The organism is Pseudovibrio sp. Alg231-02, from assembly GCF_900143565.1.
Classification (GTDB): domain Bacteria; phylum Pseudomonadota; class Alphaproteobacteria; order Rhizobiales; family Stappiaceae; genus Pseudovibrio.
On sequence record NZ_FREX01000006.1, the window covers coordinates 229929 to 285702 of the forward strand.

Genomic DNA, 55774 nt, shown 5'->3' on the forward strand with positions numbered 1-55774 from the left:
AATTGAGCCGGTTGGATCAAGAAGATGCACGTGACGAGATCCGGGATGTCGTCAACGACATCATTGCCCTCAAAAACCTCGTCATGTCGATTTCTGAGCAAGAAGATTTGCTTGAAGATATTTGTAACGATGTGTTGGGCTACGGACCACTTGAGCCGCTATTAGCCCGTGATGACATTGCCGATATCATGGTGAATGGGGCGAACACCATCTACATCGAAACTGCTGGCATGGTGGAGCAAACAAACATCCAGTTTCGCGATAATCGTCAGCTGATGAACATTTGCCAGCGGATTGTGTCTCAGGTTGGTCGTCGTGTAGATGAAGCCAGCCCGATATGTGATGCACGCCTTCCTGATGGCTCTCGCGTAAACGTGATTGCCCCACCGCTGTCATTGGACGGACCAGCGCTGACAATTCGTAAGTTTAAGAAAGACAAGCTTACACTCGACCAGCTGGTGAATTTTGGTTCGATTTCGCCTGAAGGCGCTGAGATCTTGGAAATCATTGGCCGGGTCCAATGTAACACGGTTATTTCGGGTGGTACGGGCTCAGGCAAAACCACGCTTTTGAACTGCTTAACGCGCTATATCGATAGCACGGAGCGCATTATCACTTGTGAAGACAGTGCCGAACTCCAACTTCAGCAGCCACATGTCGTCAGATTGGAAACCAGACCTCCAAATCTGGAAGGTGAGGGTGAGATCACAATGCGTGATCTTGTAAAAAACTGTCTGCGTATGCGCCCTGAGCGGATCATTGTCGGTGAGGTGCGTGGCCCAGAGGTCTTTGACTTGCTTCAGGCAATGAACACCGGTCACGATGGCTCAATGGGTACGATTCACTCCAACTCCCCACGTGAGTGCTTGAAGCGTATTGAATCCATGATTGCTCTTGGGGGGTTCTCTCTTCCATCTAAAACAGTACGCGAGATCATTGTTGGCTCTATTGATGTAATTGTTCAGGCTGCACGTTTGAGAGATGGCTCCCGTCGTATCACCCATATCACTGAGGTTGTAGGAATGGAGGGTGATGTCATCACGACACAAGATCTCTTCACCTATGACATCACAGGAGAAGACGCGAATGGCAAAATCATAGGCCAGCATCGCTCTACCGGCATAGGACGTCCGCTCTTCTGGGAAAGAGCAAGATACTTCAACGAGGAAGAGCGGCTAGCCCGCGCGCTGGATGCTTCAGATGTTTCTGGAGGATTACATGGCTGACTTGGATAACTTCTTAGCCTCTCCGCTCGCTGATTATCTGATTACAGCCTTGATTATGGTGAGTGTCATTGGTGTCACTTTCACACTATTGATGCCGTTGTTTTCTAAAGATAAATTAGGAAAGCGAAAAGAAGGCCTTGTTAATAGTAGTAATTCTGTGGCTGGGAGAAGTGCCAAAAGAGTAGATACAACTGCGAGGCGGAAATCAGTACAAGATCAACTTAAGACGATGGAGGCGGCTCAGGCAGCAAAGAAAAAAAGTGCTGATAAACCAATTTTTGCAGATTGGATTGGGCAAGCTGGTCTAACTTGGTCAAAACCTAAGTTTTACGTAATTTCAGTTGGTTGTGGTCTTTCTATCTTTCTTATCAGCGTATTGCTTGGTCAACCGATCTGGATTTCGTTTGCGCTACTTTTTGTTGGCATCTTCGGTTTACCGCGACTTTATGTTTCTAGAAAGCGAAAGAAACGTTTCAGTAAATTTCTTGATGAGTTTCCAAACGCAGTAGATATCATTGTGCGCGGTATTAAATCAGGAATGCCGCTTGGAGACTGCATGCAAATTGCTGCAACAGAATCCAAAGATCCAGTCGGAGCTGAGTTTGCTCACGTGCTCGACAAAATGCATATGGGCATGCCGTTGGCGGAAGCAATACACTATATTCCCAAAAGAGTACCACTTCAGGAAACAAACTTTCTTGCAATCGTCATTACAATTCAAGCTCAAGCTGGCGGTAGTCTTTCTGAAGCACTCGGTAACTTATCAAAAACACTTCGTCAACGCAAAGAAATGAAGGGTAAGATTAAAGCCGTTAGTCAGGAAGCGAAAACTTCTGCTGCAATTATCGGCTCACTTCCATTTCTTGTGACACTAATGCTTTCAGCGGTAGCGCCAGACTATATTGGTTTGCTCATTGAAACCGAAATTGGCCTAATTCTAGTTGGTATTGGTTTGTTTTGGATGTCGTTAGGTATACTGGTGATGCGCAAGATGATTGACTTCAAAATATAGGTCCTTGGTATGTTTTTAGCTGATCTTGGAAACAGTAATGTTTTTGTCGTTATCCTTACTCTTTTAGCAGTATCGGGTACTATCTACGCATTACTTATGCCGCTGTTCGATCGTGACGAGTTGAAAAGTAGAATGAAGTCAGTCGCTCTTGAGCGTGAGCAAATCCGTGCACGCGAAAGAAGTAGACTCGCAAATCAGAAAGAGAATGAGCGTGTTTCTCTCCGGAGTAGTCCGAAAGAGAGTGTGCGTGAGTTTGTTGATAAATATAACTTAAAAAATCTTTTGGCTAGTGAAAGCTTGATTAGAAAACTGAAAATGGCGGGATATAGGGGGGCCTCACCTTTATATACTTATTTGTTTCTGCAAATTATTTTACCGATTGGATTTTTTGCGTTTACATTTTTCTATCTGGAAGTCGTTCTCAAGATTGAGACTTCAATCGCTGGGGTCCTTTTGATATCATTATTGGTCGCAGCTATTGGTTTTGTTGGTCCAGGCGTTTTTGTGCAGAACCAAATAGCAAAAAGGCAAGAATCTATAAGATTGGCTTGGCCAGACGCAATGGACCTAATGCTGATCTGCATTGAATCTGGAATGTCAATCGAGGCAGCATTTAAAAAAGTTGCTGAAGAAGTTGGTACTCAGTCAGCAGCTCTTGCAGAAGAACTGGTATTGGCGACTGCTGAATTATCATTTTTAGATGAACGCAGGAGTGCCTATCTGAACCTTGCAGAGCGAACCGGCCTTGATGGTGTTAAGGACGTTGTTGTTGCTCTGATGCAGGCAGAAAAGTATGGAACTCCTATCGGATTTGCATTGAGAGTGCTTTCAGATGAAAACCGACAGGCGAGAATGCAAGAAGCTGAACGAAAGGCTGCTGCGCTTCCACCGCGTTTAACGGTACCAATGATGATGTTTTTCATGCCAGTGTTGTTTATTGTAATTATCGCACCGGCTGCAATTCAGGTCATGCAAACTTTCTAACCCATCACGCCTTGCCCAGCATGGTCTTCAAGTATGCCACATTCTCGGCGGCTTGGCGTGGGTCTATATCGGATTGGGCGACGCGAACGGCTTCGTCAAACCGGCCTTGCAGTCCAAGGGTCAGAGCAAGGTTTTGGCGAACCTGACTGCCAGCTTTGCCGGTATCCAGTGCTGTTCGTAAAGTCGTCTCTGCGTTGCGCAGATCGCCTCCCAGCAGGTAGGACATTCCCAGGTTATTCAAAACAGTTGGCTCATTTGGTGAAAGCTTCAGCGCTTGCTGGTAGGTTGAGCGTGCTTGTTTTGTCTCACCGAGTTGATCCAGAATAGCCGCCTTTGCAGAAAGCATCTTCCAGTTTGGCTGTGCTGGGTCGAACGCATTGTCAATGACATTGAGCGCTTCCTGCAACTTGCCGTTTTCAGCTAGCACTTTGCCATAGCTTGCCGCAATCGTGTTGTTATCAGCATTAGCGATGACACCACGTCGTAAAATTGCTTCTGCTTGTTGGCCCTGGCCATCAATTCTCAAAGCTGCTGCAAAGTTCAGGATCGTCCGTGGATTTTTCTGATCTTTGGCATAAGCACCGCCCCAATAGGCGAGGGCTTTTTGCATCTCTTGTGAGCCAGGTTTAAGCTGCTGGTTCTGTGAGATAGATGCCTGAGCGCGTGGTTTGTTGGTTGCGCAGCCGGAAAGTGCAAGCCCACAAACCAGCAACAGCGAGACAGCTGTTGCACTTCTTAAAATGCCAGAAGACATCTTAGTTGTGTGTGTGCGGTCAAATACGGCCATAGAACCCTCAACAACGAAGCAATTCAAATATTGTTTGAAAATCTAATATTATCCCTAATTTCTGGTTAATTTAGTGCAGGTGCACCCACTGTTGGGCGGGGGAGCAGCAAGCTGAATGTCTTGCGCAGAACCAGTAACGCCGTTAGGTTGCCACAACGCTGCCCGTATAGGACAGAACACAAATTTCAAACATCTCATCAATGGAGCTCCCGGTGCACGGACCGTTAATTTCTGCCGATAAAACAGTAAATCCAATCCCGGTCGTAGCGCTCTCTGCCAGTGAGTTAGAAGCGTATCTTGATGCCGCGGGTTCCATGGTGAAATCTTGGGCGAAAGCGCAGGAGTTTACAGCTGCTTTTGGGGAGACTCTGGCAGTTCCAAATGAAGCAGGCAATATTGCAACCGTGCTGTTTGGATATGGTGAAAGCCAGAGAGATGCTTTGGAAACAGGCGCTGCTCTTAATAAAAAGCTCCCAGCTGGTGCGTTTGAACTTGCAAAAGGCTTTGAAGATCCAGCTGGTATCGCTCTCGGGTTCTCACTCGCAGCCTACCGTTTTGATGCTTATAAGAAAGTCCCTGCATCAAAGTCTCAGCTCGTCATCAGCGAGCCGGGCATTTTGGAAGAGCTAGCACCAATTATCGCTGGTGCGCACCTGGCAAAAGATCTCATCAATACGCCCGCGAATGATATGGGTCCGGAAGAACTTGCCGCAGCAGCTTGCCAGCTATTTGAAGATCATGGCGGATCTTCAAAGGTCATCATGGGCGATGTTCTGGAGAACGAGTTCCCGCTTGTGCATGCCGTCGGCAACGGCAGTGACAGGGCACCGCGCCTGATTGATGCGACTTGGGGCAAAGAGACTGATCCGAAAATCACCTTGGTCGGCAAAGGGGTGATCTTCGACAGTGGCGGTTTGGACGTAAAGCCAGCAGCAGGCATGATCCTTATGAAGAAGGATATGGGCGGCGCGGCAAATGTTCTTGGCTTGGCAGCAATGATCATGAAAGCCGAGCTGCCAATGCGCTTGCGCGTGATTATTCCTGCCGTTGAAAATGCGATCTCGGGCCGCTCCTTCCGCCCTTCTGACATTTTCACAAGCCGTAAAGGTCTTTCTGTAGAGATCGGAAATACAGATGCTGAAGGACGCTTGGTTCTGGCAGATGCACTTGCACTGGCTGATGAAGAGAGCCCGGAGCTGATTGTTGATATGGCAACACTGACAGGTGCAGCCCGTGTCGCGCTGGGGCCTGATTTGCCGCCGTACTATACTGACGATGAAGACTTGGCCGAAACCATCGCTGTTCACAGTGAAGCCGTGAATGATCCTTTGTGGCGCCTGCCACTCTGGAAGCCATATAAGAAATACATCACCTCCAAAACAGCTGATCTGGCAAACATCAACACAAGCGGAGCAGGCTTTGCAGGCTCAATCACTGCAGCTTTGTTCCTTCAAAGATTCGTTGAAAACGCGGGAAGCTGGGTACATCTTGATATCTACGGTTGGACCCCAATTGAGAAAGATTTCAGAACCCATGGCGGAGAAGCCCAGGCAATTCGGGCACTTTTTGACATGTTGAAGACCCGATTTGCCTAAGCAAAGTGCAGATTGCGCTGTCAAAATTACTTAATACCTCAATCTGGTAAGGGTCCCGAAATGATTTGCAGGCTAGGTTTTAGCCTGCAATAGGGATTAGGACGATAAAATATGCCCGTAGAGATCCGCCCGTCGCAGGCGCTTAAGCTATGGCATGATGTAGTGTTGGAATTGGTGCGCGCAGCAGATCAGGATTTGACTGCTCGCCAAATGTCTATTCTTTTAACTGTATATCTTGAGCCTCCACCACATACCGTGCGCGGACTTGCGCAAAAACTAGGGGTAACCAAGCCTGCAATTACGCGCGCATTGGATACACTTGGAACAAACAAGCTGCTTTCCAGAAAGCGTGATGAAAATGACCGCCGCAATGTCGTTGTCACACGCACAGTTGCTGGGGCGCTGTATCTGGAACAGCTTGGTGATCTGGTCTCAGAAAAAGCTCAGGACCTTTCGCGTTGATCGAAAGGCGGAACCAAGACATTATCACTCCGCTATGCCATTTTGATTGGAGGGGCCTCATATGACTGCTCAACTTGACCGCCGTTTACATCCGGTAAGGCCAGACCTGGCTTCCACTGACTATCGCGGTCAGGTGCAATCTGAGCGTTTTGTGGAAGGGACTGACTACTCTGTCAAAGCAGATAAGATTGAGCTACGTGCTCGGCCAGATGTTGCATGCGGAATCGATACTGAACTGAATTTTGGCGAAACCTTTCGTGTATTCGAGACAACACAAGAAGGCTGGTCTTGGGGACAGTTGCAAACAGACGGATATGTCGGCTGGTTGCCGACAAACGTGCTGGGGCCTGTTGAGCAAACAACTCACAGAGTGATTGCCCTGCGCACCTATCGCTACCCGGAAGCCGAAATGAAACGCCCAGCTCTGGGGCAGGTCTCCATGGGAGCACTGGTAAGCGTTGTGGGATATGAGACCACGCGCGGGCTGGAGTTTGCACAGCTTGCCGATGGCTCGTTTATGGTCAAAAAACACTTGGTAGAGCAGACTGATAAAGCGGCCGACTGGGTGAAAGCAGCAGAAGCGATGGTCGGAACGCCATATCTTTGGGGGGGACGCTCTACTCTGGGGCTGGATTGCTCCGGCTTGATCCAACTTGCGCTCCAGACGGGCGGTGTAAATGCCCCACGTGACGCGGATATGCAGGAAGCCATGCTGGGTGAGCAACTCGACCTCTCCAGCGGCCTGCCAACTTTGCAGCGCGGCGACTTGATGTTCTGGAAGGGGCATGTGGGCGTTATGTCTGATTCTGAGACCTTGCTGCATGCCAACGGTCACACAATGACGGTCGCTTATGAAGGGCTTCAGGCAGCTCTTAAACGCATTGGCGAGAACGAATTTGGCCAGCTCACCTCTGTGAAGAGACTAAGTTGAACCGGTGTTTACCCGCGCTTAACCATAAAGCACATTATCGGCATATCTGACCCGTCAATTCGCGCAAATTAGGTTTTCGTTCACTAAAATAATCGCACAAATAACTAGTAAAATTTAACAGTTATTCGGTGGGGTTTGCCGTGTTTTGGAAGCTGCAAAAACAGGTCTCTGACCGTTCGTCAAAAATTGCCTCTGTCGCAATCTCTACTGCGATGATCGCAGGCATCTCTGCTACGTCAATCACACCCGCCTCTGCGGATGTTGAGGTGGTCGCCGATCAGGCAAAAGTCTTCCGTCTCGAGGAGCCAGCCGAAACCATCATTCTTGGAAATCCAAGCATTGCAGATGTGACAGTGCACGACCGCGTGACAATCGTAATCACGGGCAAATCCTATGGCACAACCAATCTGGTTGTCCTGAACGATGCCTCTGAGCCCGTTGTCGAAGAGCTGATCACCGTGACAGCAGAAATGGCCGGCTACGTCGCCATCCAACGCAATAGCAACCGCTTCACCTACTCCTGCAACCCCGACTGCCACGAAGTCCTGCGTCTGGGTGACAATAAGAAAAAGATTGAGGATGTCGCCGCCACCATCAGTGTTCGCAATGAATTGGCGCAAGACGGAACCGTGGCAGGTAACGGTCAATAGCAGGTAGGCTCTCATGCAATTCTTGTCACACAAAGAGACAGCTAAAGAATATCGGCGCACTACCCAAAAGTCACTGCTGAGTTTCTTTTCAGATTTTCGTGGTGTGACGGCGATTGAATTTGCGCTTATCGCTCCGGTTCTATTTGGGATCCTATTAGCAATTATGGAACTCGGCCTCTCGATGCTGGTTGAGGTCTTATTAGATAATGCTGTTGCTGAAGCTGCGAGGCAGATCAGAACAGGTCAAGTTCACTTTGCTCAAGAGAATGGCGACTACAATAAAACTAAGTTTAAGAATGTTATTTTGGAAAATGGGACTGGCTTGCTGAAAGCGGTTGAAGACAAAATCTTCATTGATGTGGAAGCGTTTGACGACTTTGGTGACATACGTGATTACAAACCATTGGTAAAGGATGGCGCAGTTGTCATGGAACAGAAGTGGGATCCAGGGCAAGCCAGCGACGTTGTTATCGTTCAAGTTGTCTGCTCGTGGCCAATGATAAGCTCAAGAATGGTTGGAATTTTTGGTCAGGCAGAAGATGGAAGCCGAATTCTTGTTGCAACAGAAATTTTTAGAAACGAACCTTTCTAATAAATAGGGTCGGCCAAGTTCATGAATTATCGCAAAAACATCAAATGGCTCTATTCCAATAAAGATGGTGTGGCGTCAATTGAGTTTGCAATTTTATTACCGATGTTAGCATTTCTCTTTCTCGGTATGGTCGAGCTAACAACGGCTGTTTCTTATGATCGACGTGTTAGTAAAGCTGGGGCTGCAATTGCGGATCTTATCGCGCGCTCAGATGATGTCACAGATGGGATGGCTGACATCAACAGGGCTATCGATCATCAGATGGCCCCGTTTGAGGATGTCGATATCGAAATCAAAATTGGAATGATCCTAATTAGGAATAATCGACCTCAAGTTGTTTGGAGTTGGGAGAATAGCAAAAGCGAACCGCCTTGGCCTCAAGGTAGCGAGCCTGATGGTATTTCATTTTCAAACAAGATGCTGATTAATGGGCGATATTACGTCGTCTCAACATCGCAGTTTGAATACAAGTTCCTATTAGGGGCAGCATTGAACAATTTGTATAAACTGGTGTCTAAACCAAGTGCAGATGACAGCGAGAAGTTTGTGTCAATTTCTTTAAGCGATAGCTTCATACTTCTCCCTAGAAGGGTCTCCTGTGTAGAGTATGATGACCATTGCGCAAACTGGCCGCCGTCATAATAACAACTACGTAAGATTTAGTGCTGTAATCTAAATATTGATGTGTCATAACTTCGCAGATCGCCAAAAACTGCTGTTTTGTGATCTTTACCGATAGATTTGTTAGCTCAAATGTTGAATAAGCGCCCCAAGCTTGGCGAAGAATTTAACGCACATATCGCTGAACAGTCACAGAGCTGCGATAGTATGGCTGAGACCTCCCCTCAAGAGCCCTATCGCAACACTCTTGAGCTCGGGCTGGTGCGGTATGTGGAAAATGAAAAGAGGCTATCAATGGCTACCAATCGGACCTATGACCAAATCCAGGTCGGAGATTCCGTCACTCGCTCCCGCATCTGTACAGCAAACGATCTTTACGTTTTTGCGCACGCGTCTGGCAACATCAATCCACTGCATCTGCCAAACGCGCAGTGGGAAGGCATTGAGAAGAAAGATGGCCCGTCCGCACCGTTCATGTGGGGCGCTACTCTGATCTCAGCCGTCGTCGGCAACTACCTCCCAGGTCCTGGCTGTGTGTACCGCGATCAGACACTTTCTTTCCATAACAAGGTGAAAGTGGATCAGGTTCTCGACGTCACTGTAACCGTTCTGGAAAAACTGCCAGATAACATCATCCGCCTTGCAACAAGTGTGAAGGTTGACGATGGCACTCTGGTTGCTGAAGGTGAAGCTCGGGTAGAAGCACCAACAAAATCAATTTCTTACGATGCAGAAGAGCTGCCAGGCCTGCTGATGAAGCGCCACCAGCACTTTGATCGTCTCGTTGCAACTGCTGCTCAGCTGCCAGCGATCCCGACTTCTGTTGTGTGTCCAGACGATGCAAACTCCCTCGGTGGTGCAGTCATGGCCGCTCAGGCTGGTCTGATCATCCCGATCCTGTGTGGTCCTGAAAAACGCATTCAGGCTGCTGCTGAAAAAATCGGTGCAGACATCTCCGGTTACGAGTTGATCGACACACCTGATGAAGGTTCTGCGGCTGCTAAAGCTGTTGCGCTGGTTCATGAAGGCCGCGTGCGGTCCGTTATGAAGGGTCACCTTCACACAGATGACCTGCTGCGCCACGTTGTGAAGCGCGAAGGTGGTCTGCGCACCAAGCGTCGCCTGTCACATGCGTTCGTAATGGATGTTCCGGGTCGCGAAACCCCGCTCATCGTCTCTGATGCTGCAATCAACATTGCACCAGACCTGATGTCAAAAGTTGATATCACTCAGAACGCAATCGACGTTGCTCGTGCTATCGGTATTGAGCCTCCAAAAGTCGGCATCCTGTCCGCTCTTGAAACCGTAAACCCGGCGATCCCATCCACCATCGATGCAGCTGTGCTGTCCAAGATGGCTGAGCGTGGTCAGATCAAAGGCGGTATCGTTGACGGTCCTCTGGCGATGGATAACGCGATTGATCTTGAAGCTGCTCGTACCAAAGGCATCGAATCCGTTGTTGCAGGTCGTGCAGAAGTGCTGATCGTGCCAAATCTCGAAGCTGGCAACATGGTCGTGAAAGAGCTGACCTTCCTTGCTCATGCAGAAACAGCTGGCCTCGTAACCGGTGCACGCGTGCCAATCATCCTCACCAGCCGCGCTGACAACGATCGTGCGCGTCTCGTTTCTTGTGCTTTGGCATCCATGTACGACTACTACCTGCGCAACGGCGCTGCGTATGTTGGTGAACAGGATCTGGCAGAAGCCGCAGAGTAATTTCGGGATAGCTGAGAAAACAATAATGACAATCGAAACAATCCTTGTACTGAATGCTGGGTCTTCCTCCATCAAATTCCAGTTGTTCAAAGGCGAAGAAAGTGTGCTTTCCGGCCAGATCGACGGTTTGGGAGCATCCGCTTGGGTTAAAGGCAAATCCGCTGAAGGCGCAACGATCATGGATCGTGCGCTCTCAGAAGAAGAAGCACAGAACCACAACACGGCTCTGCAGGTTATTCTTGCTCTGCTGAAAGAGTTCGATCCGAACCTTGAAGTTGACGCTATTGGTCACCGTGTGGTTCACGGCTCTTCCAAATACTCTGCACCTGTGCTGGTTACTGAAGAAGTTGCGGCGGAACTTGAAACATTCAACCCGCTTGCGCCTCTGCATAACCCACACAACCTTGCAGGTATTGCTGGCTCCAAAGCGGCATTCCCGGGCAAGCCGAACGTTGCGTGTTTTGACACCGCGTTCCATCGCACGCAGGAATTCAAGAACGAAGCCTACGCGATCCCGACCAAATACTACGACGAAGGCATTCGTCGCTATGGTATGCACGGCCAGTCCTTCCACTTTATCGCGGAAGAGCTGCACAACGTGGCGCCAGAAGTGGCAGATGGCAAAGTTGTCGTCGCTCACCTCGGCAACGGCGCATCCATGTGCGCGATCGAAAATGGCAAATCTGTAACCACCACCATGGGCTTTACTCCGGTTGATGGTTTGGCAATGGGCACACGTTCCGGTCTGATTGATCCGGGTGTCATCTTCTATTTGATGGAAGAAAAAGGCATGTCCGTGAAAGAAGTCGCGAACCTGCTGAACAAGGAATCCGGCATGAAGGGTCTTTCCGGCATCTCGCAGGATATGCGTGATCTGGAAAATTCAGATAGCCCTGATGCAAAACGCGCACTCGACTATTACGACAACCGCATCAAGCGCGAGCTGGGTGCTCTGGTTGCTGTCATGGGTGGTCTGGACGCAATCGTCTTCACTGGTGGCATCGGCGAGAATTCCTCTCAAACCCGCGCTGGTGTTTGTAAGGGCCTTGAGTTCCTCGGTGTAGAAATCGACGAAGAAGCCAACAAGGCGCGCGCGAAGGAAGCAATCACAATTTCCAAAGCATCTTCCAAGGTTAAGGTCATGGCGATCCCAACCAACGAAGAAGCCATGATTGCTCGTCAGACCCGAGCGATTTGCGAGTCGTAATCGACCTAAAAGTGGTGTTGATCACAGCGTTTAAGTCGCACTTTTCTTAAAGGAGAAGTGCGGCTTCTTTTTTGTTTGCCTATACGTACAAGAGCAGACGGGATAGTTGCACAAACATATTTGCATAGGTTGAATTATCAAAATAAGTTATATATTGAGGCGTGCATCTCTATTATATATAGCTTCAATAAACACTGGCATTCCTATGATCATCGCTGCAACTACATTAGCGCTACCAGCCTCTTTGCAGGCTGCTGAGCTGCGTCTGGTGGAATACCATCAAAGAAATTTAGCCTACATCATTGTACCTCGGACAGATAAGAAATTGCCTGCACTTGTGCTGTTTCATGACTGGGCAGGATTAACCGAAGAAGCGATCCTGCAAGCTGCGAAAATCGCAGAACAAGGCTATGCAGTGTTCCTTCCTGATCTGTTTGGCGGCAAGGCCCCACAGTCAAAAGAAGAAGCCCAGCCACTGGTTGAAGCGATCCTGGAAACGGACCATCAGCAAGAGCTTATGGCAAATGTCCATTCAGGTTTGCAGGTGCTGGAAAATGTTGAAGAAGTAGAGCCAGTGGACGTCTCCATTTCTGGTCTTGGTATTGGTGAGCAAGTTGCCAGTTACATCTCAAAAAGTGATATGACGCCCGCGCTGCCAATGCTCACCTATGCATAAGTCAGTGCACCCTCCTGGTGTCATTTTGTAATCCCACGCATTGCATCCCGTATGCTGAGGCAATACTACTGGGCCAACTCAATCTTTACATCTGAAGGAGGGGCTTATGTCCTCACCGGTCACTGCTGTCGTGTTTGATATTGGCAATGTCTTGATCTCTTGGGATCCGGAGAACCTGTATAAGGACCTGATCCCGGACGCATCAGAGCGCCAGTTCTTCCTTGATGAAGTATGCCCCTACGACTGGAATCTGGAGCAAGACAGAGGGCGCCCTTGGGGAGATGCCATCGCCGAACGGCTTGCCAAATTTCCTCAGTACGAAGAGTGGATCAAAGCCTATTACGAACGCTGGGAAGAAATGCTGGCCGGTGCGATCGAGGCCAATGTTGCGCTCCTTAAAGAACTCAAGGATAAGGGCATCTCTCTGTACGCCATCACCAACTTCTCTACTGAGAAGTTCGAGGATGCCAAACGCCTGTTCCCATTCCTTGCGGACAGCTTCATCGATACCGTGATCTCTGGCGATGAGAAGCTCCTGAAGCCGGATGCTGCCATCTACAACGTGCTGCTGGAAAGAAACCAGCTTGAGGCATCTAACCTCGTCTTCATTGATGACACACTGAAGAATGTTGAAGCCGCCCAGGGCATCGGCATGAAGGCACTGCATTTTTCTGAGGCAGACAAACTCCGCTCAGACTTGAAGCAACTCGGCCTGCCACTTTAAGATCAATGGTGTCTTCCCGGGCGAAGCGTAGCGGAGACCCGGGATCCAGAGCACCTTGCTTAGACATTAGCGAATGTTGCGCCAGATCCCGCATCATATGCGGGATGACGGCGGCGGACTGAGATAAAGAGCATCTGACTTTCGCCTACAAAACTTATCCCCCTTGCTCAAAACGCAGACATACTGAATCCCGTGCCCACGCAATCGGGCAGGAGTGGACCGTCCATTCCGCGGCGTGGGTGGGGTTGGGCTGCCGGCATGAGGTAACGTATCGTGTCGGGAGGTCCGGTGAAGCGCCATACCCTTTTGAGGCCACAGTGGTATAGGGAGTTTGGGGTCGTTCCGGAGGGCGTCCGGTGGTGACAAGAAATTGTCGATGACAGGGAAACCTGTCAGTGACATGGGAACGTGTCATTGACACGGGGACGTGTCATTCACGTCTGTCCGAGAGGGAGCCCGCGTGTTCATGATAAAAGGCCCGGGCGAGGCGAACAGCTGATGCCGAAGAAACATATCTAACAAGTAGCGCAGGCAAAGCCTGTTCGCCTTGCTCCACCCGTTTAACGGGATCCTCAAACACAAACACCGCCGGGATGATCCAGCGGTGATATTCGTGCTTGTCAGTCTGAGCGGGTTGAAACGCTAGACCTTATGCCCGCAGTGACCTTCTTCAAAAGCCCAGATGCCAAGGCCTTCGCCTTCTTCAAGAATGGAGTAGGCGACGTGGATGTCGACATTTGCGGGAATATCTACGCTGAACAGCGGTGGATCAGCGTCAATGTCCTCGCATGTACAGCCAAGCTTTTCCAGCTTGGACCATTGCTTGGAGAATTCTTCTGGCTGTGTCGTCTCTTCCACCATGATCCGGTAGGTGGAATGGCCCGATGCCTTATCGACCCTGTCAAAAACAAGCTGCCCTTTTTGCCGGTTGGCAAGCAACTCGTCACCATTGGCAACGCCGCAAGCAAAGAAGGGTGTGTTTTCAAGCTTATAGCGATTGCCACCGAGCGAGCGTACCCACACAGTTTCACTCTCAATGCCGTGCCAGTCATGTGGATCCAGCTGGAAGACAAGTTTGTGCAGATTGCTGTTCTTATTCATGGGGCCTCACAAATTCTAAGCGCAATATACTCATGCGTTCCAGCGAAGCAACAAGCATCTTGAGGTAATGTGTTCATAGCCTAACAGAGCCGGTTTTTAGGTTAAGAGGCACGTTTAAACACGTGGAACCCGCTCCGGTTAGTCAAGAAAAAAGCCGAAGCAATCGCCCCGGCTTTAATTGATCAGATCTGATCTAAAACTTAGTCGCGCAGAAGATCGTTCACAGAGGTCTTTGCACGGGTCTGTGCATCAACGCGCTTCACGATAACCGCACAGCCCAGGTTCGGACCTGGAGTGCCGTCTGGAAGCGGTTTGCCTGGCATGGAGCCCGGAACAACAACGGAGTACGCAGGAACTTCACCGTAGAAGATTTCACCGGTCGTGCGGTCGACGATTTTGGTCGTTGCGGAGATGAACACGCCCATGGAAAGCACGGCACCTTCACGAACAACAACGCCTTCAACAACTTCAGAACGAGCACCGATGAAGCAGTTGTCTTCAATGATAACCGGACCAGCCTGAAGTGGTTCAAGAACACCACCAATGCCAACGCCGCCGGAAAGGTGAACGTTTTTACCAATCTGAGCACATGAACCAACAGTCACCCAGGTGTCAACCATTGTGCCTTCGTCAACGAATGCACCAAGGTTTACGAAGGAAGGCATCAAAACAGCGGACTTGCCGATGAATGCACTGCGACGAACAATGGAACCTGGAACAGCGCGGAAGCCAGCTTCTTCAAAGTCGATCGCGCCCCAGCCATCAAACTTGGAAGGAACTTTATCCCACCAAGGAGCCTCGTCTGGACCGCCTTTGATGATCTGCATTGGGTTCAGGCGGAAAGAAAGCAGAACAGCTTTCTTGGCCCACTGATTAACAACCCAGTCGCCAGAGGATTTTTCCGCAACGCGCAGCTTGCCGTGATCCATAAGGTTCAGTGCGGTGTTTACTGCATCACGCACGTCACCTGTGGTGTCAGTGCTGATGTTGTCACGGTCATCAAATGCAGCGTTGATGGTGGCCTCAAGGGCCGCAAGATCAATCTGGCTCATTGGCGGCAGACTCTCATAATTAATGGGTTTCGAATTAGAGCTACCGAGGGGTACGCAAGCCCCAACCAGAAGTCAATACTCTCAGACTTCCGGTTGTCTCATGTATCAATTTAGGTTGCTTCATGTGCCTTGAATGGCTGCTGGGATTGTTCCATCAGCCATTTGTGGAAGGAAGATACCGGACGGGTCAAAGGACGGTTCGCATTACGTACAAACCAATAGCCACTTTCCAGTGAAAGGCGCGGCCAGTCCGGAACCACCAGATGACCTGCAGCCACTTCCTGTTCCACAAAGCGGGTATCAATCGCAATCGCACCCATGCCTGCAACAGCAGCCTGAATAGCCATGTTCCGGCTTTCAAACATCGCACCAGAGGTCTGATCCGGATGAGGCAGGCCAGTGCCATTCAACCAACGCGGCCAGTCTTCACGTCTGGAGGAGGTATGCAGCAATTTCAGCTTATCAAGCAGCTTGATGTCAGGGTTCGGATCGCCGTTACTCAACTGAGGAGCAAACGCAACGACCAGATCTTCCTGCCAAAGTTGATGCCGTTCAACATGCGGCCAGGCCCCATCCCCCAATCGGATTGCGCAATCATAGGACTCTCGGTCAAGGTCCACGACGCGCATACTCGTCGAGATCAGCAGCTCAATATCCGGATGCTTATCCTGAAAGTCCGGCAACCGCGGAATAAGCCAGCGTGTTGCAACTGTAGAAAGGGTAGAAATGCGCAACTCAGTCCGGCTTCTGCGCCGGAAGGCTTCAACAGCGTGCTCGATTTGGTCAAACGAGTTGCCAAGATTGGAGGACAGGCGCTGCCCTTCTTCAGTCAGGGCAAGTCCGCGGCCATCACGAATAACCAGCGCGGCGCCAAGCTCATTTTCCAATGATCGGAGCAGGTGCGTCAGGGCTGATGGTGTAACGCCAAGATCCTCTGCGGCACGAGCTGCTCGGCCGTGTTTGGCCAACAGTGAAAATGCGTGTAGCGCGCGCAGTGAAACCATGACGAATGCCCTTCCTTATGAGTTCTTGAATTAATCTCAATAAAGGGAAAAAAGGCATTCGTCTAGACGATCGTGATATTTTTTCTCTTTGCGCCTTATTATGCGCAAAAATTGCAATTTTTAGCCGAAACTGCCCCTACAGGAGTTTGAGATGCGAAACCGGGGCACCTTCGTGTTTTGATGGAATAGCTCTAATTCTTGAGTTCCCCTAGGATATTATAGAGGAAACCGTCCAGATGATCGGTCACGAAATCCACGTGAGGCTCGCTGCCGCTCGAAAGCTCCCAATCTTCGCGGAAAACCTCACGTGTTCCGTCCGGAATGACAAGAACAGTGCGCATGCCAAGAGAGTTTGGAACAACCAGATTGCGTGAAAGGTCCTCAAACATGGCTGCTTTCTGCGGAAGAATGCCGTTTTTCTCCAAAAAACGCTGATAGGTTGCTTCAGCAGGTTTTGGAACTAAATCGGCCTCCATAATCCCGAAGATGTCTTCGAAGTGCTGTGTGATACCCAGACGATTGGCAACAGATTCCGCGTGTTTCCGCGTTCCATTCGTCAGGATATAGCACTTGCCCGGCAGTTGGTTGATCGCATCTGCAAGCTGAGGATTTGGGTCCAGCACAGAGTGGTCAATGTCATGCACGTACTCAAGGAACTCATCGGGCTCAATGTGATGTTCAAGCATCAAACCACGAAGCGTGGTTCCATACTCTTTGTAATAGGAGATCTGTAACTCTCTCGCCTGCTCAGCCGGTTTTCCGGTGAGCTTTTGTACAAACTCAGACATCCGCTGATCGATTTGATCGAACAGATTTGAATGGTGAGGGTAGAGAGTATTGTCCAGATCGAAAACCCAGCTTTCAACGCTGGCAAATGGGGAATTGGTCATGCTTATCCGTTCAGTTATCAGCTATGCCGATAAGTGTTGTTTGATACCAAGCAAAACAGGAAAGAATAAGGATAGCAAGAGAGGCGAGCGTCTTTCGCCTCCCTGCATCAATTATCAAGGTACGATCAGAGTACCAGCACCATGGTCGGTGAAGAGTTCCAGAAGAACGGCGTGGGCGACTTTTCCGTCAACAATAACAACGCCTTCAACACCCTGTTCAAGGGCTTCGAGACAGGTCTCAACCTTCGGAATCATGCCGCCGGAGATTGTGCCATCCTCAATAAGAGCCCGGGCTCCGGCACGGGTCAGCTGCTTGATAAGCTTGCCGTCTTTGTCCAGAACACCCGGAACATCGGTAAGGAACAGCAAGCGTTTGGCGTTCAAAGAGCCCGCAATCGCACCAGCAAAGGTATCTGCATTGATGTTGTAAGTCGCACCATCACGACCCGGCGCAACAGGAGCAACAACAGGAATGAGGTCACGTTCAAGGATCAGCTCAAGCACCTTGGCGTTGACTGCTTCGGGCTCGCCAACAAACCCAAGGTCCAGAACCTCTTCGATCTTGGAATCCGGATCACGGTGCTTGCGGTGCAATTTACGTGCAGTGACCATGTCACCGTCTTTGCCACAAAGACCAACAGCACGTCCACCTTCGCGGTTGATGTCTGCCACAATGCCTTTGTTGATGGAGCCGGCCAGCACCATTTCGACAACCTCAACGGTCGCCTGATCCGTCACACGAAGGCCGCCTTTAAACTCGCTCTTGATGTTGAGACGATCAAGCATCGAACCAATCTGAGGACCACCACCGTGAACAACAACCGGATGAACACCAGACTGGCGCAACAGAGTGATATCTCGGGCAAAGGCGCGGGAAAGGGAGGCATCTCCCATGGCATTGCCGCCGTATTTTACAACAACACGTCGGTCATCATAGCGCTGCATATAAGGGAGAGCTTGGGCAATGACGTGCGCACGATTACTGGATTCCGAGAAACTCATAGCGATTTGTACACCTGGAGAAGACAAAGGACTGATACGCAAATCACACGGACTGCGTGTGAAGTATATAGCCGCATTATGAACACGTCACAAATGTTCAGTCATCCCCACCTGCGTGGATTTACTCAAGTAATCGAGGAAATTGTCTAATGCCTCTCGCGCAAATAATCTGCAAAACCGTCTTCACCCGCTGGAGGGGAGAACAAAAAGCCCTGAGCATTGGTGCAGCCGCTGCTTTCCAGCAAGTGCATCTGCTCTTCCGTCTCAACACCTTCAGCCGTCACTTCCATGTCTAGCAAATGAGCCAGTTCAATCAGATGAGCGCAAGCGGTGCTGTGAACAGTAGAGGTTGGCACTCCAGATAGGAAACTGCGGTCGATCTTGATCCGGTCAACAGGGCAATCCAACAAGTGCTTCATAGAGGCAAAGCCAGTGCCGAAGTCATCAAAGGCCACGGAGATACCTATCTCCTGCAGCTTCCGCATGTTCTCCATAGCATGTGGTGCTCTGTCCAGATCAATCCGTTCTGTAACTTCAAGCTCTAAGAAATGCCCGGGGGTGCCAGTGTCCTGTAAAATCTTTTGAATGCGGGAGACGATGTATTGATCAACAAACATCCTGCCGCAAATGTTCACGGAGATCTTGAAACTAGGATCAACAAGATTACTCCATCCACTGCGTGCTTTGCAGGCCTCGCGTATAACCCAGTAACCAACGTCTTTACCAAGGCAACTGCGGCACAGGGTTGTGATGAATCGGGAAGGGGGCAACAAACCACTCTCCGGGTGCTCCCATCTGATCAGAGCCTCAGCCCCAACGAGCTTGCGATCTGTCACACGGACGATTGGCTGATAATGCAGCACGAATTCATCACGGAGGTAGGCAGAAATCAGTGAACGCTCCAGTGCGGTAGGCCCAAGCTGGCGTGCTTTGTACCACTTCTTCAAATTCAGCCCTGCCAACAGCAGCGTTGGTAGTGCATGAATGAAACGCCAAACATAGGTCAACGCATTGGTAATGGTATGCTCAGGTACAAGAGCCCAATGATGACGGAGGGACGGAGTTGCACACATACATCACCCCCTTTGACTGATTTTAGCACTGTGATTGTAATCTTGTTTGTCTTTTCCAGACATTCGACGACCTCCCCTTCGACGACGGTCTGTCTATATTCGGGGGGTAAATTGACCCAAGGTCAAGAAGAGGTTAAGGCGGGCTGGGGAAAAGGCAGCAAAACGTGAGAACAAGGGGAATTTTGGAAATTGCAGGATGGACAAGGGATGTTGGATATGTCTGCGGGGCCGCGATCCAAAAGAGGAAGGCGCAGGAAAATATGAGCCCTGCACCTGCAATTGATTAGCCGTAACTGACCAGCTGCGCGATCTCTGCGCGCAATTCATCCAGACCGTTGCCTTTTTCTGAAGAGGTGGCAATGACTTCCGGGTGTGCAGCAGGACGTTTCGCGAGTACTTTCAGCGTCTCATCTTTCATACGCTGCAGTTGCCCTGGCTTCAGTTTATCTGCCTTGGTGAGCACAACCTGATAAGGCACAGCGGACTTGTCCAGAATCGCCATGGCATCAAGATCGTTCTTTTTGATGCCGTGGCGTGAGTCGATCAAAGAGAACACACGGCGCAAGGTGCTTCGACCGCGTAGGTAGTCAAAAATAAGTGATGTCCACGCATCGACCATGCCTTTTGGTGCTTCGGCGTACCCGTAGCCCGGCATATCGACAATCTTGAGGATGGAGTGCTCTGCTCCAAAGAAGTTCAGCATCTGGGTCCGGCCAGGTGTGTTGGATGTACGAGCCAACGTTTTCTTACCGGTGAGCTTGTTGATCAGGCTGGACTTACCAACGTTGGAACGACCGGCAAACGCGATCTCGATACCATCCAGCTCAGGAAGCTGATGCATCTCTTTCACACTGGTAATAAAATCCCAAGGACGCGCAAACAGAAGGCGTCCCGCCTCCAGTTGTTCTGCTGAATATTCTTTTTCTGAGCTCATGCCCTGCCTTTTAACCTGCAATCTCGCTTTGGTCGAGTGCTGTTTTCCAAAGCGCAGCCTTAATGTTTGCTACGGTGAAGCTTCACCACAAAAGGTGCTAACCCCAAACAAAAAACGCGACCCTAAGGCCGCGTTTTCAAAGTCTTCTTCAAAGAGGAAAGCTTACTTGCTTTCTTCCTTAGGCTTACGCTTGAATGTGCTCTTCAGGTTGTCAAACAGCTCAAGCTTCACGCCCTGACGACGCATGATGATTCCCTGCTGTGCAACGGAAAGAGTGTTGTTCCATGCCCAGTAGATCACGAGACCAGCTGGGAAAGTTGCCAGCATGAAGGTGAACAGAACAGGCATCCAGTTGAAGATCATCTGCTGTGCAGGCTCAGCTGGCGCTGGGTTCATCTTCATCTGCAGGAACATGGTTACACCCATGATCAGAGGCCAAACACCAATCATCAGGAAGCTTGGCGGATCCCAAGGGATCAGACCGAACAGGTTGAAGATTGTGGTTGGGTCTGGAGCAGAAAGATCCTGAATCCATCCGAAGAATGGCGCATGACGCATCTCGATGGTAACGAACAGAACCTTATAGAGGGAGAAGAAGACAGGGATCTGAATAACCATCGGCAAACACCCTGCCAACGGATTGATCTTTTCCTTCTTATACAGCTCCATCATGGCTTGCTGCTGTTTCTGCTTGTCGTCCTTGAACTTCTCGCGGATCTCAGTCATCTGCGGCTGCACGAGCTTCATTTTACTCATGGAGACGTAGGACTTGTTTGCCAGCGGGAAGAACAGGGCCTTCACAATAACGGTCACAAGCAGGATAGCGACACCGAAGTTGCCAACCAGAGAATAGAGCCAGTCAATTGCCCAGAACATCGGCTTGGTCAGGAAGTAGAACCAACCCCAGTCGATCATGAGATCGAAGCTTTCGATGTTGTAGGATGCCTGATAGCCTTCGATCAGCTTGGTAACTTTTGCACCTGCATAAAGCAGAGATGAGCTGGTGATTTTAGTACCATCAGCGATCTGAACTGCATCGCCAAGGTAGTCACTCTGGAAGTTCTGAGTGCGGGCGTTGTAGGAGAAGTTTGGCTGGAACTCAGTGCCCGGAGTTGGGATCAGTGTTGCAGCCCAGTACTTATCAGTAAAGCCGAGCCAACCCGTGTTAGCGCGACCTGGGCGAACGCTTCCGTCCTCAATCAGGTCAGAATAGTTGATTTCCTGGAGGCCTTCTTCGCCGATAACGCCGATAAGACCTTCATGCAGTACAAAGAAGCCAGCGGTTTCTGGTTCGCCGTTACGCGCAATCAACCCATAAGGATAAAGCTGAACGTTCTGGCCAGTGCTGTTCTGCACTTCCTGGTCAACTGTGAACATGTAGTTCTCGTCGACGGAGAAAGTGCGCTTGAATACCAGTCCTTCGCCATTGTCCCAGCTCAAAACGATAGGGGAAGACGGCGTCAGGTTACCAGAAGTCTCTGCAGTCCAGACAGTTTCAGCATTCGGAAGCTTAACCTGTGCACCTGGATCTGCAACCCAGCCATGCTCAGCGTAGTATGGCTCTGGGCTGCCTTTTGGCGAGAACAGAACAACAGTTTCACTGTCCTTAGCCTGTGTCTGACGGTAGTCATTCAGGCGAAGGTCATCCAGCTTCGCGCCTTTCAGATTGACAGAGCCGGAGAGGCTAGGGGTGTCAATGGTCAGGCGAGGAGATGCAGCCAGTGCTTGTGCGCGACTGACGAATGATTGCGCAGCGGTCCCGCTATCGGTGCCTGGCGCAGCCACTTGACCGGATGCACCTTCAGGCAGTGCAACGGGTGAGCTGGAACCGGCTTGTTGTGCATCGTCTGCCAGCTGCGCCTGTTGCGCTTCCTGCTGAGCTTCTAACTGTGGTCCGGCAATAAAATATTGCCAGCCCAATAGCACAACCAGCGACAGCACGATCGCTACGATCATATTGCGATTATCGTTCATCGACTGGATCACTCATTTTCAAAAGGGTGGAATAATTGGTCATCACTGGTCAATTGGCCTCAACTTTATCATGTGGAGGTTTAGAATTTGCCAGCGAATTCGGTTTTGATCGGATAGGGCGAGGTTTACGAGGCTTGAACGCATTTCTTACACTACCTTTGAGGTCTTTCAAAAGCTCCTCGAAAGGTTGTGAGAGCGCTGCTCTCCTGCCAACTAAAACATAGTCGGCGCCTATCTGGGCAATATCCAAATCAAGGGAGGCAACAGCGGCCCGAAGTCGGCGCTTTATTCGACTGCGCTCAACAGAGTTTCCGGTTTTCTTGGTGACCGTGTAACCCATTCGAGGGTCGCCATCACTGCGGGTTTTAGCCGCTTGAAGCACAAAAGCACGCCGAGCTATCCTTCCGCCTTTTGCGACGGTAAGAAACTCGGAGCGCTTTTTGAGTGTTTTCATGTTTTTGCGGCGGAACTTTTGTTCAATGGATATGAAGTGAATGCCGCCGCGCAACGTCGCGATTAAGCGCTAAGACGCTTACGGCCTTTAGCACGACGACGTGCCAGAACCTGGCGGCCATTTTTAGTTGCCATACGTGCCCGGAAGCCGTGGCGACGCTTGCGAACAAGGTTGCTCGGTTGGAAAGTACGCTTCATTTTATTACCCTAGCAGAGCCGTTGGCTCCAACTTAAACGTTAATTTGGATTGTGCGTCTTCTCCCCGAAGTCACCGCGACTTTATTCAAGTTACAGGACTTTGCGCAGGGGATCCGCACTCCTATTCGTCGGCGCTTATATTAGTGTGCGTGCTTCAAGTCAATAATTGCTGTGCCGGAATCTACGATATCCTGACTCTTTATTGCCTCACAGCCTCGTGTAGAGCTGTTACCCCTCATTCAAAACAGAGTGAAACTACGGGTAACGCACGAACCTGTGATAACACCGGAGGTCTTTCTGATTGTATGAAAATTGTAAGACATCAATTTGTTAGGCGGTTGAGCCTGCAAAAAACATAGTAACCTATTCAGTCTAGACTGGGCAAGAACACTGAGGTTTCGGTTCTTTTCAGGTCTGAACGTTGAAACCATCTAAGGAAAAGCACATGGGAATCACGGAACACAATGATAACAAGTCGCCAGCCGAGGGAGCTTTGGGCTTCGTCAAACGCTGGGGACTACTCTTTGTTATCCTTGCCGTGTCCGCCTATGGCATCTCTCAAGGCTGGCATCAGCAAATCACAATCAGCAACCTGATCAAAAATCAGCAACTGCTTTCAGGTTATCTGGCCGAATACCCAATCCTGACCCCGCTGATCTATTTCGTCGTGTACACAATTGCTGTTGCGCTGTCTTTCCCGGGTGCATCCCTGCTTACAATCGCAGGCGGCTTTTTGTTCGGATGGTTCTTCGGTGGTTTGCTCACCGTTCTCGCAGCAACAATTGGTGCCTCACTGTTGTTCATCGCTGCAAAAACGTCTGTTGGTGCAACGCTCAAAGCAAGAGCAGGACCGTTCCTTGATAAAATGTCAGAGGGTTTCCGTAAGAACGCGTTCAGCTACCTTCTCTTTCTGCGTCTTACCCCAGTGTTTCCGTTCTGGCTCGTCAACATAGCACCTGCGTTGTTCCATGTTCCGTTAAGCACATATCTGATCGCAACATTCGTCGGTATCATTCCAGGCACTTTCGCCTATGCCTTCGTTGGGGCTGGTCTGGATAGCGTGATCCTGGCGCAAGAGCAGGCAAATCCGGGTTGTTCGGCTGCTGGTACATGTGAAGTGGAGATTTCCGCACTCATTACGCCTGAGCTGATTTGGGCATTTGCGGCGCTAGGTTTGGTGGCGCTCATTCCGCCGATTGTTCAGCGTTTTCGCGGTAAATAAATCTCAGACCAGATCAATTTCGAAATGACGGATTTTTTCGATGACAAATAACAATAATGCAAAAACATTGACCCCGGATATCTGTGTTATTGGCGCTGGCTCGGGCGGCCTCTCAGTCGCAGCAGCAGCAGCAGCCTTTGGCGTGGATGTTGTCCTGATTGAAAAGGGTAAGATGGGCGGTGACTGTCTGAATTATGGCTGCGTCCCATCCAAAGCAATTATTGCAGCTGGTAAAGCCGCCGCTACCTTTCGGACCTCAGAAAAGTTTGGCGTTGGCGCTCAAGAGCCTGAGATTGATTTCTCTAAGGTGAATGATCACGTTCATGATGTGATCGCCACCATAGCTCCACATGACTCTGTTGAGCGCTTCGAAGGTTTGGGTGTGCACGTCATCCAAGGTGCAGGTGAGTTTACTTCCGTAGATACCGTCAAAGTCGGTGAGCAGATAATTAAAGCACGCCGCTTTGTCATTGCTACGGGCTCCAGCGCTGCGGTCCCTCCGATCCCTGGTATTGAAAACACACCGTACCTGACAAATGAAAACCTGTTTGAACTGAAAGAGCGCCCAGAGCACTTGATCATTATTGGTGCAGGGCCAATTGGCATGGAAATGGCACAGGCTCACCGTCGTCTGGGAAGCCGTGTCACAGTCATCGAAGCATTGCGTCCATTGGCAGTAACCGATCCTGCCCATGCTGCTCAAGTCATCGAAAAGATGGAATCCGAAGGTGTTGAGATTCTTGCAAACACCAAGGTCAACAGCGTTGAACGCACTGACATTGGTGTAAAAGTCTCTATCAAAGTTGATGATGAAGCCGAAGGAACCGTTGAAGGCACGCATCTCCTGATCGCGGCAGGTCGTGCCCCGAACGTCTCTTCTCTTGGTTTGGAAGCCGCTGGCATTGAGTATAGCCGCAAAGGCATCAAAGCAGATGACGGGCTGCGCACCACAAACCGTAAAGTTTATGCGATCGGTGATGTCGCCGGTGGAGCGCAGTTTACACATGCCGCAGGAGCGCACGCATCACTCGTCATTCGTTCAATCCTGTTCCGCATGCCAGTCAACCACAACAACATAACAATGCCAGCGGTGACCTACACTGAGCCTGAGATTGGGCAGGTTGGTCTTTCAGAGCAGCAAGCACGCGAACAGCTGGGCGATAAGCTCAAAGTTCTGACAGCAGAGTTCTCCGGAAATGATAGGGCGCTGGCTGAAGGCAAAGGCAAAGGTCAGGTTAAGCTCCTGACCAACGGAAAAGGGCAGCTCGTTGGTGCGTCCATTGTAGGCCCAGGTGCTGGTGAGCAGATTGGTCTGCTAGCTCTGATGATCTCTCAAAAATTGAAGGTCGGTGCTCTCTTGGGCGTGGTCTTCCCGTACCCGACACTAAATGAAGCAATTCGCAGAGCTGCACTTACGTATTATGCGGATGCCCCTAAAAATCCATGGCTCCGCAGAATTCTGGCGCTTCTGAGAAAGTTCGGATGACGCAGTTGTGATCAGCTGTGAGAGAAGTGTGTTGCTTGGCACACGTCATCTGCTAAAAATGAGTAAGGCATAGCGCGTAACAACAAATTGCGCTGCACGATCATTGTGTACCAACTCATCAGGTAGGTGGATGGCTCAAAATAATGGGAGAGTGGCCTCTGAAACAGAGGTCACACCGAAAAAGCTGAACTCGGATGAAACTCCGAAAGACAGACACCGCAAGATATTTGGCGGTGGAATGGGCCTCTCTGGCAAACTTTTGCTGCTGACAATCTTGTTTGTCATGCTCAGTGAAGTTCTTATTTTTGTCCCTTCAATTGCAAATTATCGAAACACTTGGCTGCGTGACCGCTTGGCAGTTGGTGGTGTTGCCGCAACTTTGTTGTCAGAAAGTGAGACACTGTCTCCGCAAGTCCAGCAAAAACTGCTTGAGGCAACGGGCGCTCAGGCGATTTCACTTGCCGTTGGAGAGCGCCGTAATTTGATCGCTATGGAGAGTTCAGAAATGAACATCACCAAGACGATTGATATGACACAGGATTCCCCATGGGATGCGATTGGGTGTAGCCTTCAGTTTCTGACTGGAACGCGAACCGGCCAGATCCGCGTCATCGGCGATATTGATATGCGCTCAGGCGGCAGAGTGGATATGGTCTTCCCAGCATCTTTGCTGCGAGACGATTTGCAGAAATATGCTCTGAACATTCTGCAGTTATCTCTCCTCATCTCATGCCTGACAGCCGCGCTTGTTTATCTGTCCATTCGGTCATTGCTGCTGCGTCCTTTGCAACGGCTCACTGGCTCTATGATGCGGTTTGCTGAATCTCCTGAAAATGCGCGGGAGATTATCAAGCCAAGCGGACGTGCGGATGAGCTGGGTGAGGCTGAAATTCAATTGCAATCCATGCAGAAGTCTCTGAACCAGACATTGAACCAGCAACGCCGTATGGCAGCGTTGGGACTAGCTGTTTCCAAGATCAACCATGATATGCGGAATTTGCTCGCGTCAGCACAGCTGTTCCTTGAGCGACTGGAGCTACTGCCGGACCCGACCGTACAACGTGTTGCACCCAAGATCCTTGCAACGCTGGACCGGGCGGCCAGCTACACCAGTGCAGTGTTGTCCTACGGTAAGGCTCAGGAGGCTGCTCCAGAGCTGCGTGTCATCCGCCTTGCATCGGTTCTACGCGATGTGGAGGAGGTTCTTGGCCTGTCCAGATACGCTGATGGCATAGAGATGCATGTCAGCGTACCGGAGACGCAGGAGCTGGAAGCAGATCCTGAACAAATATTCCGCGTATTGCTCAACCTCTGCCGGAACTCGGTGCAAGCGATGGAAGCGTCCAAAGGCGCGTCTGGTGTTGTTTGCAGGATTGAGATCCATTCAGAGGTTAAAGACGACATGCTGTCTATCTATGTCTCTGATACGGGACCAGGTATTCCTGCAAAAGCTCAGGAGGGATTGTTCAAAGCCTTCCAGACATCCGGCAAAGTTGGCGGAACAGGATTGGGTCTGGCGATTGCAGCAGAGATCGTTGTGGCGCACGGAGGTAAGATCACATTGGAGAAAGAGGTGACGACCGGGGCTTGTTTCAAAATCCAGCTGCCATACCGGCATGGGGCACAAGCGACTGAAAAAATTACGAGACTATTCCCAGCTGACAGCAGCAAGGGCTAATCTCTGGAAAAGCTGTACTGTGCAAGTGCAGCTTTTCTCACGTTTAGGCTGCAATGCCCTACGTCTTTGTTCTGATAGTCAGAAATTGTTATCCCCAAAACGCAAAATCACTTTAAAAAACTTCTCTAAAGCGCTTGCCAAGGTCCAGTAAGGCGGCTACATAGACCCCCGTTCCGCAGGGAACGCGGCCTGCACCGGTAGCTCAGCTGGATAGAGCACCAGACTACGAATCTGGGGGTCGGGGGTTCGAATCCTCCCCGGTGCGCCATTTACTCTTCTCTAAAGAGTAGGTGGCTTAGATAGCACTAGGCCGATACATAATTCTTGTTCGCAAGAAACAGCGCACCGGTAGCTCAGCTGGATAGAGCACCAGACTACGAATCTGGGGGTCGGGGGTTCGAATCCTCCCCGGTGCGCCAATTTTCTCTCCCTTAAAATTTAGCTGTTTCATCTGATAGATGAATTGTGCTTATTAAACTCTTTGAGCATTCAATTGCTTGAAGCGAGAGTTTCTTCTTCGCTCTGCCCTTGTGGAAGATTTTCCAACAAAAACCTGATGATGTTTTCGCCCATCACAGCTGCGATCTGTTTTTCTGTGAAGCCCTTTTTCAAAAGTTCCTGTGTCAGAACCGCATATTCAGATGTATCGAAGGCAGTCGTAACAGAACCATCGAAGTCAGATCCCAGCGCCACATGGTCGATACCGGCAATTGAAACAGCATAATCAATTGAAGCTGCAACGCCCTTTGGGCTGATGTCGCAAGCTGCTGCATCCCAAAAACCGATACCAATCAACCCGCCTTTTGCTGAAATCTTCCTGACTTGATCATCTGTGAGATTGCGAGGCGTGTCACAAATCCCCTTCACGCCTGTGTGAGAAACGACGATCGGTCGTGTCGCCATTGCCAGCACATCTTCAACCACCGCTGGAGAGGAGTGAGCAACGTCAACAATCATCTCCTTCTTCTCCATAAGCCGCACCACGTCCTTGCCAAAGTCCGTGAGGCCTGCCTTGGATTGGCCATGGAGAGAACCACCCAGTTTATTGTCGAAGAAGTGTTGGAGGCCCATCAACCTTAAGCCGCCCTCATAAAGCCGATCCACGTTCTTGATATCACCATCCAGTGCATGCCCACCTTCTGTGCCTAAGACCCCGGCAATGATTGTGGAGCCTTGGGCTCTGGCTGTCAGGACAGCTTTCAGTTGTTCTCTATTATGGACAACAGTAATTTCGTCTGGATGCTTCTGCTCTAGATCGTAAAGGCGCTGCGCTTGCAACAGCGCACGCTCCGAAAGCTTATTCAGTGCGCTAGAAGGCCAGCTTTGCAGCCAACCAAGCAAAGTGATGTTGTCAAAGGCCTCAGCTGAGTTCTTCTTGTAGTTTTGTCCACGGGGGGACTTGGTGACGCTGGTGAAGATTTGTACACCAACATTACCCTTTTTGAAGCGCGGCAGGTCTGAATGACCGATCGACGATTCCTGCGATATGTTCCGGTCCCAAAGCAAAACATCATTGTGAAGGTCCGCAATGCGTAGCTTATCGTGTAAAGCCTGTGCATCTGCACTGATGGGATAGGAAGCGTGTTCGACAACGTGATTTTGGGATTGATCAACATACTGGGCAACGTAGCCAGATCGAATGATACCGTATCCAGCTGCCGCAATAATCACAACGGCACCTAAACCAACCTTTAAATAAGAGATACCCATAATACACGCCCAATACGTTTGTAGTCACCGACCCAGAAATATTGGTTTACCTTAAGGTAAATCGCATGTTTGTCCAGATACTCTAGCCGAGAGATGCTCCCGTTCCAGTGCAGGCGTGTTGCGTACCTCCTTGTAGGCAGACAACACTTCTGGGTAATATGAGAGCTAATTTCATCGGTTCTATAATCAGTTCAAGGCGAAAGGCGTTATCATGAATGCTCAGCAACTGGTCGAGACCATTCGCTCGCGTACATCTGCATCTCTTAAGCTCATGAAAGCTCCCGGGCCGAATAGAGAAGAGATGAAGCTGATAATTGAGGCCGCTGCAGCTGCTCCTGATCACGGGCATCTACATCCATTCCGAATTTTGGAGATCCCGACAGACGCACGCAATGATCTGGGAGATCTGTTTGTAAAAGCCGTTGAAGAAATAAAAGATGACCCAACCGAAGAAGCGCTTACCCGTGCAAGGGAAAAAGCGCATAAAGGGCCTGTGCTTCTGGTTTTGATCGGATGTTTTCACGGTTCTGATGAGACCCGTATTCCCCAATATGAGCAAATGCTCTCAGCGGGGACAGCTTTGCAAAACATGGTGCTTGTAGCTCACGCAATGGGGTATGCATCCCGGATTACCAGTGGTGACAGTGCGCGTTCCTCTGCCTTCCATAAAGGATTGGGTCTCTCAGAAAACGAGGAATTCCTGTGCTTTATCTCTCTTGGCAAGGTTGATGAAGCAAGACCTGCCAAAGGTAGACAAGAAGCCCAGGAAATTCACTCAACGTGGGTGCCGGAATAACGCGCTTACTTCGCTTTTGGGCGGAACGCCACAATTACATCTGGGTCCGTTTCAATGCGCCCAGCACCGATCAGATCAAGGCAGTACGGCACTGCCTGGAACACTGCATCAAGACAGGTTTTGATGCTGGCTGGTTTGCCTGGCAAGTTGATGATGAGGCTTTTGCCCCGAATGCCAGCTGTTTGACGTGAAAGAATTGCTGTCGGCACCTCTTTCAAGGATAGTTGACGCATCAGTTCACCAAACCCGCGAAGCTCTTTCTCCATAACGAGCTCCATAGCTTCCGGAGTCAGATCGCGAGGAGAGGGGCCTGTTCCGCCTGTTGTAAGGATGAGGTCGATGCCATCTTCATCAGCCAATTGCTTCAAAGTAGTGCTGACGCTTTCGATTCCATCCGGAATGATCTTATGGATGGGCTCCCAGGGACTGGTCACAGCTTCTTCAAGGTATGCGAGAATAGCTGGGCCACTTTTGTCTTCGTAAGTTCCATCACTGGCGCGATCGGAGATGGTAACAGCTGCAATCTTCATGGATATCTCTCATAGACACGGATGATTTGCAGCGAGAGTAAGCGTGGAAATGCTTGGGTTCAAACATTAATTACCTGCTACTTTCCTTGTCCTCTTATTCTTTCAGGCCTGCAGAGAGCCCGTATCCTTCTACGGTTTGCCATCTACTCCCCATGTGTTTCTCACTGTGTATTTTGATAGACTGACGCTTCTTTGTTTAAACGTTACTATCCCGTCATTACTGAAGTTTTTAGGATGTAATCTACGTAATCCGGGGGAGAAGCTGCAACAGATTGAGATGCATTTTACCCGTAACAGTAATGGTCTTTTGCAAGTCCGATACTAACTTTGGGTAAGGTCATGTGCAGTTATTCTAAGACACTCTCAGCTTACAACTTTGATGCGCCGGGATGTTTCGGACATGTACTCTGCAGCTGTGCTAAATAGAACAGATATGGGTAAGTACGTAGAATAGCTTGGCGATCTGAATTTTGAAATGCACTCAAACAGCTGTTGGGCTGCAAAGCGTAAGGAATCCGCTTAATGCGTAAAGTGCAAGTTGCTGCATTAGATGAACTTGAAGATCGTAAGCCTGCTCATGCACTTGTTAGCGAGGTGGATCTCGTTGTCGTAAGGTTCGATGAGGACATCTCCGTCCTCTACGGTCGTTGCCTCCATCGCGGTGCATTGCTTTCTGATGGATATGTCAGAGGTCGCAATCTGATTTGTGGATTGCATCAGTGGGATTATCGCCTGAACTCCGGCGTCAGCGCCTATGACAACAAAGAGTGCCTGCGAAAATTCACGCATTTCGTCGAAGACGGCAACATCTATGTTGATGAAGATGAAGTGAAGGCATGGGCTAAGGACAATCCGCAGCCCTATTTCCGCAAAGCCTATCTAGGTGAGTATGCGGACTTTCATGGTACGGAAGAAGAACCTCATAACAAACTGATTCAGACATACGCTCGGGCAGGTCTGAAGCAGACGGGCCATCACGGCGCAATTGAAGCTATGGGAGTGCCGACAACAGAACTACCTCAATGGGAAGACATTCAGATACTGACAGCGCAGCTGCAAAAGCCGCCGCGGTTGGATGAAGAACCTGTTGGAACTGATATTGTTATCGGCCCCAAAGCCCAGAAGCCGTTGCTCCTGAAAATTCCCCTCTTTGTCTCAGACATGAGCTTTGGAGCACTATCAGAACCCGCCAAAATTGCGCTTGCTCGCGGAGCTGAGAGCGTTGGCACAGGCATCTGTTCTGGTGAAGGTGGGATGCTTCCAGAAGAGCAAGCAGAAAATACACGCTATTTTTATGAATTAGCTTCTGCACGTTTTGGTTTCTCTTGGGATCAGCTGGAAAAAGTTCAGGCCTTCCATTTCAAAGGTGGACAGGCAGCAAAAACCGGAACTGGCGGGCACCTCCCAGCTGCGAAAGTGACTGAGAAAATCGCCGCGGTGAGAGGATTGCCACCGGGAGAGGGCGCCATCTCGCCTGCAAGATTCCCTGAGTGGATGAAACCAGCAGATTTTCGCAAGTTTGCAGATGAAGTGCGCGACAAGACTGGCGGTATCCCAATTGGTTTCAAGCTGTCTGCGCAGCATATCGAGAAAGATATCGATGCAGCTCTGGAAGTTGGCGTTGATTACATCATCCTCGATGGGCGTGGCGGTGGCACCGGTGCTTCGCCGCTCGTGTTTAGAGATAACATTTCTGTTCCAACCATTCCGGCGTTGGCGAGAGCGCGTCGTCATCTGGATCGCAGTGGTCAACGGGATGTAACGCTTGTCATCACCGGCGGTCTTCGCAAACCGGAAGATTTCGTGAAAGCAATGGCCTTGGGTGCCGATGCCATAGCCCTGGCGAATGCGCCAATGCAGGCCATCGGCTGTATCGCCATGAGAGCATGCCACACCAACAACTGCCCGGTCGGTATTGCCACCCAGAAAGACCATCTGGTCGCGCGTCTGGAAGTTGAAAAGTCTGCAAAGCGCCTGGAGAAGTTTTTCACGGCCTCAGTTGAACTGATGAAGGTGATGGCCCGGGCTTGCGGGCATGCGCATATCTCCGATTTCTCTATCGACGATATTACAAGTTGGAAGAAGGAAATGTCGGAGCTTGCTGGTATCAACTGGGCAGGGCACGGCCCCAATGACTAATTCTCCCTGCCATCAACGGCAGCACAAAATCAGTAGGGTGCAGAAATGATTGTTGCTGAAGGTATTATTCTGATTGCACAAATTTACTGCGTGATTGGCCTTGTCGTCGCACTGGCCTTTATCAGTTTTGGCCTTGGGCGCGTGGAACTTGCTGCACGTGGAGCTTTTCTTTTCCGCCTGCAAATCATCCCGGGGCTGATCCTGCTTTGGCCAATCGTCATTGTGCGTTGGATTGCGCTGGAACGCTCCGGTGAAAAAATCTTGCTCGATAAAGAAGAAAAAGAACTCCACGAAGAGCAGGAGGCCAAGAAGTAATGCAACGTGCCTATAGAAAAGCCCACCGCACCATTTGGCTCATTCTGGCCATTCTCATTCCTCTCGTTTTGGGCCTAGCGCTTTTGATGCGTCCGACAGGAACGCACGAACAGCCGCCTGTTCCCCTTGACGACACAGCAAAGTCGGCTCTGGAGGCAAACCAGTGAGTGTTAAATATGTACCGGTAATCTGGAACCGTACAAAATTTGTCTATGATGCCGTCGTCTTGGCAACTGTTGGCGCATATCTGGGAATCTACATCTACATCGCGCCGATGTTCCAGACAGTCACAAGACCGATTGATTGGGATATCTACAAAGCGCAGGCATTTGGTACCTGTGTCTTCTTCCTACTCACATTTATTCTATGTATCGGGCCACTAGCTCGACTGGACAAGCGCTTCCTGCCGCTTCTTTATAACCGCCGTCACCTGGGCGTGATCACTTGCGTGCTGGCCTACTTCCATGTCGACAACATTCTTGGCTGGTACAATGCATTCTCGCCAATTAATCGTTACGTCTCGGTCTTCATTGTAAATACCAGCTTCGACCGTTTTCTGGGTTTCCCATTCGAAATCCTCGGCGTCTTTGCCCTTCTGATCCTGACCATTCTCGCAGTTACAAGTCATGATTTCTGGCTCCATTTCCTAAAGCCTACGCTTTGGAAGACACTTCATATGGGGATCTATCTGGCTTATGCGCTGGTTGTTGCCCATGTTGCACTCGGTGCTTTGCAGAGCGCTGCCGGTCCTTTCATGACCACTGCAGTCGGTGCGTCTGTTGCGCTTGTCGCCACTTTACACTTGCTTGCTGCAAGAAAAGAGCATCTCTTTGATACGCAACAGAATACGATGGATGACAGCGGCACGTGGATGGATGCAGGTGATCCAAAAGATGTTCCTGATAAGCGGGCGCGAATTATCTCCATTACCGATGATGAGCGCGTCGCGATCTTCAGAAATGGCAAGAAACTCTCTGCGATCTCCAATGTTTGCGCCCACCAGAACGGACCTTTGGGAGAAGGTAAGATTGTCTATGGTTGTGTGACCTGCCCATGGCATGGTTATCAGTACCGTCTGGAAGATGGAAAATCTCCACCTCCATTTACAGAGAAAATTTCCACCTATCGGCTCAAATTGGAAAACGGTCGTTTGTGGCTGAACGTAGAGGCTCTGCCACCGGGAACGTATGTTGAACCTATTGTTTCTCCGATAATGGCTGAGGGAAGCTAATGGCCAAAAAGAAACCAGATCCCTTCTTTATCGGTTGGGCGAAAAAGCCACCAAAGAGCCTGCAAGGCTTCTTGTTCCTAATCTCTGCAATTCTCGTTGGCGCAGCAGCAGGCGTGGCGTTTGGTATTGGCTCGTCTGTTCCGGACCCGGGTGACGCCCGTTTTGCATGGGGCGCTGGATATCAAACGTTTACAGGCTATGTAGATGCAAAACCTTACCCACTACTCCGGCTTCCTGCTGGAGAAGATGGGCGTGACAAGCCGCATGCTATGCTGATTTCTGGTATTGGCAAACGCGGCATGCAGCAACTTGCCGGCCCTTTGGATGGTCAGCCTGTTGATGCTGGCGGCATTTTGCTGAAGCGTGGTGATCTCGATATGTTGCAGGTCGGAGGTAAGGTCTCTCTTCGCGCCGCGGAAAATCCGGTCCAAAATTTTACCCCAGCACCAGCAGAACATTTAGGCAAATGGCGTCTAACCGGTGAGATTTGTGACGGTAAATGCTACAATGGCGCAATGCGTCCGGGCGTCGGATTAGCCCACAAAGCCTGCGCAAATCTCTGCATCATTGGCGGTATTCCTCCCGTTTTTGTGACTTCTACACCTCTTATGGGAAGTGAATTCTTCGTATTGGCTGACGAAAATGGTGAGCCCTTGACTGCTGAGGTTGAAGATTGGGTTGCTCTACTGATTTCGTTGGAAGGTGAGGTCGAGCGCCGGGATGATCTGATGATCTTCAAGGTGAACCTGGACAGCGCTAAACAACTCTAGCTTATCGGAGACAGCACTTACGGCGGCGAAGCAGTTTGCCGCCCAAAAACAGCGTACCCAAAGGTTGAAGTGGCGAAACAATTCATAGACTGCTAAAAACACCACGTTTTCAGTGCAACACAAATTGTATTGCGTCCTCCTTCCTAGGCGCTCTTGTTTGCCGCATGTTCCCAAGCGTGCGCACAAAGCAGCGCCGCCGCTAAGCACAATCTGGTGATCCAATGATACAATTTTATGCCTACCCAGAATCCGTATTCTGCGCGAAAGTTCGAATTGCTTTGGATATGAAAGATCTGGATTACGCCGAGCTACCGCCCCCAGATGGATATGGATCAGCTGCTTATAAGAAGATCGTTCCAGCGGGTTCAATTCCCGGCCTGAAGGATGGTGAAGCTGCTCTGTCAGATTCAAACGCGATCCTTGAGTATCTTGAGGAAACCACACCGTCTCCAGCGCTAATGCCAGAACACCCTATCGAGCGCGCTAAAGTCAGAGCATTGATGGGCCTGCACGACACGCGTATTGAGCCATCCGTTCGTGCATTTTATGCCCCAATCAAAGCCGGAAAGCCGCCGAGGGATGAAGTCTACAAGCAGTTGATCAATGACATGAGTGTTGCGTTTGAACGTTTGGAAGACATGATTGAGGCTGAGCCGTATGCGATTGGTCATCATGTCACTTTGGTTGATGTAGCCTTTGCCACAACGTTTTCTCAGGCTCAGCAGCTTGCTGGTATGTTTGGTGGAGAGCTAATGCTGAAGCCTAAATGCCAACATTGGTGGCAAGCTATGCAATCACTCTCTCATGCAGCAACGTCAATCGATATAAACCGCAAAGCGATGCAGGATTGGGTTGCGAAGTTTATTCAGGTAGACGCATAAGCGCGCAGTGAACCCAAAAGATAAAGGCGCCCCAATTTGAGGCGCCTTTCTTATTCTTCATGAACAGTTTTTACTGCGCCAAGCCCCATTTCTGAGCTGTCGCATCAAGGAAACCATTCATTCTTTTAATCTTGATCCAGTTGTTGATGTAGTTGATCCAAACCTGATCAGTCTGCGGCATCAACATAGCGATCGGGGTCGGGTTTCTGCTTTCAGAAACTGGCACGTTGGTGATCTGCTTGAACTTCGCTTTCAGCGTAGCACCTTCAATGTTGGAGGTGATGAAAACATCAGCGCGGCCTGACAGCACTTCCTGATAACCACGAGCAGGTGCCTCAACAACCTTGATAGTCGCATTCGGGAACCATTCCTTGCTCAGCTTCTCAAATGTAGTGCCAAGCGTGGTTGCGACCGTCACGTCTTTCTGGTTGATGTTGTCCCAGCTGTTGAACTCACCAACTTTGCTGGTGGTCGTATACGGCAGGATCTCAACCGAGATGTAGCTCTCAGAGTAACCAGCTACTTTCATGCGGCTTGGGGAGATTGAAGCAGAGCCAGTCAGGTTATACTTGCCTGCAACGATGCCATTCACCAAGGTTTTCCAATCGGTTGGAATAAAGGTAAGCTTCACACCAAGATCGCTTGCGAGCTCGTTCATGATGTCGATGTCATACCCTTTATAACCATTGCTGGCAGGATCACGAACAGACATTGGGTTCCAGTCTCCGGTTGTACCAACCCTCAGTTCACCGGAATCCAAGATTTTATTAAGCGCGGATTGTGCAAATGCAGAGCCGGAGAACAACGTGCCCGCGGCGAAAATTACAGTAAGAAATGAACGTAGCATCTTCATGAGAGTTCCTTGAAACGCAGTTGGAATCTGGCCCAATGCAAACCTAGCCATTTTAGCGATAACTACAATGCTGTTTTTGAGAGAAAACCGACTTCAATTAATTGTGTGCGGTAAGTCTCTATAAGATTTGTATAAGAGCGCACGACACTCTAGGTTTTGTGTCCGGCAATCTATCTGTGTTGAGGCAGATACATGAGCTGCTTACGTGTTTTGCTTCCGTTGGCAGCCTTCTTAAACTTGGAAGGTGGATACCTTGAAATTCCGAAATGCAGCAGTGCTCGTCGCATTGGCATTCGTTTTGGCGGGCTGCACTGGTGACCAGTGGGGCTGGTATGTAGTCTCACCAGACACTGAGACAGGAAGAGTTAATCTCGGTTTCATGATCGCCGGGCTGCAAGAAACAGTCAGTGTCTCGCTCACAGCAATCGCAATCTCCATGTTCGTTGGCCTTATTGTCGCTCTGCCGGGGCTTTCAGACAATAAGTACGGAATTGCGTTCAACAGAACTTACGTTGAAGTGGTGCGCTCAGTGCCAAGTCTGGTGCTGATTTTTTGGGTTTATTACGGCTTGCCTGTTGTCGCGAATATCTCAATCAACGTGTTCTGGGCAGGTGTACTGGCTCTTGCCCTGTCAGACAGCGCGTTTCAGGCTGAAATTTTCAGAGCAGGTATACAGTCAGTCGATAAAGGACAGATCGAAGCGGGTCGCTCTCTTGGGCTGAGCTATTTCCAGCGGCTTCGTTTTATCATTCTCCCACTCGCGATCCGCCGTATGCTGCCACCCCTTGGGAACCAACTTGTCTACATGCTGAAAATGTCGAGTTTGGTATCTGTGATTGGCCTGCAAGACCTTACAAGGCGTGCAAATGAGCTAGTCGTCACAGAATACCGACCACTCGAAATCTACAGCGTCCTTGTGCTGGAGTATCTGGTGTTGATCCTGATTGTCTCGCAAGGGGTTCGTTGGCTGGAGCGTCGTTTTAAGGCGGAGCATGCCTAGCAAACAGGCTGTTACCTAGTTTTTCTCAGGTGACCAGTTTGCCAGTAAAGCCTTCAGTTCCGGCTCATCAACGGCATGAACAGCATCGCTCACGGAGAACCATTTCCGTGTGCGTTCGTCCTTCTCTGGCCAGTCCTCAAGCATTTCAGTCACTTCCAACGGAAAAACCTTCACGCGGCAAGGGATCGGCTCTTTGGTGACCCGAAGCTTAGGGTAATGATAAATGCCCGCAGCTTGATCTGTCAGCTCACCTTTAATGCCAGCTTCTTCGAAGGCTTCCTGCTCGGCCGCTTCTCCACCACTGAGATCCTTCATTGGCCAGCCTTTAGGGAGAACCCAGCGCTTGGTTTCGCGGGACGTGATCAGAAGAATTTGTAGTTTATTTTTTTTATTCTTCTTGAAAGGCAGTGCAGCAAACTGGCGTTTTGGTTCTGGCCAGACTTGTGCCTCTGTCTTTCTAAGGGCACTCTTCATGGGTTTCTTCCTTAACAGTGATCCGGCCTTGTTCCATTTTTGTTTGATCCAGATCTTCAGCCGTGAGCAGAGTTTTCCTTTGTTTCTGGTAGGAAGTTGGGTCTGCCCCTAACTATCTAGTGTACTGCTTATATTTTTTCAGCGCTATTGCAAGATATCGCTGTGATTGCAGCCCGATTGAGCGAGATTTATTTCCTTTTCTACATATTTAGAATATTTGTTCTGAAATTTCCAGATAATACTTTTTACCTAGACTTCATGGCGAGACTGTTGCTAAAAATACTTTAAACTTGAAATATTAAAAATGGAATCACAGCTCGGTATTGATTTGATGCCAAAAAGAGTGTGATCATAAAAACGATAATAGGGGGCTGATAGTGGAACTGGATGCAGTAAGCATTGAGCAAAGAGATGGAGCTGACCCGCTCGCTCGTTTGCGCCAGCTTTTCTCAATTCCTGATGGGATTATCTATCTGGACGGAAACTCACTGGGGGCTTTACCTAAGAATGTGTCTGCGGTTTTAGCCAGTGCAGTCGAAGAGCAGTGGGGTAGAAGTCTCATCAAAGGCTGGAATTGCCACGGCTGGATTGACCTGCCAAGCAAAGTCGGAAACCGGATTGCAAAGCTCGTTGGAGCTGATGATGGAACTTTGATCTGCGCTGACAGCACCTCTCTTAATGTCTTTAAAGTTCTGGCGACTGCCATCAAGATGCGCCCGGACCGTAAAGTTATCCTCTCCGATACCGGGAACTTTCCAACTGACCTTTATATGGCGCAAGGCCTGAAAGAACTGACCGGCGGCGATATAGAGTTGCGCCTGGTCGCTCCGGAAGAGGTTGAAGCTGCTCTTGATGAAACTATCGCAGTCATGATGCTCACTGAGGTGGATTACCGCACGGGCCGCAAACACGACATGAAAGCGTTAACTGAAAAAGCGCATTCCGTTGGTGCATTAGCAATGTGGGATCTTTGCCACTCTGCTGGTGCTTTCCCGGTCCACCTGAAGGAAGCGAAAGCGGACTTTGCTGTTGGTTGCTCCTACAAGTATTTGAATGGTGGTCCCGGCGCTCCGGCATTTGTTTATGTAGCGCCCGAACATCAAAGCCATTCAGGCAATCCGCTAACGGGTTGGATGGGGCACGATGCGCCGTTTGCCTTTGATCTGGGATACACTCCATCTGCGAAAACAGACCAGATGCGAGTTGGCACGCCTCAGGTTCTTGCCATGACCGCTTTGGATGCATCTTTGGATGTCTTCGATGAAACCTCTTTGGAGGCATTGCAGGGCAAATCCATCGAATTGAGTGAGTTGTTCATTTCCGAGGTCAAGCGCCGCTGTCCTAATTTGGAACTTGCGTCACCAATTGATCCGCTTAAGCGCGGTTCACAAGTTTCATTCCGCCATGAGCAGGGCTATGCGGTCATGCAAGCGCTCATTGATCGCGGAGTGATTGGAGACTTCCGAGCACCAAACATCATCCGCTTCGGGTTTGCTCCTTTGTATCTCTCCTTTGCAGAAGTCTTTAAAGCTGCTGAAATTCTTGAAGAAATTATTGCAGGTGATCTCTGGGATAAGCCGGAATACCATCAAAAAAGCAAGGTTACATAAGCATGGTTGAGAGTATTGATCGCAAATTAGAGCATCATGGGGCTGAGCTCTCTTTCAAAGAAAACATGTCTTATGGCGATTACCTTCGTCTTCCCGACGTGTTGGGTGCGCAGGCTCCGTTGACCGAAGCTCATGATGAACTGCTGTTTATCATTCAGCATCAAACGGCAGAACTTTGGATGAAGTTGGCGATCCGCGAGATGTCGGAGGCTTGCTCAGCTTTGGCAGCGGATGAGTTTGCTGAGGTTTCAAAGCTAATGGCTCGCGTCAACAAGATCTTCGCGCAGCTCAACAGTGCATGGGACATTCTGCGCACCATGACACCAAGCGATTACACCACGTTTCGTGATAGCCTCGGCAAGTCATCTGGATTCCAAAGCTATCAATACCGTGCCATCGAATTTGTGGTCGGTAACAAAAACCCGGCCCTGATGAAACCACATGAGCATATGCCGGAAGTATCAGCATGGCTTCATCAGATTTATGAGGCACCGGGCATCTATGATCAGATGGTGCGTGCTTTGGCGCGTGCAGGCTTCGAAGTCTCCGATGCAGTACTCAACCGGGATGTCACCAAGCCATATACAACTGATGCGTCAGTTCAGAAGGCTTGGGAAATAATATATCGCAATCCACGTGATAATTGGCATTTCTACGATCTCGCGGAGAAGTTAATCGACTTTGAGGACTTTTTTCGTCGGTGGCGATTCAATCACCTTACAACTGTAGAGCGTATTATTGGAAGCAAAATGGGCACTGGAGGCACTTCAGGGGCACCGTACCTGAAAAAAATGTTGGATACTGTGCTGTTTCCAGAACTTTGGCAGGTGCGCAGTGATCTGTAAGATTGCTGCAAAAATTACTCAATTTATGAAATTATTTTGTTCTAAAATCTCTTCAAACTGCGCATATAAGTGGAATTATCTATATGTTTCAGGCAATATATGAGCAGTCGAAGCTGTTTCCTCGCAACTTATGGGACGGTTGTTAGGAGATGGAATCTGGAAAGTTTCACTCAACTTGTCCAGATAGAACCACAATAATCGAGTGATTAGGCTGCAAATGGCGCGGACTTCTGCCTTGAAATAATATGCTACTAAGGGCATTAGGTAGGTGCTTGACAACAATAAAACGCCAGTCCTTTGCAGTCTGGGGGGATAATAATGCTGGAAATCGAACAGCTGTCGAAGCAATTCGGCGGGTTTAGAGCCGTCAATAATTGCTCATTTTCGGTTCAAAAGGGCACAATCACAGGTTTAGTCGGTCCAAATGGAGCTGGTAAAACCACAACGTTTAATCTGATTGCCGGTGCCCTTCAGCCAACTGCTGGAAAAATTAAATTTTTGGGAGAAGATGTAACGCGCCTCAGCTCTGATCAGCTGTTTCATAAAGGCTTGGTACGTACATTTCAGATCCCGCATGAGTTTCATCGTCTGTCAGCTCTCGAAAACCTTATGTTGGTTCCGCCTGCTCAAAAGGGTGAGAGCTTATTCCAGAACTGGCTCAGCTTTGGCAACGTGAAGAAGCAAGAAGAAGAAGTACGCCAGAAAGCTTTAGAGACACTGGAGTTTCTGGAACTGTCTCATGTTGTAAATGAGCGTGCAGGTAATCTGTCCGGTGGACAGAAAAAGCTTCTTGAGCTTGGTCGTACAATGATGACCGATGCAAAGCTTGTTCTGTTGGACGAGCCTGCCGCAGGTGTCAACAGAACACTGCTACGCCGCCTTGAAGACAAAATCCAAATCCTGAACCAGGAACGTGGCTACACATTCGTTCTGATTGAGCACGATATGGAGATGATCGAGAAGCTCTGCGATCCGGTCATCTGTATGGCGGAAGGCTCGGTTCTGATTGAAGGTGATTTCCAGAGTGTTCGTTCTGATGCGCGGGTGCTTGAAGCCTACCTCGGTGAAACGGTTGGGGAGGCTGCACTCTAATGACGTCTCAAGCAATTGCAGAGCAACCAATGTCAAAGAACTCCGTGCAACAAAAATACTCCGGCAAACCAATCCTCACCATGACAGGTGTTCGTGGCGGATATGGTGATGCAGACATCCTGCAGGGTGTCGATATGCAAGTGACCGAGCAGGAAATTGTTGTAATCGTTGGCCCGAATGGAGCTGGCAAATCGACTGCGATGAAGGCGATCTTTGGCCTTTTAAAGGTTCGCGGTGGTTCTATTGTCGTCAACGGAACAGACATCGCGGGCTGGAAGCCAAACCGTATTGTTCAGCACGGTGTTTGTTACGTCCCTCAGGTCAACAACATCTTCCGTGAGATGACCATTCACGAAAACCTCGAAATGGGGGCCTTCCTACGGAAAGGTGACATTTCTGAAAGCTTGGAAAGGGTCTACACCCTGTTCCCTGATCTCAAAGAACGCCGCAATGCGTTGGCTGGAAACCTGTCAGGCGGTCAGCGTCAAATGGTGGCAATGGGCCGTGCATTAATGCTCAACCCGTCATTGCTCTTGCTGGATGAGCCGACCGCTGGTCTCTCTCCAAAATACATGGAGCAGATTTTTGAGATCACCCGCAACCTGCGTGATGCAGGTCTTTCGATCTTGCTCGTAGAGCAGCATGCCAAGCAAGCATTGGCATTTGCTGACAAAGGCTACGTTCTTGCAGCTGGTAGCAACCGGCATGAAGGAACGGGGCAGGAGCTGCTCGCAGATCGTGAAGTCGCTGAAATGTTCCTCGGCGGGTAATAAGGGAAAATCCAATGCCATTCATGGAATTCGTCAATTTTTACCTCATGCCGGGGATCGTACTGGGCTCAATTTACGCTCTGGGCGCAGTTGGTATCACGCTGGTATTCGGTATTTTGAGATTTGCGCACCTTGCGCATGGTGACCTCGCAACGCTTGGCGCATTTGCGGCCCTCGGCGTGGTGACCATCTTCGGAGTAAGCCCTTGGGTTGCTCTTCCCGTTGCTATGGTTGTTTGTGCGTTTATGGCGATCGGCATCGACAAACTATTCTACGACTACCTCTCGGAGCGACCAAAGATCATCGTGGTGATGTCCTCACTAGGCATCGCGCTGATGTTGCGTGCTGTTGTTCAGGTGGTCTGGGGTGTTGATACCGAAACCTATACCCGTGGTATCGTCAGACCGGATGATTACTGGGGCATCCGCATCCGTGATCGCGAGATCTACACCATCATTGCAATGTTTGTGATCGTTGGCGTGTTGTGGGCGTTCTTGCAGAAAACCAAGTGGGGCAAGGCCATGCGTGCCATGTCCGACAACCCGGATCTTGCGCTGCTTTCTGGCGTTGATAACCGTAAGATCACAATGTTGACTTGGGGCATCGTCGGTGTTCTGTGTGCTGCTTCTGGTTTCTTCCTTGGCATCAACACAGAACTGAAACCACTCATGGGCTGGACGATGCTTCTGCCAATGTTCGCAGCTGCAATTCTTGGCGGTGTAGGGCGTGTGGAAGGTGCAGTCATTGGCGGCTTGATTGTTGGCATAGCTGAAGAAACATCTGTTCTGTTTATCCCGGGAGAGTACAAGGCCGCCATGGCGTTTGCGATCCTCCTGCTCATCCTTCTTGTGCGGCCAACTGGCTTGCTCAAGGGTAAAGTTCTGTAGGGGGAGAAGAACCATGGAACTCATCGGTCTGCTTAACTATGCGGTGTTCATGGCGATCTTTATCGGCATTTACTCCCTTCTGGCTCTCGGTCTTAATATTCAATGGGGCTTTTCAGGCCTCTTTAACGCAGGTATTGCGGGCTTCTTCGCTGTTGGAGCTTATTCATCTGCGCTGCTCACGGCACCAGAATCCGCTGTCCATCTGGGTGGCTACCAGCTGCCCGTTGTTGTGGGTTGGATCGGTGCGATGGTCGCTGCTGGCGCAATTGCATGGCCAATCGGTAAAGTCTGCTTACGATTCCGCTCTGATTATCTGGCAATCGCGACAATCGGCGTGGCGGAAATCATCCGTCTGGTCGTGAAGTCAGAAGGTTGGATGACAGGTGGCGCACGCGGCGTGAATAAGATCCCGCGTCCATTTGGTGATCTGTCCTATCTGTATTCCCAGCTGGCTTATCTTGCTCTGGTCTTTGCCATCGTGCTCGTCGTGTACTGGGCTATCGAGCGTCAGATTTCGGCTCCCTGGGGCCGCATGATGCGTGGCATCCGTGACAATGAAGATGCTGCAACGGCAATGGGTAAGGACATCAAGGCGCGTCGTCTGGAAGCATTCATCTTCGGTGCTGCTGTGATGGGGCTTGGTGGTGCGCTGTTCGCTCACTTTAACCGTTCCATAACCCCTGAAGCCATCGACCCGATGATCGCCACATTCCTGATCTGGATTATGTTGATCCTCGGTGGCTCAGGTAACAACCGCGGTGCACTTCTTGGCGTTGCCGTTGTCTGGATCATCTGGTCTGCGTCAGAGTTTGTAACGGATCAGCTACCAACAGAATACGCCATCAAAGCTAAGTACATGCGCGTGTTTATCATTGGCTTGCTTCTGCAATTGGTCCTCCGGTTCAGACCGGAAGGGATCTTGCCGGAACCTCAGGGAACCGCTGGCAGTCCAGAAGTCAAAACCTTTCAAAAACAAGAAAGTGCAGCGAAGTAACGCCAGCACTCGTGGAAATCAATTTTAACGCCCTGGTCAATCCGGATAGTATTTGAAACAGGGCTCTTTGGAGGTGAACTGATGCTTAAGAAAATCGCATTGGCAGCAGGCTTGTTCAGCGCTACTGCACTTGCATCCAACGCTGTTCAGGCTGATGTAAAAGTCGGTCTTCTGGGAGGTATTTCTGGTCCAATCGCGGCTATGGCTCCACCAATGCTGGACTCTGCAAAACTGGCTATCCAGCAGGTGAACGAGCAGGGCGGTATTCTGGGTGGCCAGAAGCTTGAAGCTGTTGTGGGCGACAGTGCGTGTAACCCGCAGAACGGCGTGGATTCCGCAACCAAGCTGGTAAACATTGAACAGGTTGCGGGTCTTATCGGCCCACACTGCTCTGGTTCAGTTCTGGCTGTTGCGAACTCTGTGACTGTTCCTGCTGGTATCACGCTGATCACACCATCAGGGACTTCCCCTGAAATCACAGGTTTGGAAGACAAAGGTCAGGTATTCCGTACAGTACCTTCCGATGACTTCCAAGGGCGCTCACTCGCGCGTACGCTGTTGAACCTCGGCACTAAGAAAGTTGCTGTTGCCTACCTTAATAACGACTACGGCAGTGGCCTCGCAAATGCGTTCAAAGTTGAGTTTGAAGCAAACGGCGGTGAGATTTCTGGATATTCAGCACACGAAGAAGGTAAGGCATCTTACCGTTCCAACCTTGCTGAGCTGTCCCGTGGTGGCGCAGATACACTTGTAATCTTCGATTATGGTGACGGCACTGGCCTGACCATCCTGCGTCAGGCGCTGGAAAACGGTTTCTTCACCAACTTCGTTGGGGGCGATGGCATGAAGTCAGATGCAATCATCCGTGAACTCGGCGCTGAAAATCTGACCACATTCATTGCTTCTTCTCCAGTAGGCGAGAAGTCCAACAGCCTTGAGCTCTTCAACGAAGCGTACAAAGCGGTTGGCGGTAACCCGGATGCAATCTTCGTATCCAACTCCTACGATGCTGCATTCCTGATGGCTCTGGCTCTGGAAAAAGCTGGTGGTGACGCTGCTAAGGTTTCCGAGGCAATGGCTGCTGTGTCCGACGGACAGGGCGAAGCTGTTCTTCCTGGTGAATGGAAGAAGGCAGTCGAGCTGATCGCAGCTGGCAAAGACATCGACTACAAGGGCGCATCTGGCGACCTGAACTTTGACAATGCTGGCGACGTCCCTGGTTCTTACGGCCTGTTCAAGGTCGAAGGCGATGCATTCGCGCTGCAGCAGGCTTTGAACTAAGGCTCAGAACAGTCAAATAAGGAAAGAGCCGGCCTCATCTCAGGCCGGCTTTTTTCATGGCAAACTTCTCACTTAGTAAGAATCAATTTGCCAAGTTTCGTGATCGACAATCGGTAGTTATCTTCGCGATGGGAGATTGTGATCTCGCGCTCATCGCCAAAGAGTGCCTTGCTATCAACAGTGCGCTCATGTGGCTGACTTTGTGAGCTTTCCTGAGCTTTTTCCATATCAGTCATTCGCCTCAGCCTTTCCCCAATTTTGGCTAGCGTGGATGGTCGCGATACCCTCAAGAGCTAGGGGGACTCTATCGCGTTTATTTCTTGACTTTCATATTCATGTTTTATTACAAGTGCAATGCCTACTCAATAATTGCTGGAGATCGCGTCCTCCCGCAAACCGTCCTGGAGTAGGGTTTGTATCGATGCGCAAGCCAGCTGTTTCTCTCTCCCTCAACAGCCAGCCAGCCCACGATATCCTTGATATCTGCGACTGATTTGCATTTGCAACTAAGTTTTAATTTTTGGGTTGGGGTCCTATGAATAAGTTGGTTAAGCTGTTTTCACTTGCTCTTGCTGCCTTGTGGATAACGCAAATAACTGCAGCTGAAGCAGCAAACACGACAAGAGAACCAGTGATCGCTCTCCAGTTGAATAAAGCTGAGACCACTCAGAACGGGTGTCGTGTAAGCCTTCTTGTTCGCAATCACCTTAAAGATGAGATCAATCAACTGGCGTTGGACTTGGTAGTCTTTGATAGTACTGGCGGAATTGCTGATTTCCTGAGCATGAAAACAGGTCGTCTTCCTTCCGGAAAGACGCGAGTTCAGCAGTATGACCTCCCATCCAGCAGTTGTGCAGACATCTCGTCATTGCTCATCAATGATGTCAGCCAGTGCGAGGGAGCTGAAAATGTATCTCCGGCTAGCTGCTTAGACTCATTGAATGTATCCTCTCGCGCTGCGATAGAACTAACACTCTGAACCGCTGCAGAACTGAATTAGAAAAACAACGAGATTTCCAGAATGAATGCCATGATTGAAAACCTGGGCCTGACCGAAGCAATGACACCTTTTATGGATCTGCTTGCAAAAGGTGGTGTGGTTGTTGGATTGCTGCTGGTTGTCAGCGTACTTGCTCTAACAATTGTCATTGCAAAACTCTGGCAGTTCTGGATTGCAGGCGTTGGTCGTCATCGCAAAGCTGAGCAGGCCGTGGCCTTCTGGCGTGTTGGGAAGCGTGATCAGGCCTACAGGATCGTGGTAACAGATCGCTCTCCGGTCTCCGATGTTCTGGCACATGCCATGCGTGGCCTTATGAAACCGCAGGTGCCTGAAAAAAGAGTCCGGGAGGATGTCGAGCGCGTTTGCTTCACGCATCTTGCGGATCTTCGCAGTTATCTGCGGGCATTGGATATGATTGCTCAGATCGCTCCTCTACTCGGCCTGTTCGGAACAGTGCTTGGTATGATCGGGGCGTTTCAGGCTATGGCCGACGCTGGTTCGCAGGTCGATCCATCTACTCTGGCAGGTGGCATCTGGGTTGCGTTGCTGACAACAGCCGTTGGTCTGGCCGTAGCAATCCCAGCTTCCGTGATGCTGTCACTGTTCGAAGGCCGCATCGAACGAGAGCAGGGCGCAATGGAAAAGATCGTCACTGAACTCTTCACCGGGGCAGTCACGTCCATCGCTACTCAAACTGAAGAAGCGGAACAGGTTGGAACACAGCCACGTTTTGAGGTTGTTCACGATGCGCCTTAGTGAGGCTCTAAAAAGAAGTCGTGCGCCTGGTCTCACATCTCTGATTGATGTGATCTTCCTTTTGTTGATGTTCTTCATGCTCGCTTCCACGTTCTCGATATACCAAAAGTTGGATGTGACATCGGGCGCTGAGGGCGCAGGGCAAATGGAACAGTCCCCAATCCTGCTGCAAGTCTTCGCAGAAGGACAGCTGTCGGTGAACGGTGATCGGGTGAAGGTTGAGGCGTTGATTGCGGCGCTCGACAACGCAGGTATAGAAAAAGTACGACCTGTGGCGATCATCCCTGCCAAGGATTCCACCGTGCAGGATGTCGTGAGTGCGCTTGAGATGCTTAAAACAGCAGGCTGGTCAGCGACGATCGTTGGCAATTGAATTCAGAATATTGCGAAATAAGAAGTTTAAAGAATGCGTCTGAAGACAAAACCACAAAAGAGGACATTTGAGAACACGATTCCATTGATCAATATCGTGTTCCTGATGCTCATCTTCTTCCTCTTTGCAGGTTCAATTGATAGAGACGATGCAAAAAACGTGAGCCCTGCAGAAACGCAGGAGCAATCCAGTCGTGAGCTTATTGCCGGAGCGCTGATTATCGCTCCTGATGGATCGATAAGCCAAAACGAACAACCAGTTCATGTTGAGGATCTGATACCGCTGGACGGTAATAAAGACCCTCTGATGGTTGTTGCTGACAAGGCACTGTCTGGTCAGACACTCGCCAGAACCCTTGCCGCGCTGAAAAAACAAGGTTTCTCTGATATTACATTGGTCACTGTAAGGGCTGCCCAATGAAGAAGAGCATTCGCAGGAAAATCGGTGGTTCAGCTCTCACGACCGCCTTACTCGTGTCTGTCAGCGTTCACGCAGCTGGGTTTGCTTGGTTCTATACACGGGCCCCTGAAGTTCAGGTTGCCTCAACACGGTCAACGTCACTTTCTGTCGTCGGGTCGATTGAGGATCTTATTGCAGGTTTTAAGGAAGTTGTTGAACCGATTGAGCCGGACCAGCCAGATGAAGTTGAGCCTCGTGAGATTGAAACTCCGATAGAGCAAGTCAAAGAGATTGAGTCTGTTGAGCCCATTGAGCTGGTTAAAGCAGAGATCACACCAATCAAACCGATTGCAACGCAGGCTGTGAAACCATTACCAGAACCTGTTGCTGAAGGTGTTACTATCAAGGCTGAGATTGAGCCAATCAAGCCAAAAGAAGAAATTAAGCCGCTCAAACTTGAGCTTCAGCCCGAACAAATCAAACCTGCTGAGGTGCAGGAGATTAAGCCCGTTGAAGTTGCAAAAGTTCTGCCTGTTAAACAGCAAGAACCAGTAGATCCGACTAATGACGTTGATCCTGTGAAGCTGAAAGAGCCACAAGACCTAGTCAAACCGGACGAAGCCAAACTATCTCAACCAGAAAAACTGGAAGTGGTGGAGCAGGAAACTCCGGAAGCACTGAAGCCGGTAGAAAAGAAGCTCGCAGAACCCGTTGATGAAAAGAAAGAGCTTGAGGCAAAGCCTGTTGAAACTGAAGTTGCCGCAGTAACGGTTCCCGTCCCACGAGCAGCGCCGCCACGTCCCAAGCTGCCGCAGAAAACTGCCAAGAAGGCTCCACCAAAAGCCAAGAAAGAACCTGCCAAGAAAGCAGGTAACTCGGATGTTAATTCTGCTCGTGGCTCCAAGGTCGCCCGTAAAGGCTCCAACACCTCAAAGAATGGCAACAACATCGCAGGCTCCGGTGACAGCGCTGGCAATGCTGCGACGAGCAATTACTGGGGCAAGGTGAAAAAGAAAATCCAGCGTGCCGCGGATAGACGATACCCGAGACGAGAGAAGAGGCGTAACAAATCTGGTAGCGTTCGAGTGGGTTATGTTGTGCTCAGGAGCGGGGCTATCTCACAAGTTCAGATGGTGCGCTCAAGCGGGAATAAAAACTTCGATAAGGCTGCAGTGAAAGCGGTCAAAGCTGCTGCTCCGTTTCCGCCTTTGCCACCATCAATCAGAGGCAATTCAGTGCGTAGAGCAACCTCAATTATCTTCCAGACAAACTAACAAAAAAGGCAGCGAATGTTCGCTGCCTGATCATCTCGTCGCTCTTGGTGCGCTTACTCAGCAGCAGCCATATTCTTTGGCAGAAGTGGGTCTTCAATCTGCAACAGGTGGCGAATGCTCGCGCGGTTGTCAGCAAGATCCGCAATCGTGCACTTGTCGAGCACACCGAGGAATGCTTCTAGCGCTTCATGCAGAACAGAATTGAAGCCGCAGTGGTTGACGAGCGGGCAGTCCTGACGGCCACTGTCAAAGCACTCAGCAAGAAGGAATGACTCTTCAGTTGCACGTACCACCTGTCCTACACTGATTTGCTCAGCTGGACGTGGCAATACGATACCACCGTTACGCCCTCGGATGGTTTTCATCAGATCAGCGTCAACGAGCACCTTCATGATCTTGAAAAGGTGAGTTTCCGACATGGAAAACGAAGCCGCGATCTCAGCAACTTTGCTTGGCTTGCCAGGATTTGCCGCACAATACATCAGGGCACGTACAGCATAGTTGGTTTGTTGAGTGAGTCTCATAATATTAGCTATGCGTCTTCCGGTGTCTGTCGTCAATAAAAATATGCATCTCTAACTCAACAATAAACCATTCCCAGTTTAGAGTCATTAAAAACTTTGTCGGTGCTGGAAACAGACCCGACACCGTTCTTTTGCCAGTGCACGTGCAAAATATATCTAAATCCAGCTGATCCTACAATAATCACAGAGCAAATATCTGGCGTGAGAAACTCGTCATTTATTCAGCAAGCTAATGGTGATACAGCTCAAATATGAGAGTGAACACGACGGACGCAATTGAGTTCCAATGAAGATTTCAAAACAAAGCCTTGAGGAGCAAGCCGCAGACTTTCTGAGGCAGCAGATTTTGGCGGGTCATTATGTCTCAGGCGACAAGCTGACGGAAAGTACGCTTGCAAAAGGTCTGGAGCTTTCACGCACAACCGTGCGCATGGCGTTGAACACACTCTCGAGCGAAGGACTTGTCTCGCAAAAGCCTTATGCAGGGTGGAGCGTGACGACACTGACGGACCACGATATCTGGGAAATCTACCACCTTCGTGTCGCGCTGGAGAGTCAGGCTGCTCAAATGGCAGCTGAAACGATCACGCCGGAAAAGGCTGTTCGGCTGCGTAAAGAGCTGGAGGTCTTCAAGGAGATCTGCCAGCAAGACGGTGTCTCACTTACAGAAGTTACGTTCTATGACTTTGAGCTTCACAAGCTAATCATTGAACTGAGTGAGAGCGCACGCTTGGCGCACATGTACAAGAGCGTGATCAATCAGCTCTCAATTTATATTCGCATCACGCATTTTGACTTTGATATTGAAGACAGTGCGAACACCCATGTCGGTTTAGTGGAAGCCATTTGCTCTGGTGAGGCGGAAAAAGCCCGCAAGCTCGCTATTGAGAACATCAGTACCTTCACTGAAATGGGCCATAAGCTGAAATATGAACATGTGAAGCTGGCGACTGACGACTGATAGTGCTTGACGATTTGAGATAGTCATAAAAAAGGGCGGCCCGGAGGTCGCCCTTTTGCTTTGCCTGAGGAGAAAGCTTATTCCGCAGGAACAGCACCAGCTGCTTCGCGGGACTGCCGGAGAATATCTTCGCCACTTGTTAAAGCGAAGTCCTCACGCATCCACTTGATGAATCCGTAAACCATATAGCTGATGATAAACATCAGTGGGATAGAGGTTACGATGGCACATGTTTTGATGGTGTTCAGTGGAGCGTCAATGAACATCATCGCAAGTGGAACTGCAGCCAGCATCACACACCAGAACAGGCGCAGCATTGGGGATGGCTCTTCGTTCTCTTTCAGACCTTTTGTAGAGGTCGCAGCCATGGTGAAAGCTGCAGAGTCCAGAGTGGTTGCCAGGAAGAGAACGGAGACCAGAGCAAACAGAACGATGAAGATCGCGCTGAGTGGCAAGGTGTTCATGACCTGAACAATCGCCTGGTTTCCTTCGCCGGAAGCCACGAGACCAGCAACATCAACAAGACCGTTTACGTTTGCGGACTGAGACAGACCACCAAGGATACCGAAGAAGAAGAAGCAACCAGCACTACCGCTAAGCAGCATATTCGTGATGACACCACGGATACTACGACCCTTGGAGATTTTGGTCACGAAGATGGACACGAACGGAGTGTAGGTGATCCAGTAGAGCCAGTAGAAGATTGTCCAACCTTCTGGGAAGCCGCCATTGTCAACCGGATCAGTGTAAAGGCTCATGCGGATGAAATCCTGGATCATGATGCCAAGACCATTCACCGTAGACTTCGCAATGAACATTGTTGGGCCAACCAGGAACACAGCAATACAGAAGCCGATTGCTAGATATGTGTTCATGGAGCTGATACGTGCCATACCCTTCTGAATGCCCACATATGAGCTCAGAGAGAAGAATGCTGAGATAATCAGGATCAGAACCAGATTCACATTGAAGGTTGGTTCAATACCGATCAGAGAAGACAGGATCTCAGAAACCATCGGCACAGACACACCAAGTGTGATGGAAAGTGCACCGAAGATGGTGAAGATGAAGATCACGTCAATCACACGGCTGATCAAGCGCCAAAGCGGAGTGATCGGCTTGTCACCGCGGATAGCAGTACACACAGCTGAAAGGCTGAGACCAGGGTTCTTGCGAACGTGGAAGTGGTAAGCAACTGGCAAAGAGACAATGCAGTAAGCTGCCCAGGCGCTGAAGCCCCAGTGGAACAGGTTGTAAGCAGTGCCCAACTCGTAAGCCGCAGTCGTACCAGTCTGAACTCCTAGAGGAGGGGCGTTGAAGTAATATGCCCACTCAGTAAAGGCCCAGTATACTGTTGCAGAACCCAGACCTGCACAGATCATCATGGAAACCCATGCGAATGTGCTGTACTCAGGGCTGCCTTCACCCAGACGGATATTGCCGTATTTGCTTATACCAAGCGCAGCCAGAAAGATAACTGATCCAAACACAAGCAGCAGCACAGGCGTGCCGAAGATCGCATTGAATGTACCGAACAGGTAGTTGGCTATCTCGTTGCCCTTTTCAGGGAAGATTGTCAGGCCAGCAACAATGGCGATGACAAACCCCAGACTTATTGAAAGCAGTAAGGTGTCTAATCTTTTCCCAGTGTTAGACATTTGTTATTCCTCCATCTTCAAGCGTAAGCAGGTTGTGCATTCACTTGATATTTTTTGATTAGGTCTTCGTTCAGCTCGATCCCAAGGCCTGGGCGATCAGGAACAACAAGCTGCCCCTCAGCGAAGACCACTGGCTCTTTAGCCAGCCCGTTACCCGCAACAAGCGGACTATTGCTCTGGGAGTATTCCATCAGGTTTCCTTGCTCGCAGGAGGCAAGGAAATGCACAGATGCAGCGAGCAGAATGTCTGTGCTGAACCCATGAGGAATGAGTTGGACACCGCGCATCTGCGCCATGTCATAAATCTTGCGCATCTCGGTGATGCCACCGCAACGCGTAATGTCTGGTTGAATGATGTCTGGCTCACAACGCTCCAGCATGTCGTGGAACTCGCGACATGTGGTCAGAGCTTCACCGCCAGCAATTTTTTGAGAAGCCTGAGCTCCAAGTTTCACATAGCCACGTTCATCGTCAGCCATGACGGGCTCTTCAATCCAGTGCAGATTGAAAGGTTCCAGACGCTTACACATATGCAAAGCATGAGAGGCAGTGCGCCATTTGGTGGCAAGGTCGATCTGCAACTGTATGTCTGGACCGATTGCTTCACGCACGACGCGTACAATCTCATAATCAGTGTCTGGATCATCGCCCAGAATGCCGCCGCCAAATTTCAGGCTGGTGAAGCCCTTTGCGACCAGATCCTGTGCGATCTTGCGGTTGTCTTCTGGGTTATCTGCCGGGATGAAAGTGCCGTAAGCCGGAATCCGATCACGATACTTCGCTCCCAGCAGAATATGCAGTGGCACACCATAGTGCTTGGCGGAGATGTCCCACAGTGCAATATCGATAGCGCTCATGGCATGAACGCCAGCACCGCGACGACCAACATAGTTGCTGGACCAATACATCTTGTTCCATAAGCGGCTGATCTCAAGTGGATTTTCGCCGATCAGCAGGGACTTCAGACCCGTGCAATACAAGTTGGACTGCGGTGCTTCAATGAGTGCTGCAATCACGGTTGGCGAGCTGTCTGACTCCCCAAGCCCCACCAGACCAGTGTCGGTGTGGATGCGTACGATCAGTGCATCTTCGCCCCACTCGCAATTTTGTGCGAGCAGCGGGACACGAAGATGGATGACCTCAACATCAGTGATCTTCATTTTATTCTCCCTGATGCGCCGGTCCTCAAAGAAGGCCTGCGCGTTGTTTTAATTATTCTGCGGGGATGGAAAGCAAACGCTCGACGCGCTGATCTTTCTGAATGAGCGAACAGTAAGCGTAGCCAAAGTCTTCGATGGCGGTTTTCTCGCCATTGATCACGCCTTCGAGTGTTTTCAGGATTTGTTCGGAGACCTTCTCAAGGCTGTCTTCACCGCGCATGATGCCGGTTGCATCAATGTCGATGTCTTCATTGATCAATTGACTGTTGCCACTGACGCGGATGACTGGAACAATCGGATTATTGAAACCAGCCCCACCAGTGGTCCAAAGGATCACCTGACAGCCGAGTGCTGCAAAATGCATCGCTGAGCCACCACAAAGCATTGTCGTTTCAGACAAGTACATGCCTGGAGCCTCTGGCTTCTCCAGCTTAGTCGCATTGATGCGCAAGATATCCTGAATTGGCTTGGAGCCCGTTTTTGCAAGAGCGCCGAGTGATTTTTCTTCGATGGTTGTCAGGCCGCCAATGCTGTTACCAACACTCATGGTTTCAACCTGAGTGCCTTCCACATGCCAGCGCTTTTCTTCATCACTGATCAACTGGTCGATCTTCTCAGAGACTTCTAAGGTGACAGCCCGCTCTTTAAGAATATGCTCGCAGCCAAGCAATTCCAGAAGCTCACCGGCTACAGCAGAGGCACCCATATCAATCAGCTTATCCGCGGCAAGACCAACACTTGGGTTAGAAGCAATGCCAGAGCTGGTGTCAGAGCCACCACATTTGATACCCACCAGCAGCTTGCTGATTGGAGCATTCACCATCGGTGTTGCATCGGCATGCTCAACGATCTTGGCAATCCGTTTCAACCCTTCGCGAATAGTCGAAACTGTTCCGCTTTCTTTAATGCAGGTGAGGGTCTCAACAGGACGCCCGGTTGCACGGATTGGCCCAGCCACAAGGTCAGGCGTAATGCTGCCACAACCCATATTGATCACCAGCGCCCCGGCGATGTTCGGGTTGGTCGCTGCGTTGATCATGGTGCCAATCATCTCTTCGTTGCCACCATACATGCAGGTATTGTAATTGGTGACGACAACAGTACCGGGCGTCTTCTCAGAGATCGCACGTGCGATGCCTTCCGCGCACTCATCGGCAGCAATAACCATGATGAGATTGCGGATGCCGACAGATCCATCTTCTCGCTGATAGCCTCTGAACGTCTGCATCAGTCCACCTCAATTTCCATTTGGGTGATGATTTCGTTGATCATCACCTCTGGAATATCCAGATTTAAGCTTCGAATGTTTTGAACGTGAGCAAGCTGGCCCTGAGGAACAGGTTTGATTGCTTTGCCGACTGCGACGCCGCCTTTAATCAGCTGGTCCTCTGGTTTCATGGGGCGCAGTGCGACTTTGTTGCCGAAGGGAATAGCTTGCAGAAGCTCCAGCTCTCCCAAGCTTTCGTTCTGTTCGGAGATCACCAGAACTGTCTCCCCCTTGCTGGCATTTTCCAGCAGGGTTGCAACATTGTCTGCAGCATTAAGGCGAAGTGCCTTGATCATAATGTACTCCGTCGATTGTCCTACAATCGACTATTACATAAAATACACATCAAGTCTTGAGAAAAATCAATATTGTCTAACAATCGAGGTGGCGGGGGAATTAATTATTAAAATTCAGCGACTTGGCTTTGAAAAATTTCGGGTGCTGGGGGCTGATAAATGTTCTCAGCTAGGAAAAACTAAGTAAAATCCAGCAGAAATACGGGCTTTTTACAAAAAAAAACACGGCGCAAAACCAAAAGCTTCACGCCGTGCCACCAAATGAGTCTCCCTGTTCTACCCAGGAAGGGATCAGCTATTTCTCCTAAAGTGGAGAAATGTCGACATAGACCTGATAGTCATAAATCAGAGTGTCATTGAGCTTCAAAACAGCTGAGAAAGGGATTTGGAGTGTGCTTTTGTCATGACGCGTATAATGCACCGCGCCCGTGCAAATGACTGTATTACCAACACTCCAGGCGTCTTTGAGTGTGTGTGACATAGCTGCGATAGATTGGAAAAAGGCTGCATTTGCATCGACAACCTGCTGGTAACCTGAAATCTCATCAAAATTCCCAAGTTGGAACCGTACGTCTGGTGCCAGAAAAGATCCGACAGCCTCAGCGCTCAAAGAGTCGACGGCTTGATAAAGCTTATTGGCAAAGTCGCGTGCATCTACGTGTGTCTTAGTGAGGGATG

The 55774-nt window shown here is 50.0% G+C and carries 59 protein-coding genes and 2 tRNA genes (2 of these 61 only partly in view); 39 read left to right on the forward strand and 22 right to left on the reverse strand.

The features are described 5' to 3' along the window. The 3 genes in view from DHN43_RS17150 to DHN43_RS17160 are tightly spaced (at most 9 nt apart) and all read left to right on the forward strand, a layout consistent with a single transcriptional unit that may run on beyond the window. Positions 1-1226, forward strand: the 3' portion of a protein-coding gene (locus DHN43_RS17150; protein ID WP_108819417.1) for a CpaF family protein. Its footprint begins 256 nt before the window's first position; only the last 1226 of its 1482 coding nucleotides appear in the window; its start codon lies off the left edge, out of view; its stop codon occupies positions 1224-1226. Beyond that, a complete protein-coding gene (locus DHN43_RS17155; RefSeq protein ID WP_108819418.1) occupies positions 1219-2238 on the forward strand; it encodes a type II secretion system F family protein in 1020 nt (339 codons plus the stop codon). Before DHN43_RS17150 ends, DHN43_RS17155 begins: the two co-directional genes overlap by 8 nt. A 9-nt stretch (positions 2239-2247) precedes the next feature. Then, positions 2248-3222, forward strand: coding sequence for a type II secretion system F family protein (locus DHN43_RS17160; RefSeq protein ID WP_108819419.1), 975 nt, complete (start codon positions 2248-2250; stop codon positions 3220-3222). A gap of 4 nt (positions 3223-3226) precedes the next feature. On the opposite strand, the gene DHN43_RS17165 is transcribed toward DHN43_RS17160, so the two are convergent. Then, positions 3227-4009 carry a tetratricopeptide repeat protein gene (locus tag DHN43_RS17165; protein ID WP_108819420.1) on the reverse strand — a complete coding sequence of 261 codons (783 nt, stop codon included), beginning with the start codon at positions 4007-4009 and terminating at the stop codon, positions 3227-3229. Between the two features lie 212 nt (positions 4010-4221). Here DHN43_RS17165 and DHN43_RS17170 point away from each other — a divergent pair, with 212 nt between their 5' ends. The 10 genes from DHN43_RS17170 to DHN43_RS17215 all read left to right on the forward strand — a co-directional run bounded on the left by DHN43_RS17170 (position 4222) and on the right by DHN43_RS17215 (position 13183). Further along, on the forward strand, positions 4222-5604 hold the full coding sequence (locus tag DHN43_RS17170; RefSeq protein ID WP_063305624.1) for a leucyl aminopeptidase family protein: 1383 nt from the start codon (positions 4222-4224) through the stop codon (positions 5602-5604). 111 nt (positions 5605-5715) lie between these two features. Further along, complete coding sequence (locus DHN43_RS17175; RefSeq protein WP_063286786.1) at positions 5716-6066, forward strand: MarR family transcriptional regulator; 351 nt, start codon at positions 5716-5718, stop codon at positions 6064-6066. Between the two features lie 61 nt (positions 6067-6127). Then, entirely contained in the window at positions 6128-6997 is an 870-nt protein-coding gene (locus DHN43_RS17180) for a C40 family peptidase (protein WP_108819421.1), read from the forward strand. A gap of 140 nt (positions 6998-7137) precedes the next feature. Next, positions 7138-7647 carry a pilus assembly protein N-terminal domain-containing protein gene (locus DHN43_RS17185; protein WP_208995466.1) on the forward strand — a complete coding sequence of 170 codons (510 nt, stop codon included), beginning with the start codon at positions 7138-7140 and terminating at the stop codon, positions 7645-7647. Positions 7648-7660: 13 nt separating this feature from the next. Beyond that, positions 7661-8239, forward strand: coding sequence for a TadE/TadG family type IV pilus assembly protein (locus tag DHN43_RS17190; RefSeq protein WP_108819423.1), 579 nt, complete (start codon positions 7661-7663; stop codon positions 8237-8239). 21 nt (positions 8240-8260) lie between these two features. Beyond that, positions 8261-8881 carry a TadE/TadG family type IV pilus assembly protein gene (locus tag DHN43_RS17195; RefSeq protein WP_108819424.1) on the forward strand — a complete coding sequence of 207 codons (621 nt, stop codon included), beginning with the start codon at positions 8261-8263 and terminating at the stop codon, positions 8879-8881. Between the two features lie 273 nt (positions 8882-9154). Continuing rightward, entirely contained in the window at positions 9155-10576 is a 1422-nt protein-coding gene (locus tag DHN43_RS17200; protein ID WP_057464246.1) for a bifunctional enoyl-CoA hydratase/phosphate acetyltransferase, read from the forward strand. A 25-nt stretch (positions 10577-10601) separates the two neighbouring features. Next, positions 10602-11783: an acetate/propionate family kinase gene (locus DHN43_RS17205; protein WP_057464150.1), complete on the forward strand. Its 1182-nt coding sequence runs from the start codon at positions 10602-10604 to the stop codon at positions 11781-11783. 205 nt (positions 11784-11988) lie between these two features. Next, positions 11989-12459: a dienelactone hydrolase family protein gene (locus DHN43_RS17210; RefSeq protein WP_063286791.1), complete on the forward strand. Its 471-nt coding sequence runs from the start codon at positions 11989-11991 to the stop codon at positions 12457-12459. Between the two features lie 106 nt (positions 12460-12565). Continuing rightward, positions 12566-13183, forward strand: a complete 618-nt coding sequence (locus DHN43_RS17215; protein WP_108819425.1) for an HAD family hydrolase — start codon at positions 12566-12568, stop codon at positions 13181-13183. Between the two features lie 642 nt (positions 13184-13825). Here DHN43_RS17215 and DHN43_RS17220 read toward each other — a convergent pair. The 10 genes from DHN43_RS17220 to rpmH all read right to left on the reverse strand — a co-directional run bounded on the left by DHN43_RS17220 (position 13826) and on the right by rpmH (position 22864). Continuing rightward, positions 13826-14284: a DUF4265 domain-containing protein gene (locus tag DHN43_RS17220; protein ID WP_057462872.1), complete on the reverse strand. Its 459-nt coding sequence runs from the start codon at positions 14282-14284 to the stop codon at positions 13826-13828. Between the two features lie 200 nt (positions 14285-14484). Continuing rightward, entirely contained in the window at positions 14485-15336 is an 852-nt protein-coding gene (dapD, locus tag DHN43_RS17225; RefSeq protein WP_057462871.1) for a 2,3,4,5-tetrahydropyridine-2,6-dicarboxylate N-succinyltransferase, read from the reverse strand. A gap of 110 nt (positions 15337-15446) precedes the next feature. After that, complete coding sequence (locus tag DHN43_RS17230; RefSeq protein ID WP_063286795.1) at positions 15447-16340, reverse strand: LysR substrate-binding domain-containing protein; 894 nt, start codon at positions 16338-16340, stop codon at positions 15447-15449. 191 nt (positions 16341-16531) lie between these two features. Continuing rightward, positions 16532-17230 (reverse strand): pyrimidine 5'-nucleotidase, encoded by a 699-nt coding sequence (locus tag DHN43_RS17235; RefSeq protein ID WP_063286796.1) that lies wholly within the window; start codon positions 17228-17230, stop codon positions 16532-16534. 114 nt (positions 17231-17344) lie between these two features. Continuing rightward, positions 17345-18232 (reverse strand): acetylglutamate kinase, encoded by an 888-nt coding sequence (gene argB, locus DHN43_RS17240; RefSeq protein ID WP_199914827.1) that lies wholly within the window; start codon positions 18230-18232, stop codon positions 17345-17347. Between the two features lie 146 nt (positions 18233-18378). Continuing rightward, positions 18379-19305: an EAL domain-containing protein gene (locus DHN43_RS17245; RefSeq protein WP_108819426.1), complete on the reverse strand. Its 927-nt coding sequence runs from the start codon at positions 19303-19305 to the stop codon at positions 18379-18381. Between the two features lie 283 nt (positions 19306-19588). After that, the gene (yihA, locus tag DHN43_RS17250) at positions 19589-20239 is read right to left on the reverse strand and encodes a ribosome biogenesis GTP-binding protein YihA/YsxC (RefSeq protein WP_057462867.1); all 651 of its coding nucleotides are present in this window, start codon (positions 20237-20239) and stop codon (positions 19589-19591) included. Between the two features lie 162 nt (positions 20240-20401). Next, positions 20402-22213 (reverse strand): membrane protein insertase YidC, encoded by a 1812-nt coding sequence (gene yidC, locus DHN43_RS17255; protein WP_108819427.1) that lies wholly within the window; start codon positions 22211-22213, stop codon positions 20402-20404. Positions 22214-22262: 49 nt separating this feature from the next. Further along, positions 22263-22721 (reverse strand): ribonuclease P protein component, encoded by a 459-nt coding sequence (rnpA, locus tag DHN43_RS17260; protein ID WP_063317539.1) that lies wholly within the window; start codon positions 22719-22721, stop codon positions 22263-22265. An 8-nt stretch (positions 22722-22729) separates the two neighbouring features. Continuing rightward, the gene (gene rpmH / locus DHN43_RS17265) at positions 22730-22864 is read right to left on the reverse strand and encodes a 50S ribosomal protein L34 (RefSeq protein WP_014283918.1); all 135 of its coding nucleotides are present in this window, start codon (positions 22862-22864) and stop codon (positions 22730-22732) included. Between the two features lie 445 nt (positions 22865-23309). On the opposite strand from rpmH, the gene DHN43_RS17270 reads away from it, so the two are divergent. From DHN43_RS17270 to DHN43_RS17290, 5 genes are all read left to right on the forward strand, one after another. Continuing rightward, complete coding sequence (locus DHN43_RS17270) at positions 23310-24086, forward strand: TVP38/TMEM64 family protein (protein WP_108819428.1); 777 nt, start codon at positions 23310-23312, stop codon at positions 24084-24086. A 40-nt stretch (positions 24087-24126) separates the two neighbouring features. Next, entirely contained in the window at positions 24127-25572 is a 1446-nt protein-coding gene (locus tag DHN43_RS17275) for a dihydrolipoyl dehydrogenase family protein (RefSeq protein WP_108819429.1), read from the forward strand. Between the two features lie 130 nt (positions 25573-25702). Beyond that, on the forward strand, positions 25703-27250 hold the full coding sequence (locus DHN43_RS17280) for a sensor histidine kinase (RefSeq protein ID WP_208995467.1): 1548 nt from the start codon (positions 25703-25705) through the stop codon (positions 27248-27250). Between the two features lie 191 nt (positions 27251-27441). Beyond that, a tRNA-Arg gene (locus tag DHN43_RS17285) sits at positions 27442-27518 on the forward strand. Positions 27519-27592: 74 nt separating this feature from the next. Further along, positions 27593-27669: transfer RNA gene (locus DHN43_RS17290), tRNA-Arg, on the forward strand. 70 nt (positions 27670-27739) lie between these two features. Here DHN43_RS17290 and DHN43_RS17295 read toward each other — a convergent pair. Then, a complete protein-coding gene (locus tag DHN43_RS17295) occupies positions 27740-28960 on the reverse strand; it encodes a dipeptidase (RefSeq protein WP_108819430.1) in 1221 nt (406 codons plus the stop codon). 211 nt (positions 28961-29171) lie between these two features. Here DHN43_RS17295 and DHN43_RS17300 point away from each other — a divergent pair, with 211 nt between their 5' ends. Further along, on the forward strand, positions 29172-29756 hold the full coding sequence (locus tag DHN43_RS17300) for a nitroreductase family protein (RefSeq protein ID WP_057462861.1): 585 nt from the start codon (positions 29172-29174) through the stop codon (positions 29754-29756). A 5-nt stretch (positions 29757-29761) separates the two neighbouring features. Here the strand turns inward: DHN43_RS17300 and mog are convergent, their stop codons facing one another. Beyond that, entirely contained in the window at positions 29762-30286 is a 525-nt protein-coding gene (gene mog, locus DHN43_RS17305) for a molybdopterin adenylyltransferase (RefSeq protein ID WP_057462860.1), read from the reverse strand. A gap of 522 nt (positions 30287-30808) precedes the next feature. Here mog and DHN43_RS17310 point away from each other — a divergent pair. The 6 genes from DHN43_RS17310 (at position 30809) to DHN43_RS17330 (ending at position 35622) form a co-directional block, all read left to right on the forward strand. Next, the gene (locus DHN43_RS17310; RefSeq protein ID WP_108819431.1) at positions 30809-32425 is read left to right on the forward strand and encodes a glutamate synthase-related protein; all 1617 of its coding nucleotides are present in this window, start codon (positions 30809-30811) and stop codon (positions 32423-32425) included. A gap of 45 nt (positions 32426-32470) precedes the next feature. Then, positions 32471-32740, forward strand: coding sequence for a hypothetical protein (locus tag DHN43_RS17315; protein WP_057462859.1), 270 nt, complete (start codon positions 32471-32473; stop codon positions 32738-32740). Further along, positions 32740-32907: a hypothetical protein gene (locus DHN43_RS27080; RefSeq protein WP_159096913.1), complete on the forward strand. Its 168-nt coding sequence runs from the start codon at positions 32740-32742 to the stop codon at positions 32905-32907. The genes DHN43_RS17315 and DHN43_RS27080 overlap by 1 nt, the downstream gene beginning before the upstream one ends. Then, a complete protein-coding gene (locus DHN43_RS17320; RefSeq protein WP_108819432.1) occupies positions 32904-33971 on the forward strand; it encodes a Rieske 2Fe-2S domain-containing protein in 1068 nt (355 codons plus the stop codon). Before DHN43_RS27080 ends, DHN43_RS17320 begins: the two co-directional genes overlap by 4 nt. Next, positions 33971-34741 (forward strand): hypothetical protein, encoded by a 771-nt coding sequence (locus DHN43_RS17325; protein WP_057462857.1) that lies wholly within the window; start codon positions 33971-33973, stop codon positions 34739-34741. The genes DHN43_RS17320 and DHN43_RS17325 overlap by 1 nt, the downstream gene beginning before the upstream one ends. 221 nt (positions 34742-34962) lie before the next feature. Further along, positions 34963-35622: a glutathione S-transferase family protein gene (locus DHN43_RS17330; RefSeq protein WP_108819433.1), complete on the forward strand. Its 660-nt coding sequence runs from the start codon at positions 34963-34965 to the stop codon at positions 35620-35622. A 70-nt stretch (positions 35623-35692) separates the two neighbouring features. Here DHN43_RS17330 and DHN43_RS17335 read toward each other — a convergent pair whose 3' ends face one another. After that, on the reverse strand, positions 35693-36475 hold the full coding sequence (locus DHN43_RS17335) for a transporter substrate-binding domain-containing protein (RefSeq protein ID WP_208995468.1): 783 nt from the start codon (positions 36473-36475) through the stop codon (positions 35693-35695). Between the two features lie 244 nt (positions 36476-36719). On the opposite strand from DHN43_RS17335, the gene DHN43_RS17340 reads away from it, so the two are divergent. Next, entirely contained in the window at positions 36720-37475 is a 756-nt protein-coding gene (locus tag DHN43_RS17340) for an amino acid ABC transporter permease (RefSeq protein WP_199914828.1), read from the forward strand. A gap of 15 nt (positions 37476-37490) precedes the next feature. Here DHN43_RS17340 and DHN43_RS17345 read toward each other — a convergent pair whose 3' ends face one another. Beyond that, on the reverse strand, positions 37491-37949 hold the full coding sequence (locus tag DHN43_RS17345) for an NUDIX hydrolase (protein ID WP_108819434.1): 459 nt from the start codon (positions 37947-37949) through the stop codon (positions 37491-37493). A gap of 377 nt (positions 37950-38326) precedes the next feature. Between DHN43_RS17345 and kynU the strand changes: the two genes are divergently transcribed. The 7 genes from kynU (at position 38327) to DHN43_RS17380 (ending at position 45428) form a co-directional block, all read left to right on the forward strand. After that, complete coding sequence (gene kynU, locus DHN43_RS17350) at positions 38327-39559, forward strand: kynureninase (protein WP_108819435.1); 1233 nt, start codon at positions 38327-38329, stop codon at positions 39557-39559. 2 nt (positions 39560-39561) lie between these two features. Then, positions 39562-40404, forward strand: a complete 843-nt coding sequence (gene kynA, locus DHN43_RS17355) for a tryptophan 2,3-dioxygenase (RefSeq protein WP_108819436.1) — start codon at positions 39562-39564, stop codon at positions 40402-40404. Between the two features lie 318 nt (positions 40405-40722). Then, a complete protein-coding gene (locus DHN43_RS17360; protein WP_108819437.1) occupies positions 40723-41496 on the forward strand; it encodes an ABC transporter ATP-binding protein in 774 nt (257 codons plus the stop codon). Continuing rightward, a complete protein-coding gene (locus DHN43_RS17365) occupies positions 41496-42266 on the forward strand; it encodes an ABC transporter ATP-binding protein (protein ID WP_244273382.1) in 771 nt (256 codons plus the stop codon). The genes DHN43_RS17360 and DHN43_RS17365 overlap by 1 nt, the downstream gene beginning before the upstream one ends. 14 nt (positions 42267-42280) lie before the next feature. Beyond that, positions 42281-43153: a branched-chain amino acid ABC transporter permease gene (locus DHN43_RS17370; protein ID WP_057462850.1), complete on the forward strand. Its 873-nt coding sequence runs from the start codon at positions 42281-42283 to the stop codon at positions 43151-43153. 13 nt (positions 43154-43166) lie between these two features. After that, complete coding sequence (locus tag DHN43_RS17375) at positions 43167-44147, forward strand: branched-chain amino acid ABC transporter permease (protein WP_057462849.1); 981 nt, start codon at positions 43167-43169, stop codon at positions 44145-44147. An 81-nt stretch (positions 44148-44228) separates the two neighbouring features. After that, entirely contained in the window at positions 44229-45428 is a 1200-nt protein-coding gene (locus DHN43_RS17380; RefSeq protein WP_057462848.1) for an ABC transporter substrate-binding protein, read from the forward strand. Positions 45429-45496: 68 nt separating this feature from the next. Here DHN43_RS17380 and hemP read toward each other — a convergent pair whose 3' ends face one another. Beyond that, on the reverse strand, positions 45497-45664 hold the full coding sequence (hemP, locus tag DHN43_RS17385; protein ID WP_082596781.1) for a hemin uptake protein HemP: 168 nt from the start codon (positions 45662-45664) through the stop codon (positions 45497-45499). Positions 45665-45963: 299 nt separating this feature from the next. On the opposite strand from hemP, the gene DHN43_RS17390 reads away from it, so the two are divergent. The 5 genes from DHN43_RS17390 to DHN43_RS17410 are packed head-to-tail and all read left to right on the forward strand — an operon-like array spanning position 45964 to position 49230. Next, positions 45964-46407: a hypothetical protein gene (locus DHN43_RS17390; protein WP_063286812.1), complete on the forward strand. Its 444-nt coding sequence runs from the start codon at positions 45964-45966 to the stop codon at positions 46405-46407. Between the two features lie 42 nt (positions 46408-46449). Further along, on the forward strand, positions 46450-47184 hold the full coding sequence (locus tag DHN43_RS17395) for a MotA/TolQ/ExbB proton channel family protein (protein WP_108819438.1): 735 nt from the start codon (positions 46450-46452) through the stop codon (positions 47182-47184). Next, a complete protein-coding gene (locus DHN43_RS17400) occupies positions 47174-47557 on the forward strand; it encodes an ExbD/TolR family protein (protein ID WP_108819439.1) in 384 nt (127 codons plus the stop codon). Before DHN43_RS17395 ends, DHN43_RS17400 begins: the two co-directional genes overlap by 11 nt. 33 nt (positions 47558-47590) lie before the next feature. Then, positions 47591-47977, forward strand: a complete 387-nt coding sequence (locus DHN43_RS17405) for an ExbD/TolR family protein (RefSeq protein WP_108819440.1) — start codon at positions 47591-47593, stop codon at positions 47975-47977. Then, positions 47974-49230: a TonB family protein gene (locus DHN43_RS17410; protein WP_108819441.1), complete on the forward strand. Its 1257-nt coding sequence runs from the start codon at positions 47974-47976 to the stop codon at positions 49228-49230. The genes DHN43_RS17405 and DHN43_RS17410 overlap by 4 nt, the downstream gene beginning before the upstream one ends. Before the next feature lie 53 nt (positions 49231-49283). On the opposite strand, the gene rirA is transcribed toward DHN43_RS17410, so the two are convergent. Further along, positions 49284-49754, reverse strand: a complete 471-nt coding sequence (gene rirA, locus DHN43_RS17415) for an iron-responsive transcriptional regulator RirA (RefSeq protein ID WP_082596779.1) — start codon at positions 49752-49754, stop codon at positions 49284-49286. A 286-nt stretch (positions 49755-50040) separates the two neighbouring features. On the opposite strand from rirA, the gene DHN43_RS17420 reads away from it, so the two are divergent. Continuing rightward, positions 50041-50715 (forward strand): GntR family transcriptional regulator, encoded by a 675-nt coding sequence (locus tag DHN43_RS17420; protein ID WP_108819442.1) that lies wholly within the window; start codon positions 50041-50043, stop codon positions 50713-50715. 77 nt (positions 50716-50792) lie between these two features. Here DHN43_RS17420 and DHN43_RS17425 read toward each other — a convergent pair whose 3' ends face one another. From DHN43_RS17425 to DHN43_RS17445, 5 genes are all read right to left on the reverse strand, one after another. Beyond that, on the reverse strand, positions 50793-52373 hold the full coding sequence (locus DHN43_RS17425; protein ID WP_108819443.1) for a BCCT family transporter: 1581 nt from the start codon (positions 52371-52373) through the stop codon (positions 50793-50795). Between the two features lie 17 nt (positions 52374-52390). Further along, positions 52391-53533: a mandelate racemase/muconate lactonizing enzyme family protein gene (locus tag DHN43_RS17430; protein WP_108819444.1), complete on the reverse strand. Its 1143-nt coding sequence runs from the start codon at positions 53531-53533 to the stop codon at positions 52391-52393. A 52-nt stretch (positions 53534-53585) separates the two neighbouring features. Next, positions 53586-54761 (reverse strand): UxaA family hydrolase, encoded by a 1176-nt coding sequence (locus DHN43_RS17435; RefSeq protein ID WP_199914829.1) that lies wholly within the window; start codon positions 54759-54761, stop codon positions 53586-53588. Further along, positions 54761-55096, reverse strand: coding sequence for an SAF domain-containing protein (locus tag DHN43_RS17440; protein WP_063286819.1), 336 nt, complete (start codon positions 55094-55096; stop codon positions 54761-54763). The genes DHN43_RS17435 and DHN43_RS17440 overlap by 1 nt, the downstream gene beginning before the upstream one ends. A 304-nt stretch (positions 55097-55400) precedes the next feature. Beyond that, positions 55401-55774: the 3' portion of a nuclear transport factor 2 family protein gene (locus tag DHN43_RS17445; protein WP_108819446.1), read on the reverse strand. Its footprint extends 4 nt past the window's final position; the window shows 374 of its 378 coding nt (coding positions 5-378); the start codon falls outside the window, past its right edge — the gene reads right to left on this strand; it ends in the stop codon at positions 55401-55403.

Excerpts from the sequence above, each read along its gene's own strand:
- DHN43_RS17360 (WP_108819437.1), top strand. The coding sequence starts at position 40,723 with ATGCTGGAAATCGAACAGCTGTCGAAGCAATTCGGCGGGTTTAGAGCC.
- DHN43_RS17330 (WP_108819433.1), top strand. The coding sequence starts at position 34,963 with ATGATACAATTTTATGCCTACCCAGAATCCGTATTCTGCGCGAAAGTT.
- DHN43_RS17155 (WP_108819418.1), top strand. The coding sequence starts at position 1,219 with ATGGCTGACTTGGATAACTTCTTAGCCTCTCCGCTCGCTGATTATCTG.
- yihA (WP_057462867.1), bottom strand. The coding sequence starts at position 20,239 with ATGAGCTCAGAAAAAGAATATTCAGCAGAACAACTGGAGGCGGGACGC.
- DHN43_RS17215 (WP_108819425.1), top strand. The coding sequence starts at position 12,566 with ATGTCCTCACCGGTCACTGCTGTCGTGTTTGATATTGGCAATGTCTTG.
- DHN43_RS17315 (WP_057462859.1), top strand. The coding sequence starts at position 32,471 with ATGATTGTTGCTGAAGGTATTATTCTGATTGCACAAATTTACTGCGTG.
- DHN43_RS17180 (WP_108819421.1), top strand. The coding sequence starts at position 6,128 with ATGACTGCTCAACTTGACCGCCGTTTACATCCGGTAAGGCCAGACCTG.
- DHN43_RS17220 (WP_057462872.1), bottom strand. The coding sequence starts at position 14,284 with ATGAATAAGAACAGCAATCTGCACAAACTTGTCTTCCAGCTGGATCCA.
- DHN43_RS27080 (WP_159096913.1), top strand. The coding sequence starts at position 32,740 with ATGCAACGTGCCTATAGAAAAGCCCACCGCACCATTTGGCTCATTCTG.
- rpmH (WP_014283918.1), bottom strand. The coding sequence starts at position 22,864 with ATGAAGCGTACTTTCCAACCGAGCAACCTTGTTCGCAAGCGTCGCCAC.
- DHN43_RS17390 (WP_063286812.1), top strand. The coding sequence starts at position 45,964 with ATGAATAAGTTGGTTAAGCTGTTTTCACTTGCTCTTGCTGCCTTGTGG.
- DHN43_RS17410 (WP_108819441.1), top strand. The coding sequence starts at position 47,974 with ATGAAGAAGAGCATTCGCAGGAAAATCGGTGGTTCAGCTCTCACGACC.
- dapD (WP_057462871.1), bottom strand. The coding sequence starts at position 15,336 with ATGAGCCAGATTGATCTTGCGGCCCTTGAGGCCACCATCAACGCTGCA.
- DHN43_RS17425 (WP_108819443.1), bottom strand. The coding sequence starts at position 52,373 with ATGTCTAACACTGGGAAAAGATTAGACACCTTACTGCTTTCAATAAGT.
- DHN43_RS17295 (WP_108819430.1), bottom strand. The coding sequence starts at position 28,960 with ATGGGTATCTCTTATTTAAAGGTTGGTTTAGGTGCCGTTGTGATTATT.
- DHN43_RS17395 (WP_108819438.1), top strand. The coding sequence starts at position 46,450 with ATGAATGCCATGATTGAAAACCTGGGCCTGACCGAAGCAATGACACCT.
- hemP (WP_082596781.1), bottom strand. The coding sequence starts at position 45,664 with ATGACTGATATGGAAAAAGCTCAGGAAAGCTCACAAAGTCAGCCACAT.
- DHN43_RS17300 (WP_057462861.1), top strand. The coding sequence starts at position 29,172 with ATGAATGCTCAGCAACTGGTCGAGACCATTCGCTCGCGTACATCTGCA.
- DHN43_RS17210 (WP_063286791.1), top strand. The coding sequence starts at position 11,989 with ATGATCATCGCTGCAACTACATTAGCGCTACCAGCCTCTTTGCAGGCT.
- DHN43_RS17365 (WP_244273382.1), top strand. The coding sequence starts at position 41,496 with ATGACGTCTCAAGCAATTGCAGAGCAACCAATGTCAAAGAACTCCGTG.
- DHN43_RS17380 (WP_057462848.1), top strand. The coding sequence starts at position 44,229 with ATGCTTAAGAAAATCGCATTGGCAGCAGGCTTGTTCAGCGCTACTGCA.
- DHN43_RS17280 (WP_208995467.1), top strand. The coding sequence starts at position 25,703 with ATGGCTCAAAATAATGGGAGAGTGGCCTCTGAAACAGAGGTCACACCG.
- DHN43_RS17345 (WP_108819434.1), bottom strand. The coding sequence starts at position 37,949 with ATGAAGAGTGCCCTTAGAAAGACAGAGGCACAAGTCTGGCCAGAACCA.
- DHN43_RS17435 (WP_199914829.1), bottom strand. The coding sequence starts at position 54,761 with ATGCAGACGTTCAGAGGCTATCAGCGAGAAGATGGATCTGTCGGCATC.
- DHN43_RS17200 (WP_057464246.1), top strand. The coding sequence starts at position 9,155 with ATGGCTACCAATCGGACCTATGACCAAATCCAGGTCGGAGATTCCGTC.
- DHN43_RS17375 (WP_057462849.1), top strand. The coding sequence starts at position 43,167 with ATGGAACTCATCGGTCTGCTTAACTATGCGGTGTTCATGGCGATCTTT.
- DHN43_RS17175 (WP_063286786.1), top strand. The coding sequence starts at position 5,716 with ATGCCCGTAGAGATCCGCCCGTCGCAGGCGCTTAAGCTATGGCATGAT.
- DHN43_RS17190 (WP_108819423.1), top strand. The coding sequence starts at position 7,661 with ATGCAATTCTTGTCACACAAAGAGACAGCTAAAGAATATCGGCGCACT.
- kynA (WP_108819436.1), top strand. The coding sequence starts at position 39,562 with ATGGTTGAGAGTATTGATCGCAAATTAGAGCATCATGGGGCTGAGCTC.
- DHN43_RS17335 (WP_208995468.1), bottom strand. The coding sequence starts at position 36,475 with ATGAAGATGCTACGTTCATTTCTTACTGTAATTTTCGCCGCGGGCACG.
- argB (WP_199914827.1), bottom strand. The coding sequence starts at position 18,232 with ATGAGTTTCTCGGAATCCAGTAATCGTGCGCACGTCATTGCCCAAGCT.
- DHN43_RS17440 (WP_063286819.1), bottom strand. The coding sequence starts at position 55,096 with ATGATCAAGGCACTTCGCCTTAATGCTGCAGACAATGTTGCAACCCTG.
- DHN43_RS17370 (WP_057462850.1), top strand. The coding sequence starts at position 42,281 with ATGCCATTCATGGAATTCGTCAATTTTTACCTCATGCCGGGGATCGTA.
- DHN43_RS17235 (WP_063286796.1), bottom strand. The coding sequence starts at position 17,230 with ATGACCAATTCCCCATTTGCCAGCGTTGAAAGCTGGGTTTTCGATCTG.
- mog (WP_057462860.1), bottom strand. The coding sequence starts at position 30,286 with ATGAAGATTGCAGCTGTTACCATCTCCGATCGCGCCAGTGATGGAACT.
- DHN43_RS17245 (WP_108819426.1), bottom strand. The coding sequence starts at position 19,305 with ATGTGTGCAACTCCGTCCCTCCGTCATCATTGGGCTCTTGTACCTGAG.
- DHN43_RS17205 (WP_057464150.1), top strand. The coding sequence starts at position 10,602 with ATGACAATCGAAACAATCCTTGTACTGAATGCTGGGTCTTCCTCCATC.
- DHN43_RS17165 (WP_108819420.1), bottom strand. The coding sequence starts at position 4,009 with ATGGCCGTATTTGACCGCACACACACAACTAAGATGTCTTCTGGCATT.
- DHN43_RS17270 (WP_108819428.1), top strand. The coding sequence starts at position 23,310 with ATGGGAATCACGGAACACAATGATAACAAGTCGCCAGCCGAGGGAGCT.
- DHN43_RS17430 (WP_108819444.1), bottom strand. The coding sequence starts at position 53,533 with ATGAAGATCACTGATGTTGAGGTCATCCATCTTCGTGTCCCGCTGCTC.
- DHN43_RS17310 (WP_108819431.1), top strand. The coding sequence starts at position 30,809 with ATGCGTAAAGTGCAAGTTGCTGCATTAGATGAACTTGAAGATCGTAAG.
- DHN43_RS17195 (WP_108819424.1), top strand. The coding sequence starts at position 8,261 with ATGAATTATCGCAAAAACATCAAATGGCTCTATTCCAATAAAGATGGT.
- DHN43_RS17230 (WP_063286795.1), bottom strand. The coding sequence starts at position 16,340 with ATGGTTTCACTGCGCGCGCTACACGCATTTTCACTGTTGGCCAAACAC.
- DHN43_RS17400 (WP_108819439.1), top strand. The coding sequence starts at position 47,174 with ATGCGCCTTAGTGAGGCTCTAAAAAGAAGTCGTGCGCCTGGTCTCACA.
- DHN43_RS17325 (WP_057462857.1), top strand. The coding sequence starts at position 33,971 with ATGGCCAAAAAGAAACCAGATCCCTTCTTTATCGGTTGGGCGAAAAAG.
- yidC (WP_108819427.1), bottom strand. The coding sequence starts at position 22,213 with ATGAACGATAATCGCAATATGATCGTAGCGATCGTGCTGTCGCTGGTT.
- rirA (WP_082596779.1), bottom strand. The coding sequence starts at position 49,754 with ATGAGACTCACTCAACAAACCAACTATGCTGTACGTGCCCTGATGTAT.
- DHN43_RS17405 (WP_108819440.1), top strand. The coding sequence starts at position 47,591 with ATGCGTCTGAAGACAAAACCACAAAAGAGGACATTTGAGAACACGATT.
- DHN43_RS17275 (WP_108819429.1), top strand. The coding sequence starts at position 24,127 with ATGACAAATAACAATAATGCAAAAACATTGACCCCGGATATCTGTGTT.
- DHN43_RS17420 (WP_108819442.1), top strand. The coding sequence starts at position 50,041 with ATGAAGATTTCAAAACAAAGCCTTGAGGAGCAAGCCGCAGACTTTCTG.
- DHN43_RS17160 (WP_108819419.1), top strand. The coding sequence starts at position 2,248 with ATGTTTTTAGCTGATCTTGGAAACAGTAATGTTTTTGTCGTTATCCTT.